Here is a 42,735-nt window from a genome sequence, read left to right on the forward strand (position 1 = left end):
CCCTCGGGCCCGGTGACACCACCCCCCAGGTCATCTGTTCGACAGGGGGCAACAGTCATACCGGGCCCGGAGGCCAGCGGCCCTCTTGCAGGACCACGAAGAAGATAACGGGGGGGGCTTGACGCGGGCCAGGTCCTTGGGGGCAGGTCGCGCTGGTTCGGCCCTCAACGGGGCCGGCCTGTGCAGGACCCGGCCCGCGCAGGGCCGGCCCCGGCGGGCGGCTCCCCGCCCCGCCGGCCCGCATGGACGCCGGGGGCAGCGGGGTGCCGGGGCCACCGGGGACCACCCGTGCTTCAGGCGTGGGTAGCACCTTCCGTACCGCCGGCACCCGGATCGGCGCGGCGGCGACGACCCTGAAGGGAAAGGGCTATGACGGACCATCACGACGTACGAGGCGGAACCGGGGCCGGAACCGGGACCGTAACCGGCGGGCCGGGGAACACGCTCGGTGCGAGCGGTGTCCCCGTCGGCCCGCTCTCCTTCGGCGCCGCCGCCATCGGCAACCTGTACACCGAGGTGACCGACGAGCAGGCCCGCGCGGCCGTGGACGCCGCCTGGGCCTGCGGCATCCGCACCTTCGACACCGCGCCGCACTACGGCCTCGGTCTCTCCGAACGGCGGCTCGGCGAGGCGCTGCGCGACCGGCCCCGCGCCGAGTACACCCTCTCGACCAAGGTGGGCCGCCTGCTGGAGCCGGCCGACACGGGCGGCGACGACCTCGCGCACGGCTTCGCGGTGCCCGCGACCCACCGCCGCGTCTGGGACTTCAGCGCCGACGGGGTGCGCCGGGGCCTGGACGCGAGCCTCGAACGGCTCGGTCTCGACCGGGTGGACGTCGTCTATGTGCACGACCCCGACGACCACGCCGAGCAGGCCTTCCGCGAGAGCTACCCGGCCCTGGAGGAGCTGCGCTCGCAGGGCGCCGTCGGCGCGATCGGCGCCGGCATGAACCAGACCGCGATGCTCACCCGGTTCGTCCGGGACACCGACGTCGACGTGGTGCTGTGCGCCGGCCGCTACACCCTCCTCGACCAGAGCGCCCTCACCGACCTGCTGCCCGCCGCCCGGGAGCGCGGCACCTCCGTCGTCATCGGCGGCGCCTTCAACTCCGGCCTGCTGGCCGCCCCGCACCCCGGATCGACCTACAACTACGCTCCCGCACCGCCTGAGCTGCTGGACCGGGCGCTCCGGCTGAAGGAGATCGCGGAACGGCACGGCACCACGCTGCGCGCCGCCGCCCTCGCCTTCCCCGCCGCGCACCCCGCCGTGGCGAGCGTCCTGGTCGGCGCCCGCTCGGCCGACGAAGTCCGGGACTGCGCACGGCAGTTCGCCGCGCCGGTACCGGACGCCTTCTGGCGGGAACTGCGCGCCGGGCGACTGCTGCCGGACGATGCCCCCTCCCCGTAACGGAACCGTCGTGAGGGACACCCCGCGCCCCCCGCACACCACGTCCGCCGGGCCGGTTCAGCGCACCCGCCGCCCAGTGGCGCCGTCCTCCAGCCGGGTCGGCGGCAGGAAGTCGCGCACATACGTCCGGTGCCAGCAGGCGCCCGTAGCGCGCAGCTCCTGCCTGGTCGTGTACCGGTAGCGGAACAGGCGGGCGCGGACGAAGCGGGGCGGGGCGTCGGCGGGGAACGGTGAGCGGCGCAGCAGCCGCAGCGTGTCCCGGTCGTTCACCAGGAGCCGTTCCACCAGGCCGGCGAACCAGGCGTCGGCGTAGCCGGGGGAGAGGGCGGCGAACCACATCAGCCAGTCCAGGCGCAGATGGTACGGCGCGAACTGGCGCGGCCAGTGCCGGGGATCACCGGGCTTGCCCCGGAACTCGTACTCCCGCCAGCCGCCGTCCTCGCGCGGCACCTCGTCCGCGGTGCCCTCGATCACCACCTCGTGCCGCACCCGGCTCACGCTGCCGAACGCCCCGTAGGTGTTGACGAGCCGGAGCGGGTCGAAGGAGCGGTTCATGACCTGCCGCCGCGAGAGCATGTTGCGCACTGGACGGACACCGAGCGCCAGCAGCCCCGCGCCCACCGCGAGGACGACCACCTCGTACCAGAGCGGCGGCGCGGCGGCGTCCGGCGTGCCGCCCGGCAGCCGGACCGCGCTCACGGCCACCACGATCGTCGCCCAGTTCAGCCAGGAGAAGTTGCCCGACAGGACCAGCCAGAGCTGGGTCAGGATCATCAGGCAGGCCGCGCCGGACGCCACCGGCTGCGGGGTGAACAGCAGGAAGGGCACCACGAGTTGGGTGACGTGGTTGGCGGCCACCTCGACCCTGTGCAGCGGCTTCGGCAGATGGTGGAAGAACCAGCTCAGCGGGCCCGGCATCGGCTGCGTCTCGTGGTGGTGGTCGAGACAGGTCAGGTCACGCCAGCAGGGATCGCCGCGCATCTTGATCAGCCCCGCCCCGAACTCGACCCGGAACAGCAGCCAGCGCAGCAGGAACAGCACGACGACCGGCGGAGCCACCTCGTCGTTGCCGAGGAAGACGGCGAGGAACCCGGCCTCCAGGAGAAGCGACTCCCAGCCGAACGCGTACCAGGTCTGGCCCACGTTGACGATCGACAGGTACATCGCCCACGGGACGAGCCACAGCAGCATCGCGCCCCAGAGCGGCAGAAACCCGTCGGCCCCCGCGATCAGCGCCACCGACACCGCGCAGCCCGTCCACGACCAGGCCGCGAAGAAGCGGTCGGAGTACCGCAGATGGAACACGCTCGGCGCGTCCCGGAACCCCACCCGCCGCACGAAACGCGGCACCGGAAGCATCCCGCGCTCCCCGATCAGGGCCCGGAACTGCACGGCGGCGCCGAGGAACGCGACGAGGTACAGGACGGCGAGCCCCCGCTGGAAGACCAGCCGGGCGACCTCGTACCCGGGTGCGACGAACCACTCCACGGCGAGCGCTCCTCTCCCCTCCATTGTGACGCTGGGTGACCGGATTCCGCTTGCGTGCGCCAACAGGGTGACGCAGAGAATGATCCACGACTGGCCCGCGAGGAACGGGAGAACGTGGTGCGCATACCCACCAGGCCCCTCGTCACCGGCGGCGCCCTCGCGGCGGTTCTGCTCCTCGCCGCGTGCGGCGGCGGCCACGACCGGGACACGCCGACGAACGGACCGGACGACGCCGAGGTCCTGCTCCAGCCGGTCTCGGAGCACGGTCCGGACCCCTTCACGGCGTCCACCGTCACCTCCACCGGCACCCCGCCGTCCGTCACCCGAACGCCGCAACCGAAGGACAGCGGCGACGAGGGCCCGCGCGCCTACTCCGGCGCCACGCCCGGCCTCTACGGCGGCACCCGGAACACCGGGAGCTGCGACGTCGAACGACAGGTCAGGGCCCTCGCCGCCGACCCGGCCAGGACCCGCGCCTTCGCCCAGTCCTCGGGCATCGACCCGGGGTCCGTCCCCGACTACCTGCGCGAACTGACCTCCGTCCTGCTGCGTGCCGACACCCGTGTCACCAACCACGGCTTCCGCGACGGGCAGGCGACCTCGTTCCCCTCCGTCCTCCAGGCCGGTACGGCCGTCCTCGTGGACGACCGGGGAGTGCCCCGGGTGCGCTGCGCCTGCGGCAACCCGCTCGGCCGGCCCACCGGGACGGACGCCGACCCGGCCACCCGTGGCCGGCCCTGGAGCGGCTACCGGCCCGCCCGGGTCGTCGTGGTGACCCCGGCGCCCGTCGTGATCACCGACCTGACGATCCTCGACGTCACGGCGGGCACCTGGATCGGGCGGCCGGTGGGCCAGGACGGCCCCCGCCACGACCGCCCCGTACACCGGCCCGGCGAGGCGACCCCGACCGACCACCCGGACACCTCCCCGAGCCACCCGGACACCTCTCCGAGCCGCCGGGACACCTCACCGAGCCACCCGGATACCTCCCCGAGCGCCCACGCCTCCTCGCCCGGCCCGCACGCCTCCTCGCCCGGCCCGCACGACTCCTCTCCGGCGCCACGCGACTCGGCCGGCGGTACCGCCACCGGCTCCGCGCCGCGCGAGGAGGACGAGGCGACCCCGGCCCCCGACGGCTCCGCCGAGGACTGCGGCAGCCCGTCCCCGACGCCGACCGGGCCCCCGGAAACCGGGGAGGCAACGCCGGAGGAGTCCGCCGGCTCCGGCACCGGCCCGGCCGCCACCCCGCCCGAAGACTCCGTCATGGACGTCTCCCGCCACGACCGTCGGTCCTCCAGCGACCGCCCGTCCCGCGGCGCTCCTCTCTCCGGCAGCGCTCCTTCGTCCGGCAGTGACCGCGCCGCCCGCCGTGACGACCCGGCCGGCTGTCCCACGGCCACCCGAGAGCCCTCTGACCCCTCGGAGCCCGCGGAGCCCTCCACCGGCCCCGGCACGCCCACCGAGGACACCACCCCGGACCTGCCCGACCTGCCCGACGTGCCCGACCTGCCCGGCGACGGCGGACTGGTGCCCGTCCAGCCGGACCCCGGCGAGAGCGTCCTCGACGTCTCGGCCGGAGTGTTCGCGGGATGAGCGCACGCGCGGCCCGGAGAAGCCCGGAAGCCGGGGCTTCCCGGGAACCGGGGAGGTGGCCGCCCAGGACTCGAATAATCGGGCAAATGCTGGCAAGGTGGGCGCATGGTTGATCGGGGAGCGAGCGCCCTGTCACTCCCGGACGACTGGCCGGCCCACCCGGACCCGATCCTGGCGCTCAACCGCATGGGCAGCTTCGACTGGGACCTGGACACCGGACTCATGCAGATGGACGCCCAGGCCCACGAGGTCTTCGACCTGCGCCCGGACGAATACGACGGGGACCCCGCCGCGCTCGGCGTCCGCGTCCCGCAGGCCGAGTCGATGCGCCTCGACACGATGGTGTCCCAGGCGCTCAAGGACGGCAGTGAGAACTACGGCGCCTACTTCCGCATCCGCCGCCGCGACGGCACCCTGCGCTGGACCCACACCCAGGGCTACATCCGCCGCGACGACAACGGCAGGCCGCGCCGGATCGTCGGGATCGTCCGGGACGCGACCGCGGAGCTGCGCGAGGCCGCGGCGCGCCGCGAGCAGGCGGCCCAGGACGAGGCGCGCCGCCACCAGACCAACGTCGTCCAGCTCACCACGGCGGCGCTGGCGCACGCCGTCACCGTCCAGGACGTCATCGATGTCCTGGAGGACACCCACGGCCTCACCCACCTCGGGGCGACCAGCCTGGTCATGGGCCTCGTGGAGGCGGGCCGCATCCGCCTGGTCGCCACGGGCCCGGTGGACAGCTACGTCCCCGGCACCCGCGTCACCCGGCTGGACGCGCAGTACCCGATGAACGAGGTCGTACGGACCCTCGCGCCGCACTTCATCGAGTCGCCCGAGGAGTTCGCCGAGTCGTACCCCCTGCTGTGGCCGAACATCACCGGCCTGAACATCACCTCGGCCGCCTATCTGCCGCTCATCGTGCAGGGCCGCCCCATCGGCGCGATCGGCCTGCTCTACAACGACCGGCGCGGCTTCTCCGAGGAGGAGCGCAACGTCCTCGTCGCCCTCGGCAGCAGCATCGCCCAGAGCCTCCAGCGGGCCATGTTCTTCGAGCAGGAGAAGGACCTCGCCCAGGGGCTCCAGCAGGCCATGCTGCCCCGCTCCATCCCCAGCGTGCCCGGCGCCGACATCGCCGTCCGCTACCGCTCCGCCTCGCTCGGCCGGGACATCGGCGGCGACTGGTACGACCTCATCCCGCTGCCCGGCGGCCGGGTCGGCGCCGTCATCGGCGACGTCCAGGGTCACGACACGCACGCCGCCGCCGTCATGGGCCAGCTCCGTATCGTGCTGCGCGCCTACGCGGCCGAGGGCCACACCCCGGCCACCGTGATGGCCCGCGCCTCGGTCTTCCTGGACGAGCTCGACACCGACCGCTTCGCGACCTGCCTGTACGCCGAGATCGACCTGTCCACCGGGGTCGCCCAGCTCGTACGGGCCGGCCATATCGACCCGCTGGTCCGGCACACCGACGGAACCTGCCGGCGGCTGCCCGTGGAGGGCGGGCTGCCGCTCGGCCTGTCCGCCGAATTCGGGCGCCTCGAATACCCGGTCGCCACCATCGAACTCGACCCCGGCCAGACCCTGCTGCTGTGCACCGACGGACTGGTCGAGGTGCCGGGGGCCGATCTGGACGACGGCATGCACACCCTCCGGGAGGTGATCCGCGTGGGCCCGGCCGACGTGGACGACCTCGCCGACCGGCTCATCGACATGGCCGAGGAACGCGGCGGTGACGACGACGTGGCCCTGCTGCTCCTGCGCCGCCGCGGCCTCAGCGACCAGCGCTCCGGCGGACGGCTCCAGCAGCATGTGGCGCCCGGCGACCCCGAGGCGCTCATCGAGGCCCGGCACATGATCCGGGCCGCGGTCCGCGCCTGGGGCGCCGGCGAACGGGCCGACGAGATCGAGCTGGTCGCCGACGAACTGATCACCAACGCCCTCATGCACACCGAGGGCTCGGCCGTGGTCACCCTGCGGGTCCTCACCGGCTCCGACCGCCGGCTGCGGGTGGAGGTCGAGGACTCCTCCAGCGCCCTGCCGCGCCGCCGCGAGGCCGGCGAGTCGGGCGTCTCGGGCCGCGGTCTGCTCCTCGTCGACCGGCTCACCGACGTCTGGGGCGTGGAGGCCCGGGGCGGGGGGAAGGCCGTGTGGTGCGAGTTCGTGGTCCGGGAACGGGAACGGGAACGCGAACGGGACTGAGGCGTACGGCTGCTCTCTGCTGCCCCTTGTCCGGGAACGGGACCGCGGCCACTGCTACGGCTGCTGTCCGCTGTCCGCTGTCCCCGTCCGCTGCGCCTGCCCGCTGTCCGGAACGGGGACCGAACCGGCCGTCCTCCGCCTCCCGACCGCTGTCCGGACGCCGTCCTGCGCCGGCAAGGGGCGCGAGCCGGACGCCTGCCATTCGGGCACGGGGCCGGCGCTGCGTCTGGGTACGGGGCCGGCGCTGGGTCTGGGTACGGGGCCGGGTCTGGGTACGGTGCCGAGTGGGCTCGCCCGCGCTTGCGGCGGCCGGTGCCGCTGTCGGTGGCGGATGGCACCCTGGACGTATGCCCGAACTGCCCGAGGTCGACGCGCTCAAAGAGTTCCTGGCCGACCGTCTCGTCGGCCGCGAGATCGTGCGCGTCCTGCCCGTCGCCATCAGCGTCCTGAAGACCTACGACCCGCCCGTCTCGGCGCTGGAGGGACGCCGGGTCACCGGCATCGGCCGGTTCGGCAAGTTCCTCGACATCGACGCGGACGGGCTGCACCTCGTCACCCACCTGGCCCGCGCGGGCTGGCTGCACTGGCGGGACACCCTGCCGGACGGCCCGCCCCGGCCCGGCAAGGGCCCGCTCGCGCTGCGGGTCGCGCTGGAGACCGGCGAGGGCTTCGACCTGACCGAGGCGGGCACGCAGAAGCGCCTCGCGGTGTACGTCGTCACGGACCCGGAGCAGATCCCCGGCGTCGCCCGGCTCGGCCCCGACCCGCTCGCCGCCGACTTCGACGAGGAGCGCTTCGCGGGGCTGCTCCAGGGGGAGCGGCGTCAGCTCAAGGGCGCGCTGCGCGACCAGAGCCTGATCGCCGGGGTGGGCAACGCGTACAGCGACGAGATCCTGCACGCCGCGAAGATGTCGCCCTTCAAACTGGCCTCCTCCCTGACCCCCGAGGAGACCAGCCGTCTGTACGAGGCGCTGCGGGTCACGCTCGCCGAGGCGGTGGAGCGCTCGCACGGTCTCGCCGCGGGGCGTCTGAAGGCCGAGAAGAAGAGCGGTCTGCGCGTGCACGGAAGAGCGGGGGAGGCCTGCCCGGTGTGCGGCGACACCATCCGCGAGGTCTCCTTCAGCGACTCCGCCCTCCAGTACTGCCCGACCTGCCAGACCGGCGGCAAGCCGCTGGCGGACCGACGGATGTCACGGCTGCTCAAGTAGGCGACCGCCGCGTCCGCTCAAGAAGGTGACCGCCGCGGCTGCGGGGGAGGCACCTGGCACGGCTGCCGAGGGAGCGAGGCGGGCGCGGCGGCGCAAGGGCGGGACCGGTCGGGCGGCCGGCGTCAGTGGCCCGCCAGCGTCACCAAGTGCTCGCCGTCCGCCGTGCGCACCTCGAACCGCTCGATGTCGGCGGACGGCAGGGCGGCGCCGCCCCGTATCCGGGTGGCCTCGCCGTGGTGCGGCGGGACCATCCAGCTCGTCACGGTCTCCTCCGTGCCGTCCTTGCCGACGGCGACGAGCTGGCAGGAGCGCGGGCCCCCGGGGTCCTTGACCCGGACGTCGACGTCGGTGCCCCAGATCCGGTCCGTGGTGCTCACCTGCGCCCAGACCTTGGTGTCCGCGTCGGTGGCGGCCACCCGGTTCCCCGGGGTGTCCGCCGCGATGACCTGGTTCGGCGAGGCGTCGTGCGCGGTGACGACGGCGATCGCGGGGCCGCCCGCCGCGAACACCACGGAGGCCGCCACGACGTACAGCAGTCGCCTGCGGCCGGCCCGGTTGCGGGCGGCGACCTCGCCGAGCAGCCGGTCGAGCAGCCGCGGCCCGGGTGCGGCGAACGGATGGACCGTGCGCGGGGTCGAGCGACGGTACAGCATCAACTGCCGGGTGGCGGGGCGGAATTCGCTCACGTGCGCCGTGCAGCGAGGGCACTCCATGAGGTGGTCCTCGAAGCGGAAGGCTTCCGCCTCGTCGAGCACGCCGAGTGCGTAGGCGCCGACGTCGCCATGCCGTTCCAGGGACCTCATACCGAATACCGAATCCTCGTGGCGATGGTGCGGACTGTGAGTGGTGCTGCTGTTGCCCACAGGTACGCACCAGACCGCCGAATCATTCAAGCCCCGTCCGGGAATCGCGGCGCAGACATTCGGAGCGCCGGAGCCCGCGGATTGGTGCGGGTCCGAGGAAATTTCCGCCGCGGCCGAGCAGGCGGCCCGAGAGGCCCGAGAGGCCCGAGAGGCCCGAGAGGCCCGAGAGGCCCGAGAGGAGAGGCCGGCTCCGGGGCCCGTCCCGCAGAGGACGTCTCAGGCGGACGCGTCGGGGCGCCGGCGCCGGGGGAACCGCTTCGGGGGAACGGCGCCGGGGGAACGGTGTCAGAAGAGGTGGATGGCGAGGTGTCCCAGCGGAAGTCCCAGCCGCCAGGCGGGCGTCCACACCTTCGGGCCGTCGTCCTCGCCCGGTACGGGACCCCCGCCGGGCACCGCGTCCAGGTCCGGGGCGAGCAGCTCGGTCTCCTCCAGCCAGCGCCAGGCCGTCGCCGCCAGCTCCAGGTCCGGGTCGGGTGCGGCCGACCCCGCCGCCTCGGCCGCCCGCAGGGCCAGCCGCTCGCGCACCCACTCCTGCCAGGGCTGGTCGTAGGCGGTCAGGGAGAGCCAGGTCTCCAGCTGGGTGATGACCCGGATTCCGGAGAGTTCGCCGCCGCTGTCGGACAGGAAGATCGTCAGCGCGAGGGCGTCGCGCCCGGCGCGGAACTCGAAGGACGTCGGCGGCATCAGATCGCCGGTCCGCAGCAGTTCGTCGGCGATGTACTCGGCGTACAACCAGGCCATGGGGACGGTGAGTTCGCCGCCGCCGGTGCCGTCCGTGCTCTCTTGCCCTCTGTGCAGCATCCCTTCCTGCCTTCCTCCGGTGCGTGCGCGTCGCCCGACCCCGGGTCCCCGGTCCGGAACACGGATGAGGCAAGCTGAGTGCCCAACCATGGTCCTCAGCAAGGCGCTTTACGGAGGTTTGACTCGGCCTTCGGTTTCACCGCAGGTCGGCCGCGTATCCCGGAAGAACCCGGCGCAGGGCGCGCAGCGCGTAGTACGCGCGGGACTTCACGGTACCGGGCGGAATGCCCAGTGCCGCCGCGGCCTCCGCCACACTCGCCCCCTGGAAGTACACCAGCACCAGGACTTCACGGTGTTCGGGAGTGAGTGTCTTCACAGCCTCCCGCACATCGAGCGTCGCCGCCGACCGTTCGGCGTGATCGGCGCAGATACGCGCACTGTCGAGGACGGCGTCCCCGACCTCGGGCGGCCTGGCCTGGCGGGCCCGGCGCGCGTCGATGGCGAGGCGCCGTCCCACGGTGAGCAGCCAGGGGCGTACGGACTCGAAGGCGTCGGCGCGCAGCGCCTCGGGGTGCTGCCAGGCCCGCACCAGGGTCTCCTGCAACAGGTCCTCGGCGCGCTGCCGGTCGCCGTCGGACAGGCGCAGCAGCAGGGCGAAGAGGGGGCGGCCGTGCTCGCGCTGCAGCGCGGCCAGCTCGTGCTCGGCGGTCGTCCCGCTCGTGATGGTGGTGGTTCCGGCCGTCATGGCGTGTATGCCAGCGCGATGCGCTCCGCGCGGACAGGCCGCCGACAAGCCCGTGCGGTGGGCGGTCGAAGCCGTCGGTGAACGGTGCGCCGAACGGTCCGCCGAGCTGGAGGCCCGGATTCCGGCGGCCGGGCCGTCCGTTCGGCGCCGCCTACCCCCAACGGGCGGGCGCGCGGGCCCCGAACGGGCGAGCCGTGGTGGAGCCTCCTTGACCGCCGGGCGTCCGTATACCTGAAATCGCCTCAATTAGTAATGAAATACGACCGGATGGGGCCGGGCATGATCACACGCGCGCGACAGATCAATCTGGCCATCGCGGCCGTCCTCATCGCCACGGCGGCGGCCTGCCAGGCCCAGCAGTCGGCAGGACACCGCCGGGAAGGACAGCCCGCTCCCGGCGCCACCGGCCGCCCCTTCACCCTGGTCGCCTCGGGCGACGTGCTGCCGCACAGCTCGATCATCGAACGCGCGAACTTCGACGCCGACGGCCGCGGATACGACTTCCGGCCCATGCTCGCGGGCGTCCGGCCGATCGTCTCCGGCGCCGACCTGGCGATCTGTCACATGGAGACCGTGTACGGCGCCGACGGCGACTACACCGGCTACCCCACCTTCAAGTCCCCGCCCGAGGTGGCCGCGGGCCTTGCCGCCACGGGCTACGACGCCTGCTCCACCGCCTCCAACCACAGCCTCGACGACGGCGCCGAGGGCATCCGGCGCACCCTGGACGCGCTGGACCGCGCGGGCGTGCGGCACGCGGGCACGGCACGCACGGAGCGGGAGGCGGGTGGTGCCACGATGCTGCGGGCGGGCGGCGCCCGGGTCGCCCACCTCGCCTACACCTACGACACGAACGGCATCCCGCTGCCTCAGGGGCAGCCCTGGGCGGTGCGGACGATCGACCCGGACCGGATCGTCGCGGACGCCCGCGCCGCCCGGAAGGCCGGCGCGGACGTGGTCGTCGTCTCCGTGCACTGGGGCACCGAATGGCAGGACGAGCCCGACGAGCGGCAACTCGAGCTGAGCCGGCGGCTGACCGCCTCCGCCACCGCCGGGCGCCCCGACATCGACCTGATCCTCGGCACCCACGCGCACGTCCCGCAGGCGTACGAGAAGGTCAACGGCACCTGGGTCGTCTACGGGATGGGCGACCAGATCGCGGGCGAGATGTACAACGCCGAGGGCGCGCAGGACCCGCGGGGCAACCAGAGCACCATCGGACGCTTCACCTTCGCGCCGCCCGCGCGGCCGGGCGAGCGCTGGCAGGTCACCAAGGCCGAGTTCATCCCGCAGGGCTTCGACCTCGACGCCGGCCGCGTCCTCGACCTGAACGCCGCCCTGGACCAGGGGGCCGCGGTCGGCGCCGTCCGCGACCGGATCCGCGACGTCGTCCTCAGCCGGGGCGCGGCCAAGGACGGGCTGGTGATGGGGAAGTAGGGGAGGGCCCGGGCTGGTACCCGACGGCGCGGCGGCACGTCCCGCGGCGCGCGATGCCCGCGCGCCCGGCTACCCCTACCCCTGCGGCTACCCCTACCCCTACGGCTACGGCTACGGCTACGGCACGACCGTGACCGGCCAGCGGCCCGCCTTCACCAGGCGGATCGCCACCGACCCCACGATCCGGTGACCGGCCTGCTCGGAGGCGCCCACCACCACCGCGTCGGCCTTCAGCTCGTCGGCGGCGGTGACCAGACCGCTGTACGGATCGCCGCGGAAGGTGTGGAACTCCCAGCGCACGTCGAATATGTCCTTCACCCGCTCGGCCGCGTCGCGGACGTACCGGATCAGATCCTCGGCGATCTCGTCGGTCGTCTCCGCGACCGGCACCCCGAGCGCCGCGCCCGCCGCCATCACCGGCTGGACGTAGACCACCGCGAGCAACGCCCGCTGCCGCCGCGCCAGACCCCCCGCGTACGCCGCCGCGCGCAGGGAGGAGTCGGAGCCGTCCACCCCGACGACGATGACCTTCGGACCGTCCGTACCGCGCTCGAACCCCTGTGCGTGCTGCTCATCCGTCACGGCCCTGAGGTTAGCGGAACCCGCAGGTCCCACGGTCGCGGGGAGCCCGGGAAATTCGCTCGACGGGCGGGGCGGCGCACCCCTTCCTACAGTCGGAACCATGAGTTCCACCGTGGAGGCCCGCCCGCCCAAGGACCGCGCCGCTCCGGCCCGGCCGACCCCGGACAGCGTCCTCGGCAAGGTGCCCGAGGGCTTCGCGGCCTTCTTCGGCGTCATCGGACTGCTCTGCGCGGTCCTGGCCTTCATCGCCCCGCTGCGCCGGGTGCTGCGCCCGGTGACCCGCTTCCTCGACCTGCTGATCATCCCGGTCAGCGCCAACCTCGCCTACGCCGTCTTCCTCTTCCTGCTCGCCGCCGCCACGGCCGCCCGCAAGAAGATCGCCTGGTGGCTGGTGGTGGTCTACCTCGGCCTGCTCGTCCTCACCGACATCCTCGGCGTCACCCTCGGCCTGTACGCCGAGTCCATCCCCTCGCTCGTCGTCTGCGGGCTTCTGCTCGCGCTGCTGATCGTGGCCCGCCGCGAGTTCTACGCCGACTCGCGGCGCGGAGCCGTCCGGCGGGCGCTGCTCGTGCTGTTCGCCGGACTCGCCGCGGCGATCCTGGCCGGCTGGGGACTGGTGGAACTCTTCCCCGGCACCCTGCCGCACGGCCAGCGGCTCCTGTGGGCGGCCAACCGGGTCTGCGGCGGGCTGGTCTCCGGCCGGTCCTTCGACGGCCGGCCACCGCGCCCGCTGTTCTTCGTGCTCGGCCTGTTCGGCGCGCTCGCCCTGCTCAACGCCGCCGCCACCCTCTTCCGCTCCCAGCGCATGGTCGCGGCCCTGCGCGGTGACGAGGAGGCCCGTATCCGCGCCCTCCTCCAGGCCTACGGCGCCGACGACTCGCTCGGCTACTTCGCCACCCGCCGTGACAAGGCCGTCGTCTTCTCGCCCAGCGGCAAGGCGGCCGTCACCTACCGCGTCGAGGCCGGCGTCTGCCTCGCCAGCGGCGACCCCGTCGGCGACCGCGAGGCCTGGCCGCACGCGATCGACGCCTGGCTCGCCCTGGCCCGCCGCTACGCCTGGGCACCGGCCGTGATGGGCGCCTCCGAGGACGGCGCCAAGGCGTACGCGCGCGCCGGACTCGGCGCCCTCCAGCTCGGTGACGAGGCGATCCTGTACGTCGCGGACTTCGACCTGGGCGGCCGGGACATGCGCGTCACCCGACAGGCCGTCAACCGTGTCAGACGCTCCGGCGCCACCTGCCGGGTGCGCCGCCACTCCACCCTCACCGAGGCCGAGATGGAGGAGGTCGTCGGCCGGGCCGACGCCTGGCGCGACACCGAGACCGAGCGCGGCTTCTCGATGGCCCTGGACCGGCTCGGCGACCCCGCGGACGGCGACTGCCTGCTCGCGGAGGCGATGGACGCCGACGGCAGGCTGCTCGCCCTGCTGTCCTTCGTGCCCTGGGGCCGCGACGGCATCTCCCTCGACCTGATGCGCCGTGACCGTGGCGCCCCCAACGGCGTCACGGAGTTCATGGTCGCCGAGGTGTGCGCCGCGGCCGGGAAGTTCGGCGTCCGCCGCATCTCCCTCAACTTCGCGGTGTTCCGGTCCGTGTTCGAGGAGGGCGCCCGCATCGGCGCCGGACCCGTGCTGCGGCTCTGGCGCCGGCTGCTGCTGTTCTTCTCCCGGTGGTGGCAACTGGAGGCGCTGTACCGCTCCAACGCCAAGTACCACCCCGAGTGGTACCCGCGCTTCATCTGCTACGGAGAGGCCGGCGCCCTCGCCCGGATCGGCCTGGCGTCCGGCATCGCCGAGGGGTTCGTCTCCGTCCCCTCGCTGCGCTCCCTGTGGGGCAAGGGCCACTCCCGGCACGGCGCCGAACCGGCCACCGCGGCGGGGCTGCCCTCCCTGACCGCGCCCGGCCTCGACACCGGCCAGGGGACGCCGGCCGAGGACCGCGCCACCGCCCTGCCCGATCAGATCCGGGTCCGGCACGGCAAACTCGACCGGCTGCGCGCCGAGGGCACCGACCCCTACCCGGTCGGCATCCCGCCGCGCACCCATCTGCTCGCCGAGGTCCGCGGCGGCGAGGACGTCACCGTCGCCGGACGCGTCATGCTCGTACGCGACTTCGGCGGCATCCTCTTCGCCGTGCTGCGCGACTGGTCCGGTGACCTCCAGCTCGCCCTCACGCGCGAGGAGTCCGGCGCCGCCCTCGACCGCTTCCGGCAGGTCGTCGACATCGGCGACCACATCACCGCCGACGGCCTCGCCGGCGCCAGCGACCGGGGCGAACCGACCGTCTTCGTCACCTCCTGGCAGCTCACCGCCAAGTGCCTGCGCCCGCTGCCCGACAAGCGCAAGGGCCTCACCGACCCGGAGGCCAAGGTCCGCCGCCGCTATCTCGACCTGGTGTCCAGCCCCGGCGCCCGCGACGTCGTACGGGCCCGCTCCACGGCCGTCCAGGCGCTGCGCCAGGGGCTGCTGGAACGCGGTTACCTGGAGGTCGAGACCCCGATGCTCCAGCAGATCCACGGCGGCGCCAACGCCCGCCCGTTCACCACCCACATCAACGCCTACGACCTGGACCTCTACCTGCGCATCGCACCCGAGCTGTACCTCAAACGGCTCTGCGTCGGTGGCCTGGAGAAGGTCTTCGAGATGGGCCGCACCTTCCGCAACGAGGGCGTCTCCTACAAGCACAACCCCGAGTTCACGATGCTGGAGGCCTACCAGGCCTTCGCCGACTACGACGTGATGCTCGACCTGGCCCGCGAACTGATCCAGGGCGCCGCGACCGCCGCCTTCGGCGCGCCGATCGCCCGCAAGGGCGGCACGGAGTACGACATCTCCGGGGAGTGGCCCGTCAAGACGGTCTACGGCGCGATCTCCGAGGCCCTCGGCGACGGGATCGACGCCGACACACCGCCAGAGACGCTCCGGCGGCTGTGCGACCGGGCGGGCGTGCCGTACGGGGACGACGACGGGCGCGGCGACATCGTCCTGGAGATGTACGAACGCCTGGTCGAGGAGAAGACGCAGCTCCCCACCTTCTACAAGGACTTCCCGACGGACGTCTCCCCGCTCACCCGGCAGCACCGCACCGACCCGCGCCTCGCCGAACGCTGGGACCTCGTCGCCTTCGGCACGGAACTGGGCACCGCCTACTCGGAGTTGACCGACCCGGTCGAACAGCGACGCCGGCTCACCGCGCAGTCCCTGCTGGCCGCCGGGGGAGACCCCGAGGCGATGGAACTCGACGAGGACTTCCTCGACGCCCTGGAGTACGCCATGCCGCCCACCGGCGGACTCGGCATCGGCGTCGACCGCCTCGTCATGTTCCTGACCGGGCTGACCATCCGCGAGACCCTGCCGTTCCCGCTGGTGCGCCGCCGCTGAATGGTCCAGGCGGGTGCTTTCGCGCGCCCTCACCGGTGTTGCTCAGCCGGGCGGGCCCTCCGCCGGGTGACTGATTGGTCATGAAAAAGGATGAGCTGATCACCCGACGTAAGGCGCTGGTCGCCGGCGCCGTCGTCCTGGGGGCGGCCGGCGCCGCGGGCACAGCACGGGTCCTGACCTCCGACCCGGCCGCGCAACCGGTGCGGGTCCCGCCCCGCTCCGGCCCGCAGGCCGCCCGCGCCGTCAAACCGTCCGCGTACCGCCTCCAGCCGATCACCGGCTACGGCCCGCCGCTCAGCGCGCCCGGCAAGACCGTCGTCCGCCACGAGCCGTTCCTGCGCATGTCCGGGCGCGGCCGCACCATGGTGCTGACCTTCGACGACGGCCCCGACCCGCTCTACACCCCGAGCATCCTGCGCATCCTGCGCGAGTACGACGTGCGCGCCACCTTCTTCGTGTGCGGGGAGATGGCCAACGACAACAAGGACCTGCTCGCCAAGATGGCCGACGACGGTCACATCGTCGGCAACCACACCTGGACGCATCCGCTGCTCACCTCGCTGTCGCGCTCCCGGATCCGCTCCGAGCTGGAGCGCACCAGCAAGGTCATCAAGGACGCCTACGGCGAGTCCCCGGCCTGGTTCCGCGCGCCCTACGGGGCCTGGAACCGGGCGACCTTCCAGATCCAGGCCGACCTCGGCATGGAGCCGCTGGCCTGGACGATCGACACCAACGACTGGGCGACCCCGGGCGTCCGCTCGATCGTCGGCACGGTGGAGAAGGAGGCCGCCCCCGGCGTCGTCGTCCTGTCGCACGACGCGGGCGGCAACCGCTCGCAGAGCGTGCAGGCGCTCCGCGAATACCTGCCGCACCTGCTGGACTCCGGCTACCACCTCACGCTGCCGCGCAGGACCGCCGCGTAGGAAACCGGAAGCGGCGGGAGAATATAACCCGGCGGGGGGGACACGGTAATTCTCCCGCCGGCCGGCTTTCGCTCACCCGGGCCGTGGAACGCTCAGCGTGTTTCGACCATCTTGGCGAACACGACCACGTTCCCGTCGTATCCGTGCTGCTTGGAGAAACCGCCGCCGCATGTGATGACCCGGAGTTCGGGCGTGCCCTTGCTGTTGTACACGCGGTCGCCGGGGAAGTTCTCCTTCGAGAACACCTCGATGCCGTAGATCTCGAACACCGCGGTCTTTCCGTCCTTGCGCAGGACCTCGACCCGGTTTCCCTTCTTGAGCGCCCCGAGTCCGTAGAACACGGCCGGCCCCTGCATGTTGTCGACATGGCCGACGATCACGGAGGTGCCCTTCTCGCCGGGCGCGACCGCGCCGGTGAACCAGCCGGCCAGGTTCGGGTCCTCGGGCGGCGGCGCGGCCACCCAGCCGTCGGCGTCCAGGCCCACCGGCATCACCGGCGCGTCGACCTGGATGGCCGGGATCCGGACCCGGTCGACCACGGAGTACGGCAGCGGGTCCGGCGCCTTGCCGAGGGAGGCCGCCGGGGTGCGGGTGTCCGCCGCGGCAGCCGAGGCGGGCTGCGGGGGCCCCACGTCGAACTCACCGGAACCATTCCGAATGAGCGCGAGACCGGTCAGCAGAACAAGCGCTATCACGCCCCAGGGGGCGCGCTTCCTCTGCCGCTCCTCCTCTTCGGCCAGCTCGGACGCAGACATTCGCAATCCCCTCTCGACGTGGCCGTCGCCGCGTCAGTCGCGCATATGAGCACGCTAATCGCAGGGGAGCCGACGGGCGACGGGGCGCGGGCGAACGGGTGGCGGCCCGAACCCCTCCTGCGCCATCCGAGTTGCCATGACCAGGAATTTTCTGACGGTCCGTGACCTGCGGCAATATCCGATTGTGTGGAATTCTCTCGGCGTGTCCTCTCACCGGTACGGACCATTCTCGAAATGCGGGTCCGCGCACCGCATCTGAGGGTCTGTCTGGGAGGCGCTTTCTCGCCGATCCACCGGGGACGGTTCCCGGGGCGTCTCCGCGGAGGATCACATGCGTACTACTCGTGCCCTGGCGGTGTCTGCCGCCGCGGTCGCCGCCGTGGGGCTCGCCGCCCCGATGGCCGCGGCGTGGAACAGTCCGAGCAACATCGTCGCCATGCCCAGCGTCATCGCCCGCGGCGGCCAGCTCACGGTGACGGTCGACGGATGCTCGCGGGGCGGCACCATGACGTCGCCGGCGTTCCGTGAGACGCGGCTGAAGCCGCTCGTCGGCGCCCACAACGAGACGTCCAGCGGAACGGCCACCATCAACCAGGACGCCCGCCCCGGCTCGTACGACATCACCGTCAACTGCGAGGGGACGGGCTCGCTGACCCGCCCGGCGGCCTTCACCGTCATCGGCGGCACCCGCGGTGGTCTCGGTGGCAGCAGCACCACCGGCGCCACCCCCACCGACGTGGCGATCGGTGGTGGCCTCGTCACCGCCGCGGTCGTCGGCGGCGGGGTGTTCTGGATGCGCCGCCGGTCCGAGAAGCACATCTGACCGCTCGGCCACCTCCTGACGGGCGGGCCGGCCCCAACCCCCTCGGGGGCCGGCCCGCCGCCCCGACGGCAGCGCACGGGACAGCGCTTCGCCCCGGACCCCTCCAAAGGGTCCGGGGCGAAGCGCTGTGATGTCCGGTCAGGAGTCGTCGGACGCCGCGCGGCGCCGCGTCATGTACCAGGCCGCGCCCACGGAACCGGCGATCAGCGCCGTTCCCATGCCGATCTCCTTCAGGTCGAAGCCGCCCACACTGCCGCCGACACCCGCCCGCACCCCCCGGTGCAACGGAACCGGGGTCGGGTCGGCCGGCCGGCCGCCCGCGATGGTGAGACCGGTGCTGCCGCTCGCCCCGCCGCACGAGAACGTCACGTCGTACACGGCGCCGGGCTTGGCGTCCCAGTCGACCATGGCGGTCGCCGAGGACTGCCCCGGCGGGATGGTGACGGTGTCGAAGACGCCGGAGGTGACCGTCGCGTTCCCGCGGCACCCGCCGTCCCGCTTCAGCAGCAGCGACACCTGACCGCCCGCGGCGATGGTGGACGGCTGCACGCTGAACGCGAACGGCGTGATGTTGTGGTTGTCCCCGTCACCGGCGAAGGCGGCGGGAGCGGTGAAGGTCAGGGCGGTCACGCCCAGCAGTGCGGCCGAAGCGACGCGTATCGCGCGCATGGTGAGCCTCCAGGTCCCCGAGGAGCCTTGCTGCGGACCTTTTCCGCATTGCGCCAGAAATGCACCTCGATGACGGGAACGCTAGGAAAGGGTGCGCCGGGGCGCGATCCCTGTAGTGCGAACGGGGCAATCCGCTGGGCCGCACGGGGGACGCGGGGCGTACGGCCGGGGGACGGACGCGGCGTGGCGTCCGTCCCCCGGCGACTGGTCCACCCCCTGGCCGCGTCAGCCCGGAAGGTGCGGGAACAGCGCGGTGAAGGGCTCCACGGACGCCGCGATCCCCCTGCTGTAGGGGGCGTCGAAGTCCCAGATGAGGAACAGCAGGAACGCGATCAGCGCCGAGAACAGCCCCGCGAGGACCAGCTCACGGGCGGTACGCCTGATCTGCAGCGCGAAGATCATCCCGACCGTGACCACCGCGCCGATGATCAGCCCGAACCACACCACGCCGGGCATGGTCGCCCCCGTGGAGTCGGCCCGGGCGCTGCGCGCCGCGTCGGCCGCCGACACCTGGTCCAGCAGCGGCTGGTACGCCTGGGCCTCGAAGTCCGACCTCGGCTCGTAGTCGGTCACGTCCTGCCGGATCCGGCCGAGCAGCCGGCCGCCCTCGGCGGTCACCTGGTCGTGGTCCGTCATGGACTTCCACTCCTTGGTGACCACGTAGCCCACATAGGCGTCGACGTCACCGCGGATGCGGTCGCGCACGTCCGGCGGGTAGACCCGGACCCGCTCGGAGATCTCGTGCAGCGCCTGGGCCTCCGCCTGCACATGGTCCTGGGCGGCCCCGCGGGCCTCCCACACGCCCGCGATCGCCAGGCCCAGGACGATGGCGTACACCACGCCGATCATCATCGTCATGTACTCGATGACGTCCGGGGTCTCGCTGGGGTCCTCGTCCTCGCGCGCCCGGCGGTGCCGGACGAGCGTCACGATGAGGACCACGATGCACGCGGCCGCCATCGCGAGGGCGAGAACAAGCCAATCCGACAAGGTTTGCCTCCAGGGTCAGCGCGGGCGCAGCGCCGCGACGGCGAGCACCGCGGGCGCGGTGATGAGCAGGGTGAACGAGACCAGCGACGGGCCGCCGCGGGGCTGGTGCTTGTGCGGCGCGGGGCGGTACGCCGGGTAGCTGACGGGTTCCGGCGCGGGCGTGGGGCGCGCGCTGGGCGTCGGCTTCGGTGTCGGCGTGGGTCTCGGCGGCGGGACCGGAGCCGGCCGGGGCGGCGCGGGCTGCGGTTTCGCCGCGGGGGGCGGAGGCGGAGGCGGCGGTGGGGGCTTGGGCTTCGGCGCGTGGGTCGGTGGCGGGGGTGTCGGTTTGGGCGTCGGCTTCGGTTTGGGCGGAGGCGGCGGTGGTGGTGGCGGCTTCGGCGGCGGGGGCGGCGTCGGCGTGGGGGTCGGCGGGCACGGTGGCGGTGGTGTCGGGGTCGGGCACCAGGTGGTGTGCCCGACGACCGCCACCGCGCCCTCGCCCGCCACGGCCACCGCGGTCAGGCCGTCTCCGCCCGGGCCGGTGGAGGCGTACGCGCAGGCGTCCGCCGCCGCCGTTCCGCTCGGCGCGCCGACGAGCAGCCAGCTCAGCGCGGTCAGCGTCAATACCCGTATGACGAGGGCGGATCGGGTTCGTTGGGGTCCTTGCACGACGAAGATCATGGGGCGGGTGCGGCCGGGCCACGCCGGAGTGTCCGGGAATGCCCCCGAAGGAAGGACGTCCGGACCGTGGTGGTTTGACGCGCTGTACGGGACGTGGGGGGCCGGGGCGCACACACGCGCGAAGATCCCGTCACCCCCGGCACGGGCTTCCGCTTCCGAAAAGGATTCCGGGGTGCCGGACCCTGTCCAGGTCTCCGGAAGACGGTTCCGGACCGCTCGACCCTCCACAGGGGCTCCGGAAGAAAGTTCCGGACCGCTTGAACACTCCCGCCCCCTCCGGCCGTACCTAGGGCCATGCGGCGCAGCAGGGCGCTGCACCACATATGCGAACAGCGGGAGTTACCCATGAAGACCTCCTGGCGGAGCGCCTCACTCGTAGCGGCAGCTATGGCCGTGCTGGCGCTCACGACGGCGTGCGGTCAGGAACAGGGCACCCCCTCGACGGGCAGCCAGAACGTCGGGGCGACCGCCGCCGCGGGTGGCTACGGGGCAAGCGCCTCGCCCGGCAACGGCTACGGCGCCGACTCCAAGGACCAGGCCGCCGAGGCCGAGCCCGCGGGCAAGCTCGCCGTCGCCCAGAGCGCCAAGCTGGGCAAGGTGCTGACCGACGGCGCCGGGCTCACGCTCTACCGTTTCGACAAGGACACCGCCGAGCCGCCGAAGTCGAGCTGTGACGGCGCCTGCGCGACCGCCTGGCCGCCGGTGCCCGCCGACGGGGCCGAGGCCGCGGCCGGTGTCGACACCTCGCTGCTCGGCGAGGTCACCCGCGCGGACGGCACCAAGCAGCTCACCGTGGCCGGCTGGCCGATGTACCGCTACGCCAAGGACACCAAGGCCGGCGACACCAACGGGCAAGGCGTGGGCGGCACTTGGTACGCCTCCGCTCCCAACGGCAAGAAGGCGGCGCTCGCCGACCTGCCCGGCCTGTCGGTCCGCAAGGACCCGAAGCTCGGGGACGTCGTGGTCGACAAGAACGGCATGACCGTCTACCGCTTCATGAAGGACCAGGCCTGGCCCGTCTCGAAGTCGGCCTGCACGGGCGCCTGCCTGGAGAAGTGGCCGGCCGTGGCGCCGGTCGCCTCCAACGACACCAAGGGCGTCCAGAAGAAGGGCCTGATGGGCTTCACCCGCCCGGACGGCGTGAAGCAGATGACCGTCAACTGCTGGCCGATCTACACCTTCTCCGGTGACACCGCTCCCGGGGACACCAACGGCCAGGGCGTGGGCGGCACCTGGTACGCCGTCGCACCCGACGGAAAGCCGGTCGGCGCCTCGAAGTAAGCCTCCACTCCCCAGGGTTGAGCGCCGGGACCCCGAGAGTCCGCCCCCTCCGCGACGGCACGGAGGGGGCGGACCCTTGGCGTGTCCGGGGTCCGGGGTCTGGGGCCCGGGGTCCGGGAAGTCCGGGGTGCGGGGTCCGGGGCCGGGGTTCGCGTGCCCGCGTATCCGGTGCTGCTGAACGGCCGCACAGCAAGGGCGAGTCGGAACCGGCACCGGACGTGAAAGGTTCGTTCGGCGGCCGGGATGTGAAAGAGTGCGGCGGCGCCCCCGGGGAGACGGCCACGCTTGGTGATCTCCCGACGTCATTTGGAACGCTTCGGAGGGATTTCGCGACGGCGGTGCGTGGCGGGTTCGCGTGCCGTTCGCGGACGCCAATTCGGCACTTGCCCGAGGCAGTGACCGGGAACGGACGGTCAATTTCCGTTTTGGCTCGCTCCTTTGGCGGGCGATCAGTAGCCTCTGCTCGAACACCGGATCGCCTACGCCGTCGACTACGCCGTGGAGAGATAGATGGAGCGTCCCGCCTGGGCCCCCCGCAGCATTGACATCTCGGTGCCGAGCGTGTCCCGTATGTACGACTTCTACCTGGGCGGTTCGCACAACTTCGAGGTCGACCGGGAGGCGGCCCGCAAGGCGATGGAGTTCATGCCGGGGCTCCCCAAGGTGATGCAGGCCAACCGCGCGTTCATGCGCCGCGCCGTGCGGTTCGCGGCCGGCGAGGGCATCGACCAGTTCCTCGACATCGGCTCCGGCATCCCGACGTTCGGCAACGTCCACGAGATCGCCCAGGCCGCCCGGCCCGGCGCGCGCGTCGTCTACGTCGACCACGATCCCGTTGCCGTCGCACACAGCCAGGCCGTTCTGGAGGGCAACGAGAACGCGGGCGTCGTCGCCGCCGATCTCCTCAAGCCGCAGGAGATCCTCGCCAGCGCCCCGGTGCGGGAACTGATCGACCTGAAGCGGCCGGTCGCGCTGCTCCTCGTTGCCATACTGCACTTCGTGGAGGACGCGGACGACCCGTACAGTGCGGTGGCCCGGCTGCGCGACGCCCTCGCGCCGGGCAGCCTGCTGGTCGTCACCCACGCCGCGTTCGAGGGGATCCCGCTCCCGCAGGAGCGGGCCGAGGGGGCGGTCGGCGTCTACCGGAACATCCGCAGCCCGCTGATCATGCGCACGCGCGAGCAGATCGCGCGGTTCTTCGAGGGGTACGACATGGTGGAACCCGGACTGGTGCCGATGCCGCAATGGCGGCCCGACACGGCACCCGAGGAAGAGGATCCTTATTCCTTCTCCGGGTTCGGCGGCGTGGGACGTACGGCGTGACCGCCGAGCCGGACGGGCCGGAGGACAGACTGCGCCGGTTCGCGACGATCTGGAGCCGCGCGGTCTTCCCGGTCACCTCCACGTCGCTGACCCGCCCCGAGTTCGAAGAACAACTCCTGCCTCTCGCACGCCGGTTGAGCGAGGCGTTGCGGGCGCGGACCTTTGAGGCGGAGGCCGGACACGCGGTCGGCGCCGCGCTCGTCGACGCGCACTGCACCGACCCCGAGGCGCTCAGCCGCGCCCTGGACTGCGTCGACGCCTACCTGGTCCTGTACTGCGGCGAGGACGGCCACCAGGAGACCCTGCGCAACCGGTCCGCGCGGCTCCAGCACGCCATGGCCGCCGGCTACGCGCGCGCCCTGCGGGAGCGCACGCTCACCGAGCAACAGGCCATTTCCCAGGCCGCGTTGACCGCCCAGAGCGCCGTCGCCGAGGCGCTCCACGACAGCGAGGCACGCTTCCGTGCCGTCTTCGAGGGCGCCGCGATAGGGATCGGCATCGCCGACCTCGACGGCAACATGCTCCAGGCCAACGGCGCGCTGCTGCGCATGTTCGGCGGCACGGAACAGACCATGCGCGGGCGCCGGGTCACCGAATGGACCCACGCCGAGGACGCCCCCCAGGTGTGGCGGCTGTACGAGGAACTGGTGCGCGGCGAACGCGACCACTACCACGTCGAGAAGGCCTTCTACCGCCCCGACGGCACCGCCCTGTGGACCAACCTGACGGTCTCCCTGCTGCGCGACGCGGACGGCGAACCCCAGTACCAGCTCGCGCTGATGGAGGACACCACCGAACGCCGGCTGCTCAACCTGCGGCTGCGCTACGAGGCGACCCACGACGCGCTCACCGGGCTCCCCAACCGCACCCTGTTCTTCGAGCGTCTGGAGAAGGCGCTCGCGGCGGGGGAGGGGCAGCGCTTCGGGCTCTGCTACCTCGACCTCGACGGCTTCAAGACCATCAACGACAGCCTCGGACACGCGGCGGGCGACCGGCTGCTGGTGGAGGTCGCCGACCGGCTCCAGTCGTGTGCGACCGCCCCCGGCGAGATGGTCGCCCGGCTCGGCGGTGACGAGTTCGTGGCCCTGACCACCGGCCCCCACACCGAGCGCGAGGTCGAGGAGCTGGCCGGGCGCATCATGAACGCGCTCGTCACCCCGATCCGCATCGACGGCCGCGAACTGACCGTGCGGGGCAGCATCGGCGTCGTGGAGGGCCCGGCCGGGGTGCGCGGCGCCGCCGACGTGCTGCGCAGCGCCGACATCACGATGTACCGGGCCAAGTCGGCCGGCGGCAACCGCTTCGAGCTGGCCGACCCGGAGGCGGACGCCCGCGCCATCACCCGGCACGGGCTCACCACCGCCCTGCCTGCCGCCCTGGACCGAGGCGAGTTCTTCATCGAGTACCAGCCGCTCGTCCACCTCGGCGACGGCAGCGTCCGCGGCGCCGAGGCCCTGGTGCGCTGGCTGCACCCGCAGCACGGAGTCCTCAGCCCCGACCGCTTCATCCCGCTCGCCGAGCACACCGGTCTGATCGTGCCGCTCGGCCGCTGGGTCCTGGAGCAGTCGGTCCGCCAGGCCCGCACCTGGCAGCGGCGACACCCCGGCGGCGGCCCGCTGCGCGTCAACGTCAACCTCTCGCCGTGCCAGCTGACCCATCCCGGCCTCGTCCAGGACACGGTCGACATTCTGGAACGCGAGGGCCTGGCCGCGGACGCGCTCTGCCTGGAGGTCACCGAGTCGGCTCTGATTGGCGCCGACGACGACCTGCTGAAACCGCTGCGCCGGCTCGCCGAGATGGGCGTGGACATCGCCCTGGACGACTTCGGCACCGGCTACTCGAACCTCGCCAACCTGCGGCGACTGCCGGTCAGCATCCTGAAGCTGGACCGGTCCTTCACCCAGGGCATGCAGCAGTTCCCCGCCGACCCGGTCGACCTGAAGATCGTCGAGGGCATCGTGGCGCTCGCCCACAGCCTGGACCTCGCGGTCACCGTCGAGGGTGTGGAGACCGGCGCCCAGGCCGAACAGCTCCGGATACTGGGCTGCGACACGGCCCAGGGCTGGTACTACGCCCGCCCTGGCCCGCCGGACCGGCTGCACGACCTGGCCCTGGTCGACGCGACCGGCTGAGGCGCGGGGGCGCCGTCCCCATCCGGACGACGCCCCGGGGCGCGGCGTGGTCTCCTGGAGCGGAGGCCGCGCCGCGTCGCCGCGCCCGGCGCCGCCAGGACGCGTCTCCCACGGACGGAGCTGAGGGCCATGAGCACGGAACTCCAGGGCAGGACGGCGGTCGTCACCGGCGCCAGCAAGGGCATCGGGCTCGCGATCGCCGGGGCGCTGGCCGGAGCGGGCGCCCGGGTGATCGCCGGATCGCGCGGCACGTCACCCGGCCTGGACGCGCTGGTGAAGGAGGGCGACGTCACCTGGGCGGGGGTCGACCTGGCCGAGCCCGACGCGGCCGGCCGGCTCGTCGACGCGGCGGACGGGCGGATCGACGTCCTGGTGAACAACGTGGGCACGGCCCCGGCCCGGACCGGCGGCTTCCTGTCGGTCACCGACGAGGAGTGGCTCCGTACCCTCGATCTGAACCTGCTCACCGCCGTACGGGTCACCCGTGCCGCCCTGCCGGTGATGCTCGCCGCGGGCCGGGGTTCCATCGTGACGGTCGGCTCGGTCAACGCGACCCTGCCGGACCCGCTGGTGATCGACTACAGCGCGGGCAAGGCCGCCCTGGTCGCCTTCTCCAAGGCGCTGTCCAAGGAGGTCGGCCCGCGGGGTATCCGGGTCAACACGGTCAGTCCGGGCCCGGTGGAGACCGAGCTGTGGCTGGGCGGCGGCGGAGTGGCCGCGACGGTGTCGGCCGCCGCCGGGCTCACTCCGGACGAGGTGGTCGCCCAGGCGTCCGGCAGCACCGTGACGGGCCGCTTCTCCAAGCCCTCGGAGGTCGCCGACCTGGTGCTTTTCCTCGCCGGGGACCGCGCTGGCAACATCACCGGCAGCGACTTCCTGATCGACGGCGGTCTCATCCCGACCTGGTGAGGGCGCCCGCCCTGCCGTGCGCGGGCCTGGCCCGCGGCGGGGAGGGCGTCAGAGCGCGCGGGCCGGCCCGTACCCGAGCCGGCCCGTACCCGAGCTGTCAGCGCTCCAGGAGCATCCGCTGGAGTTCCCGCGCCGCGCGGGGCGGTGCCACGTCGCTGCGGTGGGCCAGGGCGATCGTCCGGTGCAGACCGGGCCGGGCCAGCGGGGTCACCCGCAGCCCCCGTCCGGAACGGGCCGCGACCATGCGCGGGACGACCGCCACCCCGAGGCCCGCCCGGACGAAGCCGAGGACCGCGTCCATCTCGCCGCCCTCGACGGCGAAGTCCGGCTCGAAGCCCTCGGCGCGACAGGCGGCGACGGTCAGTTCGCGCAGGTCGTACCCGTGCCGGAACATCACCAGGCGCTCACGCTCCAGATCGGCGACCCGCACCGTGCGCCGCCCCTCGCCCCCGCCCGGCGCCGGCGCCTCCGGCGACGACACCACCACCAGGTCCTCCCGCAGCAGCTCCACCGTGGTCAGCGCGGGGGACGGCGTCGGCAGCGGCAGCACGACCAGCGCGAGGTCCAGGGCCCCGCGCGCCAGATCCCGTACGAGGTCGTGCGAGCCGCTCTCCTCGATCACCAGGCCGACGCCCGGATAGCGGTCGTGGAAGGCGCGCAGCACGTCCGGCAGCAGACCCGTGCACAGGCTCGGCGTCGCCCCGAGACGCACCCGGCCCGCCCGGAGCTGCGCCAGCTCCTGCACCTCGTGCCGGGCGGTGTCCGCGTCCGCGAGAATCCGCCGGGCCAGCGGCAGCAGCGCCTCGCCCGCGTCGGTGAGCGTGATGTTCCCGCGCGCCCGCAGGAACAGGTCCGCGCCCAACTCCCGCTCCAGGGCCTTGATCTGCTGGGAGAGCGAGGGCTGCGCGACGTGCGTCAGCTCGGCGGCCCGGGTGAAGTGCCGGGTCTCCGCGACGGCCACGAAGTACTGGAGCTGCTGGAACTGCATCACCCGACGATAGCCCACGTCTATGGAAACGAGCCGTTCCATGTCTTGGACTGATCGGTTCCCGGGAACCTACCGTCTTGACCCATGGCTCTGGCAACGCGGACGGACCGACGGCCGTCCATGGCGCGCACCGTGTGGGACAGCTCCGTCGGCAAGAAGACCGTGATGGCCGTCAGCGGCCTGATCATGCTGCTCTACCTGGTCGCCCACATGATCGGGAACCTCAAGATCTACTTCGGCGCGGGCGAGTTCAACCACTACGCCCACTGGCTGCGCACGGTCGGCGAGCCCTTCATGCACTACGAGTGGACGCTCTGGCTCATCCGCGTGGTGCTCGTCGTCGCCGTGGTCGCGCACGCCGTGAGCGCCTACCAGCTCAGCCGCCGCGACATCAGGGCCCGCCCCACCGCCTACGTCCACCGCAAGCGCCGGGCGAGCTACGCCACCCGCACCATGCGCTGGGGCGGCATCATCCTCGGCCTGTTCATCGTCTGGCACATCCTCGACCTGACCACCGGCACCGTGCACTCCGGCGGCTTCCAGGAGGGCCACCCGTACCAGAACGTGGTGGACACCTTCTCCACCTGGTACGGCGACGTCATCTACATCGTCGCCATGCTCGCCCTTGGCCTGCACATCCGGCACGGCTTCTGGAGCGCCGCCCAGACCCTCGGCGCCGGCAGCCGCAGCCGCGACCGCGCCCTGAAGACCGTCGCCAACGTCCTCGCGCTGCTGCTCACGGCCGGCTTCATCGCCGTGCCGGTGGGCGTCATGACCGGAGTGGTGAGCTGAAATGACCTCTGAATACGCGCACTTCACCACCGGCGAGCCCGTCGCCGACACCAAGGCGCCCGCCGGTCCCGTCAACGAACGCTGGGACACCCGCCGCTTCGAGGCGAAGCTCGTCAACCCGGCCAACCGCCGCAAGCACACCGTGATCGTCGTCGGCACCGGCCTCGCCGGCGGCTCGGCCGGCGCCACCCTCGCCGAACAGGGCTACCACGTCGTCCAGTTCTGCTACCAGGACTCCCCGCGCCGCGCCCACTCGATCGCCGCCCAGGGCGGCATCAACGCCGCGAAGAACTACCGCAACGACGGCGACTCCGTGCACCGCCTCTTCTACGACACCGTCAAGGGCGGCGACTTCAGGGCGCGCGAGTCCAACGTCCACCGCCTCGCGCAGATCTCCGTCGAGATCATCGACCAGTGCGTCGCCCAGGGCGTGCCCTTCGCCCGCGAGTACGGCGGACTGCTCGACACCCGCTCCTTCGGCGGCGTCCAGGTCTCCCGCACCTTCTACGCCCGCGGCCAGACCGGCCAGCAACTCCTGCTCGGCGCCTACCAGGCACTGTCCCGGCAGATCGCCGAGGGCAACATCGAGATGCACCCGCGCACCGAGATGCTCGACCTGATCGTGGTCGACGGAAAGGCCCGCGGCATCGTCGCCCGCGACCTGATCACCGGCCGCGTCGACACGTACTACGCGGACGCCGTCGTCCTCGCCAGCGGCGGCTACGGCAACGTCTTCTACCTGTCGACCAACGCCATGAACTCCAACGCCACCGCCGTCTGGCGGGCACACCGGCGCGGCGCCTACTTCGCCAACCCCTGCTTCACCCAGATCCACCCCACCTGCATCCCGCGCACCGGCGACCACCAGTCCAAGCTGACCCTGATGAGCGAGTCGCTGCGCAACGACGGCCGCATCTGGGTCCCGAAGGCCCCCGGCGACAGCCGCCCGCCGAACGAGATCCCCGAGGACGAGCGCGACTACTACCTGGAGCGCGTCTACCCCTCGTTCGGCAACCTGGTGCCCCGCGACATCGCCTCCCGCGCCGCGAAGAACGTCTGCGACGAGGGCAGGGGAGTGGGCCCCGGCGGCCAGGGCGTCTACCTGGACTTCGCCGACGCCATCCGGCGGATGGGCCGCGCCCAGGTGGAGGAGAAGTACGGCAACCTCTTCGACATGTACGCCCGGATCACCGCCGAGGACCCGTACAGCGTGCCCATGCGGATCTACCCCGCCGTGCACTACACGATGGGCGGACTGTGGGTCGACTACGACCTCCAGACCACCGTGCCGGGCCTGTTCGCAATCGGCGAGGCCAACTTCTCCGACCACGGCGCCAACCGCCTCGGCGCCTCCGCCCTGATGCAGGGGCTCGCCGACGGCTACTTCGTCCTGCCCGCCACCATCAACGACTACCTCGCCCGCAACCCCCACCACGACGAGGTGACCGACGAACACCCCGTCGTCCAGGAGGTGCTGGCCGACACCGAGGACCGGCTGCGGCTGCTGCTCGCCGTCGACGGCGACCGCACCCCCGACTCCTTCCACCGCGAACTGGGCGAACTCATGTGGGAGTTCTGCGGCATGGCCCGCACCGACGCGGGACTGCGCAAGGCCCTGGAACGCATCCCGCAGATCCGCGAGGAGTTCTGGCGGCGCATCAAGGTCCCCGGCACCGGCGAGGAGTTCAACCAGTCCCTGGAGAAGGCCAACCGGATCGTCGACTACCTCGAACTCGCCGAGCTGATGTGCCTCGACGCGCTGCACCGCGCCGAGTCCTGCGGCGGCCACTTCCGCGAGGAGTCCCAGACCCCCGACGGCGAGGCCGCCCGCCGCGACGAGGAGTTCTCCTACGCCGCCGCCTGGGAGTTCACCGACACCGGCACCGCGCCCGTCCTGCACAAGGAAGACCTCGTCTTCGAGTACGTACACCCCACCCAGCGGAGCTACGCATGAAGCTCACCCTGCGCGTCTGGCGGCAGAAGAACGCCGACGCCGACGGAGCGATGTCCACGTACGAGGTGGACGGCATCTCGGCCGACATGTCCTTCCTGGAGATGCTCGACACCCTCAACGAGGAACTCATCCTCGCCGGCGACGACCCCGTCGCCTTCGACCACGACTGCCGCGAGGGCATCTGCGGCGCGTGCAGCCTCGTCATCAACGGCGACGCGCACGGCCCCGAGCGCACCACCACCTGCCAGCTCCACATGCGGTCCTTCCAGGACGGCGACACCATCGACATCGAGCCCTGGCGGGCCGCCGCCTTCCCCGTCGTCAAGGATCTCGTCGTCGACCGGTCCGCCTTCGACCGGATCATCCAGGCGGGCGGCTACATCACCGCCCCGACCGGTGCCGCGCCCGAGGCCCACGCCACGGCGGTGCCCAAGCCCGACGCCGACCTCGCCTTCGAGCACGCCGAGTGCATCGGCTGCGGCGCCTGCGTCGCGGCCTGCCCCAACGGCGCCGCGATGCTGTTCACCTCCGCCAAGGTCAACCACCTCAACGTGCTCCCGCAGGGCGCCCCCGAACGGGAGACCCGGGTGCTCGACATGGTCGCGCGGATGGACGAGGAGGGCTTCGGCGGCTGCACCCTGGCCGGCGAGTGCGCCACCGCGTGCCCCAAGGGCATCCCGCTGGTCTCCATCACCGGGATGAACAGGGAATGGCTGCGCGCCACCCGTAAATCGGGCAGACGTTAGCCCACAAGTCGTTCGCCGTAGGGTGCGGACGGGCGGGACCGGGTGTGGTGCTCAAGCCCCGGTCCCGTCTCGCTTCCCCGGCGTCCCCACCCCGCTCCGCCCGGCACCCCTGCCATTCAGCATCCTCACATCCGCCCTCCTGGCACAGGTCACGCGCACGCCAACCGGTATCGGAAGAACAGGAGCGCGCGGGCCGTACCGATCCGGCCCGCCTCCCCCGAACCCCCGGCTCCGTCCGGGCGGGGGACACCCCTCCGCCGAACGGCCCGTGACCAGGAGAGTGCCATGACCGGCGTTTCCACCCTCGACACCCCCGCCCAGCCCGTCACCCCCACCCGCTACACCGTCACCCTGGCCCGCGACGAGGCCGACGTCCGGGCCGCGCAGCGGCTGCGCCACGACGTCTTCGCCGGGGAGATGGGCGCTCTCCTGAACTCCCCCCGGCCCGGCCTCGACATCGACGCCTTCGACCCCTACTGCGATCACCTGCTGGTCCGCGACACGGTGACCGGACAGGTCGTCGGCACCTACCGGCTGCTGCCGCCCGAGCGCGCCGCGATCGCCGGACGCCTCTACTCCGAGAGCGAGTTCGACCTCGGACCGCTGGCCGGGATCCGCTCCGGCCTGGTCGAGGTCGGCCGCTCCTGCGTCCACCCCGACCACCGCGACGGCGCGGTCATCGGCCTGATCTGGGCCGGCATAGCCCGCTACATGGTCGACGGCGGCCACGAATGGCTCGCCGGCTGCTGCTCCGTCCCGCTCGCCGACGGCGGCACGCTCGCCGCGGGCACCTGGGACCGGGTGCGCGCCAGGCACCTCGCGCCCGAGGAGTTCCGGATCCGCCCGCTGCGCCCCTGGAGCGCCGAGGGCGTCACCCCGCCCGGGCGCACCGAGCTGCCTCCGCTGCTGCGCGGCTATCTGCGTCTCGGCGCCTGGGTGTGCGGGGAGCCCGCCCTCGACGCGGACTTCGGCGTCGCCGACCTGTACGTCCTGCTGTCGATGCGCCGCGTCAACCCGCGCTACCTCCGCCACTTCCTCTCCCTCGTCCCCGCGTGATGACCACATCCCACACCCCGCCCGGGGTTCGGCCGGGCGTGGCCACACCGGTGCCGCCGCGGCCCGGTTCCGTCCTGGCCCGCGCCGTCGCCGTTCGTGTCCCGCCGGTGCGTCTGCCGGGGGGCCGGGGCGCCCGGGCCGCCGAGGGTGCGGGCGGCGGCGGGTCCCCGGGACGGTCGGACGGCATTCCGGCGCCCCGGAAGTCCGCCCCGGCGCCGGGCGTCTGGTCGCCCACGGCGCCGTGCTCCCCGCACCGGTGCGTGGAGTCCGTACGGCCCTGGGCCGGCGTCCCGCGTTCCGCCGCTCGGCTCGCCGGGCTCCTGCTCGTCGTCCTCGCCGGGGTGCTCCTGACCCCGTTCGCCGGGCGGCTGCGCGCGGACCGGCGCGACCGGTGGGTCCGGCGCTGGTGCCGCGTCGTGGTGCGCGCCGCCGGCGTCCGTACCCGGATCACCGGCGGCGCTCCGCCCACCGGCGGACTGCTGATGGTGGCCAACCACGTCTCATGGCTCGACATCCCGCTGCTGGCCGCCGTCCGCCCGGCGCGGATGCTGGCCAAGAGCGAGGTGCGCGGCTGGCCCGTCGCGGGCGGGATCGCGGCCCGGGGCGGCACGCTGTTCATCGACCGGGACCGGCTGCGCGCGCTGCCGGGCACCGTGGAGCGGATCGCGGCGGCCCTGCGCGCCGGCGCGGCCGTCGTCGCCTTCCCGGAGGGCAGTACGTGGTGCGGGCGCGCCCAGGGCCGCTACCGCCGGGCGGTCTTCCAGGCCGCGCTGGACGCGGGAACCCCGGTGCAGCCGGTGCGCGTCCGCTACCGGTCCGCCGAGGGGACACCGAGCACGGCGCCGGCGTTCGTCGGCGAGGACCCGCTGCTCACCTCGCTCTGGCGGGTGGTGTCGGCCCGTGGCCTGGTGGCCGAGGTCGACGTACGGCCACCGCTCACCCCCGACGCCCACCCCGACCGCCGGTCCCTGGCAGGCGCGGCGCAGGGAACCCCGGCCGACACCGGCTCCCCGGCGCCGGGCCATCCCTGAGGCGGGCCCACGCGGGGGTTCGCGGCGCCTGCCCGTCGGCGTCGGTCCGCCCCGAGCCATCGGCCCATGGCGTCTCGGCGCACGGCGTCCTGCCTCACGGCGCTTCGGAGCACGCCCGGACCCGGTGTCGGGGAGCCGCGTGGGCCCACGGCCCGGTGTCGGGGAGCCGCATGGCCCACGGCCCGGTGCCGGGGAGCCGCGTGGGCCCAGGGCCCGGCGTCGGCCCTGGGCGTGGGCCCATGCAGCGGAGGGCGGTAGCGGAGGGCGCCCGGGACAGGCCAGGCCGGCCCCGGGCGTCCTCCGCCCGTTACGCCTCGATCTTCTCCAGATCCTCCAGCAGACTCGGGCGCGTCGGCTCCCAGCCCAGGGCCGCGCGGGTGTGGGCGCTGGACGCGGGCTGGTCGGCCGCGAAGATCGGGCCGAGCGGGCCGTAGTTCTCCTGCGGCACCGACTTGACGGGGAGGTCGAGCCGCCGCCCGATGACCGCCGCGATGTCGGCGACCGCGTCACCTTCGTCGGCGACCGCGTGCCACGAGCTGCCCGCCGGTGCCTTCTCCAGCGCGAGCCGGAACAGGACGGCGGCGTCGAGCGCGTGGACGGCGGGCCAGCGCTGCGTGCCGTCCCCCGGGTAGCCGGAGACCCCGGACTGACGGGCGATGTCGGTCAGCAGACCGGCGAACCCGCCCGTGCCCTCGTTGTGGACGGTGCGCGGCAGCCGAATCGCCGAGGTGCGCACACCGCGCGAGGCGAGTTCGAGTACCGCGTTCACCGACCGGCTGCGCCCGGCGACGGGCCCCTCGGTCGGCAGCGGGTCGTCCTCCGTGGCGGCGCGGCCCGGCACGTAAGGCGTCCCGGACACGGTGACCAGCGGCCGGTCCGAGCCGACCAGGGCCTCCCCGAGGGCGGCGAGGGCCGCGCCCTCTTCGGCGATGCCCTGGGCGAGCGCCTCGGGGGAGCTGAAGTCGTTGCTGAAGGCGAGGTGGATGACGCCGTCCGCCTGCTCCGCGCCCGCGCGGAGCACGTCCAGGTCGCTGAGCTGGCCCCGGAGCACCCCGGCGCCGGCGGCCTCGGCCTTCGCCGCCGAGGCGTCGGAACGAGCGAGCACCGTGACCGAATGGCCCGCGCCGATCAGCTCGGCGACGACGGCGGAGCCGATCAGGCCCGTTCCGCCGGTGATGAAGACACGCATGAGGGACTCCTCGAAGTGATGCGACAAGTGTCGCATCACCCTACCGCGATGCGACAGGTGTCGCATCGTCTAGGCTGTCCCCCATGCCGAGATGGAAGCCCGATGCCCGCCAGCGCCTGGTCGTTGCGGCCCTGACCCTCTTCGCCGAGCAGGGCTTCGACGACACGACGGTCGCCCAGATCGCCGAGCGCGCGGGACTCACCCGGAGCACGTTCTTCCGGCACTTCGGCGACAAGCGGGAGATCCTCACCGCGGGACAGCAGGCGCTGAGCCTGCTGCTGGCCGAGGGCATCGCCGACGCCCCGGCGGACGCCACCCCCCTGGAGGCCGTCGCGGCGGGCCTGGAGCGCGCGTCCGGCGAGATGACGTCGTTCAACCGCGAACTCGGCCCGCTGCTGCACGCGGCGATAGAGGCGAACGAGGAGCTGCGCGAGCGGGACGCGCTGAAGAGCGTGGGGCTGGCCGCGGCGATGTCCGAGGCGCTGCGCCTGCGGGGCGTCACGGCCCCCGTCGCGCAGGTCGCCGCCGAACTCGGTGTGCTCGCCTTCAAGGCCGGATTCACCCGGTGGGCCGACCCCGACCGCGACGAGGACCCGGGCGAGCTGGCCACCCACACCCGCGCCGCACTCGACGAACTGCGCGCGGCCACGGCCGAGTTGAGGTAGCCGCAGCCGTACCCGTCCCGGTAGCCGGCTCGTCCCCGCAGCCCGACCCGACCCGACCCGACCCGAACCACCCCGACTCGACCCAAACGACCCGACCCGCCGCCGCGTCGCGCCACGACGTGACGACCGGGACGGCGGGACGGTAGGGCGGCGGGACGGCGGCGGGCCAGCAGGACAGCGGGAATGGCGGGGCGGCAGGGCGGCAGGGCGGTAGGCCTGCAGGGTGGCAGCACAGGCCTACCCGTTCTGCCCCAGCGCCCGGGCGAGGTGTGGCGCCGTCCTGCTGTCGGCCGCCCGCGCCACCTGGCCGGGCGGTCCGGCGGCGACGATCCGGCCGCCCTCCGCGCCCCCGCCGGGACCGAGGTCGATCACCCAGTCCGCGCCCGCCACCACCGCCATGTCGTGCTCGACCACCACGACGGTGTGACCGGCGTCCACCAGCCCGTGCAACTGGCGCATCAGCACCTCGACATCGGCCGGATGCAGCCCGGTCGTCGGCTCGTCCAGCAGATAGAAGGTGTGGCTTCGCCGCATCCGCTGCAACTCGCTCGCCAGCTTGATGCGTTGTGCCTCCCCGCCCGACAACTCCGTGGCGGGCTGGCCCAGTCGCAGATAGCCGAGGCCCACGTCGAGCAGCGTGTCGAGGCTGCGCGAGACGGCCGGGGTGCCGGTGTCGGCGAAGAACCCGGCCGCCGCCTCCACGGTCAGGTCGAGAATCTGCGCGATGTTCCGCCCCCGGTACGTCACGTCGAGCGTCTCGGGGTTGTAGCGGGCGCCCCCGCAGTCCGGGCAGGGGGCATAGGTGCTGGGCAGGAAGAGCAGCTCCACGCTGACGAAGCCCTCGCCCTGGCAGGTCTCGCAGCGACCGCCCGCCACGTTGAAGGAGAAGCGCCCGACCCCGTAACCGCGCGCCTTCGCCCCCTCGGTGGCGGCGAACACCTTGCGCACGACGTCGAACAGCCCCGTGTACGTGGCCAGGTTGGAGCGGGGTGTGCGGCCGATGGGCTTCTGGTCGACGCTGACGAGCCGTCCGACGCCCGCCAGTTCCTCCGTCACCTCGCCGATCAGCGTCGACTTCCCGGAGCCGGAGACACCGGTGACGGCGGTCAGCACGCCGAGCGGGAACTCGGCGGTGACGTCCCGCAGGTTGTGCCGGGTCACCGGACCCACCTTCACCTGGCCGCGGGGCTCGCGCAGCGTGCGGGCCGGGGCGGGGGAGCGGTCGAAGAGGAAGCGCGCGGTCGCCGACTCCCGTACGGATTCAAGGCCCGCGACCGGACCGCTGTGCAGCACCCGGCCGCCGTGCTCGCCCGCCCGCGGACCCACGTCGACCAGCCAGTCCGCGCCCCGCACGACGTCGAGGTTGTGCTCGACCACGAACACCGAGTTGCCCGCCGCCTTCAGCCGCTCCAGCACGGTGAGCAGCGCCTCGGTGTCCGCCGGGTGCAGTCCGGCGGACGGCTCGTCCAGCACGTACACCACACCGAACAGCCCGGACCGCAACTGCGTTGCCAGGCGCAGCCGTTGGAGTTCACCGGCCGACAGCGTCGGCGTGGGCCGGTCCAGACTGAGGTAGCCGAGGCCGAGTTCGGCCACCGGCGCGATCCGGGAGCGGAGGTCATCGGTCAGGACACGGGCGGTCTCCGAGCCGGCGGTCAGGGACCCCGCGAGTTCGGTCAGCGGCAGCGCGGCCAGCTCGGCGATCGTCCGGCCCCCGACGGTCACCGCCAGCGACTCGGCGCGCAGCCTGCTGCCCCCGCACACGGGGCACGGGGTGGCGGACAGGAACCGCTCGGCCTTCGTCCGCAGCGTCGGGCTCTTCGTGTCGGAGAACGTCTTCAGGACGTACCGCCGCGCGCTCATGTACGTGCCCTGGTACGGGCGTTGGATGCGCCCCGCGTCCCGCACCGGGTGCACGGTGACCACCGGCTGCTCGTCCGTGAACAGGATCCACTCCCGTTCCTCGGCCGGCAGTTCGCGCCAGGGCCGGTCCACGTCGTGGCCGAGCGCGTCGAGGACGTCCCGCAGGTTCTTGCCCTGCCAGGCCCCCGGCCAGGCCGCGATCGCGCCCTCGCGGATCGAGAGCGACGGATCGGGGACGAGCAACTCCTCGCTCGTCCGGTGCACTTGGCCCAGGCCATGGCACTCGGGGCAGGCGCCGGCCGCCGTGTTCGGGGAGAACGCGTCCGAGTCGAGCCGCTCCGCGTCCGCCGGATAGTCACCGGCCCGCGAGAACAGCATCCGCAGCGAGTTGGACAGGTTGGTGACCGTGCCCACCGACGAACGGGAGGTCGGCGCCGACCTGCGCTGCTGGAGCGACACCGCGGGCGGCAGCCCCGTGATCTCCCCGACCTTCGGCGCCCCGACCTGGTGGATCAGCCGCCGCGCGTAAGGGGCCACCGACTCGAAGTAGCGGCGCTGCGCCTCCGCGTAGACCGTCCCGAACGCCAGCGACGACTTCCCGGACCCGGACACCCCGGTGAACACCGCCAGCACGTCACGCGGGATGTCGACGTCCACACCCCGCAGATTGTGCTCCCGGGCCCCGCGGACACGGACGTACGCATCATGGGAACCGGGGCGGGGGCTGGGCATCGGCGGACTCCTGTGGCCGCCCGCTACCGGAACCGAAGAGCCTTCGGACCGGGCGTGGGCCGGATCGGTCGGACCCCACCGGCGGCGGGGCGGGCAAACCCCACGATTCTAGGCGGGCGTCAGTCCCGCGACCCGGGCCAGACGGCGGTAGGAGTCCAGCAGGGCCGTCCGGTCGTACGTACTCGTCGTGACCAGCACCTCCTGGGCGCCGGTCTCCTTGAGGACCGTGCGCAGCTCGTCGGCCACCTGCTCCTCGGTCCCGGCGATGTGGCCGGTCAGACCGGACGCGTAGAAGCCGCGCTCCTTCTCCGTCATGTCGAGCGCCTCGACCCGTTCGGCGGGCGGCAGCGGCGGAAAGGTGCCGTGGGTGCGGGCGTACGCCATCGACCAGGCCTCCGGCAGCAGCAGCCGCCGGGCCTCCTCGGGACTCCCCGCCACCGCGACCGTCCCGGAGATCACGACGTAGGGCCGCTGCGCCCAGCCGGAGGGCCGGAAGGCGGCACGGTACTCGTCGACGCCACGCCGCAGCTTCTCCCGGTTCCGCAGGTCCCCGATGACCAGCGGGAGACCGGCCCGGGCGGCGATCCCGGCGCCCTCGCCCAGGGCCAGCACGAACGGCGGCACGGTCAGCCCCTCGGCGGGGCGGGCGCGCACCCCGGTCGGCGAGGTGCCGCGGAACCAGCCGAGCAGCTCGTCGAGCTGCGCCGTGTAGTCCTCGGACCCGGCGGCGTCCTTGTCCCGGCCGAGCGCCCGGCGCACCCCGTCGGTGAAACCGACGGAACGGCCGACGCCCATGTCGATCCGCCCGGGAAACAGGGACTCCAGGACGCCGAACTGTTCCGCCACGACCAGCGGCCGGTGGTTGGGGAGCATCACCCCGCCGGTGCCGACCCGGATCGTGCGGGTGGCGGCGGCCACCGCCGCGGCCAGCACCGTGGGCGCCGATCCGGCGACACCGGGCACCCCGTGGTGCTCGGCCACCCAGAACCGGTGGTAGCCGAGCCGCTCCAGCTCACCCGCCAGCGCCACGCTGTCCCGCAGCGCCTCGGCCGGGGTGTGGCCCTCTCGGACCCGGGAGCGGTCGAGCACCGAGAACCGCACGCCCTCGCCGGGCGGCGGCTGTGCCCCGTCGGGGGAATCCGCGCGTGGCTCGCTCCGCATGGCCGCTCCGGTCGGTCGTCACCGTCGTCCCGGCGCTCCTCGGCCGGTCCCCAGCGCCGTCCATGATCCGCCCGGGCTCCCCGGCCGGGCAAGGCGGCCCCCGGGAGCCGCGCGCATCACACCGGCACGTTCTCCAGGTCCAGCAGCAGCCGCTTGCGCTCCAGGCCCGCCGCGTAGCCGGTGAGCGCCCCGTTCGCGCCGATCACCCGGTGGCAGGGGCGCACCACCAGCAGCGGGTTCGCCCCGATCGCCGTACCGACGGCCCGCACGGCGGCCCGGGGCGCGCCGATCCGCGCCGTGATCTCCCCGTAGCTGAGCGTGGTGCCGTACGGGATGTCCTCCAGGGCCTTCCACACGCGCCGCCGGAAGTCGCTGCCGCCGGGCACGTACTCGATGTCGAAGGAGGTGAGCCCGCCCGCGAAGTACGAGCGGAGCTGGGCCTCGATCTCCCGGAAGGCGTCCGGGTCCGCGCGCCAGCCGTCCTGGACGGCCGCGCCGTTCTTCTGGCCCGGCAGGGAGAGCGCGGCCAGCGCCGTCCCGCCCTTCGCGGTGGCAGACGCCTCACCCACCAGCAGCAGCCGCCCGAGCGGGCTGTCCATCGTCGTGTAGACCGTCATCGGTCCGGTTCCTTTCCCAGGTCCCTGGCTGTGTCCACCCCCAACAGTGCCCCGCGCGCGGCGCCGCGTCCGGCGGGATTCGGACATCGCGCTACGGCCGGGCCCGGGGCCGCCGCGGCGGGCGCGGCCGGGGCACGCCACCATCGCCCATGGTCCCGGACGGGCGCACGACATGGTGCCGCACCGCCCCCCGAGCCGGGCCGCACGGCATGGTGTCGAGCCGGGTCGCACGGCGGGTGCCGCACCGCCCCCCGAGCCCTGCCGCACGGCATGGTGCCAAGCCGGGCCGGACGGCGGGTGCCGCCCCGTTTCCCCGAGCCGGGTCGCCCGGTGGGTACCGCACCGTTCCACCGCGCCCGGTCGCACGGCGGGTACCGCACCGTTCCACCGCGCCCGGTCACATGGAACGCGCCCGGTCACATGGGGGTGCCGCACCGTTTCCCGCGCTGGGGTCGCGCCCCGGCCCGTCCGGGACCACGATCGAAGACGACCGCCCCGCGATCGAGGACGACCGCGGGGGAAGACCACCGCACGACCACGCGGCACCGCCCCCACGCGGCACCGCCCAGGAGTCCCCATGGTCTGGATCCCGGAGATCGCCGATCTCGTCGACCGGCTCGGCGCCGCCGATCTCGCCGACGCGCTGCGCGACCCCGCGTCGGCCACCGTACCCGTCGCCCTGGACGACCCGGAGGCGGGCCGGATCAGCGGTGTGGCCGTCCTGGCCGCCTGGCTGGAGGTGCAGGACACCTGGCGGGCCGAGCACAAGGTCGACATCGAGGAGGTCGCCGCCACGCTCGACGGGCGGCGGGCCGTGGGCGAGTGGATCGTGCACCTGGAGGGACCCGACGGCGAGCGTGCCGGACTGCCCGTGGCCGCCGCCGTCGACCCCGCCTCCAGACTGCCGGTGCGCATCCACCACTCCCGCCGGCCGCTGCTCGGCCGGCATGTCGTGCGCCGCCCGATGCTGCGGCCGGACCCCGCCGCGCACGCCTCCGACGTGGTGGGCGACTACACGGCCGCCCTCGATGCCGGGGACACCGCCGCCGTGGTCGCCGCGTTCGCCCCGGACGGCACCTTCCGGGGCCCCTCCGAGGAGACCTGCCGGCACGCCGGGCCGCGTGAGCTGACCGAGCTGTACGACGGCCTGTTCGCCGCGGGCGGCGGCATCCCGCTCAAACTGTGCACGGTGACGGAGGACGGCACCCGCAGCGCCTTCGAGTACATCTGCGACCGCTGGGGCGACGCCGACCTCCCGCCACAGCCCGGGCTCGCGGTCTGCGCGCGCGGCGGCGACGGCCTGATCGCCTCGGCCCGGATGTACGACGACGTCGAAGGGCCCGTCGAGTAGGCCTGCGGGGCGCCAATGGCGGGCAGGGAACAGTTCCCGGCTCTGCCACCCCACCGCCAGTGAAAGCAGGAATGACCATGCAGTACGTGAAGCTCGGTTCGACGGGTCTGGACGTCTCCCGGATCTGCCTGGGCTGCATGAGTTTCGGCCTCCCCGACCGCGGCACCCACGCCTGGACCCTCGACGAGGAGGCCTCGCGCCCGCTGATCCGCCAGGCACTGGAGGCCGGGATCACCTTCTTCGACACCGCGAACGTCTACTCCGACGGCACCAGCGAGGAGATCGTCGGACGGGCGCTCGCCGAGTACGCGCGCCGCGACGAGATCGTCCTCGCCAGCAAGGTGAACGGCGCGATGCACGAGGGCCCCAACGGGCGCGGCCTGTCCCGCAAGGCGATCATGACCGAGATCGACAACAGTCTGCGCCGCCTCGGCACCGATCACGTCGACCTGTACCAGATCCACCGTTTCGACCACGAGACCCCCGTCGAGGAGACGATGGAGGCCCTGCACGACGTGGTGAAGGCGGGCAAGGCCCGCTACATCGGGGCGAGTTCGATGTACGCCTGGGAGTTCTCCAAGATGCAGTACACCGCCGCCCTGCACGGCTGGACGAAGTTCGTCTCCATGCAGAACCACTACAACCTTCTCTACCGCGAGGAGGAGCGCGAGATGCTGCCCCTCTGCGCCGACCAGGGTGTCGGGGTCCTGCCGTGGAGCCCGCTCGCGCGCGGCCGGCTCACCCGCGACTGGGACACCAGCACCGAACGCAGCCGTAGCGACGACTTCGGCCGCCGGCTGTACCAGGACGGCGACCGGGAGATCGTCGACGCCGTCGCCCGCATCGCCACGCGGCAGGAGGTCCCGCGAGCCCGGGTCGCGCTCGCCTGGCTGCTGCGGCGGAATACCGTCACCGCGCCCATCGTCGGCGCCACCAAGCCCGCGCACATCGAGGACGCGGTCGCCGCGCTCGACGTCGACCTCACCGACAAGGACGTGGAGGAGCTGGAACAGCCCTACACGCCCCGGGCGATCAGCGGTCACTGAACCCCCGGCGCCCTGGGTATTCGGGCGATCAGCGGTCACTGAACCCGGGCTGCCCGGGGCATTCGGGCTGCCTGGCGTGCCCCGGGTAAATCGGCATTCGCAATTCGCGGGGGCCGGGCTGACATTTGGTCAATATCCCGGCCCCGCACCGCATGAGGAGAAATTCCGGGTTCGCTTGTTCCGGATCGCCGCGCTGTGCAAAGGTGGGGCTTGTCGGCGTGCGGACAATATTCGCCCGCCCCTGTGTGCGTAAGGCGCGCCCCGTTCCCCACGTCTCGGAAGGAAAAGCGGACGTGAATGACGGAGCGCCGTCCCCTTCCTCCGGCCACGGTGTTCTGCCCGAGGTCGTTCCGGACGCCCGGCTCGCCGCCGAGTTGCGCAAGAGCCCGGGCGGAACGCCCGCCAACGAGCCCGTCGGGGAACTCCTGGACCGCCACTGGGAATCGGTCTTCACCTATGCGCGGCTGTGCGCCGACGGTGTCCGCCCGGCCGGAATCCTCACCACGGCCGCCTTCACCCGCCTGTTCGGCGACTGTCTGCACCAGGGCGGGCCGACCGCCGCCTGGCGGCACCAACTCCTCGTCACCGTACGGCGGATGGCGGGCGAATGGCTCACGGACGACCGGCGTGGCCTCCTCGCCCCCGCGCTCCTCGCCGACGCGGACCGGGCCGCGCCCGGCACCGACCCGCTGCTGCCGCCGGAGGACAGGCGGCTGCTGGCCCGCGCCTTCCACCGGCTGCCCGAACCCGCCCGCTGCCTGCTGTGGCACGGCGAGACCGAGGGCGAGCGACTGGCGGTGCCCGCGGCCCTGTTGGGGCTCCCGGTGGCGGAGGCGCCCGCCGAACTGCGGCGCGCACGCGAGCGGTTGCGCGAAAACTGTGTGGAGGTCCACCGCGAACTCGCCCCCGAGGGGGAGTGCCGCCGCTACCACCGGATGCTGGACGTATCGCTGCGCCGCGGCGGCGCCGACCTCGACCCCGACCTGCGGCTCCATATGACCCGGTGCGGCCACTGCCGTTACGCGGCCGACCAGTTGAACCAGTTCCACGGCTCCCTCGCCGTCCCGCTCGCCGAAGCGGTCCTCGGCTGGGGCGCCCGCCCGTACGCGGCGTCCCGGCGGACACCGGCCGGCGGCACCCCGTCCCCGGCGGCCGTGCCGGGCGACGACAGGGACGCCGAGGGGCCGTTCGGCCGACGAGGTCCGGCCCTCGCGGCCGGCTGGAACACGGGCACCGGCGCGGGCCCCCACGCGGGGCAGCGTGTGGGCCCCGGCGCGGCACTGGACGCGGGCCCCGGCGCGGCGGACCCGATCGTCGAGTTCCGGCTCGGGATCGACACCTCACCGCTGCCGGCACCGCCCCCGCCCTTCTCCCCGCTCTCCGCCCCGGCCACGGGCGCCCCTGACGGTTCGGCCGGACCGGCGCCCACGCGGCCGG

General features: G+C 73.2%; 33 protein-coding genes and 1 pseudogene. 21 read left to right on the top strand and 13 right to left on the bottom strand.

Features of this window, described 5'->3' with window-relative positions; translation table 11 throughout:
* The first annotated feature begins 369 nt into the window (after positions 1 to 369).
* The gene (locus AB0912_RS30760) at positions 370 to 1,407 is read left to right on the top strand and encodes an aldo/keto reductase (protein ID WP_366705619.1); all 1,038 of its coding nucleotides are present in this window, start codon (positions 370 to 372) and stop codon (positions 1,405 to 1,407) included.
* 57 nt (positions 1,408 to 1,464) lie between these two features.
* Here the strand turns inward: AB0912_RS30760 and AB0912_RS30765 are convergent, their stop codons facing one another.
* Positions 1,465 to 2,895, bottom strand: coding sequence for a lipase maturation factor family protein (locus AB0912_RS30765; RefSeq protein WP_366705621.1), 1,431 nt, complete (start codon positions 2,893 to 2,895; stop codon positions 1,465 to 1,467).
* A gap of 114 nt (positions 2,896 to 3,009) precedes the next feature.
* On the opposite strand from AB0912_RS30765, the gene AB0912_RS30770 reads away from it, so the two are divergent.
* From AB0912_RS30770 to AB0912_RS30780, 3 genes are all read left to right on the top strand, one after another.
* The gene (locus tag AB0912_RS30770) at positions 3,010 to 4,488 is read left to right on the top strand and encodes a DUF6777 domain-containing protein (RefSeq protein WP_366705623.1); all 1,479 of its coding nucleotides are present in this window, start codon (positions 3,010 to 3,012) and stop codon (positions 4,486 to 4,488) included.
* A 105-nt stretch (positions 4,489 to 4,593) separates the two neighbouring features.
* Entirely contained in the window at positions 4,594 to 6,687 is a 2,094-nt protein-coding gene (locus tag AB0912_RS30775) for a SpoIIE family protein phosphatase (RefSeq protein ID WP_366705625.1), read from the top strand.
* A 347-nt stretch (positions 6,688 to 7,034) separates the two neighbouring features.
* A complete protein-coding gene (locus AB0912_RS30780; RefSeq protein ID WP_366705627.1) occupies positions 7,035 to 7,895 on the top strand; it encodes a DNA-formamidopyrimidine glycosylase family protein in 861 nt (286 codons plus the stop codon).
* Between the two features lie 122 nt (positions 7,896 to 8,017).
* Here the strand turns inward: AB0912_RS30780 and AB0912_RS30785 are convergent, their stop codons facing one another.
* From AB0912_RS30785 to AB0912_RS30795, 3 genes are all read right to left on the bottom strand, one after another.
* Positions 8,018 to 8,698, bottom strand: coding sequence for a zf-HC2 domain-containing protein (locus tag AB0912_RS30785; protein ID WP_366705629.1), 681 nt, complete (start codon positions 8,696 to 8,698; stop codon positions 8,018 to 8,020).
* Between the two features lie 345 nt (positions 8,699 to 9,043).
* Positions 9,044 to 9,559, bottom strand: coding sequence for a hypothetical protein (locus AB0912_RS30790; RefSeq protein WP_366705631.1), 516 nt, complete (start codon positions 9,557 to 9,559; stop codon positions 9,044 to 9,046).
* Positions 9,560 to 9,695: 136 nt separating this feature from the next.
* Positions 9,696 to 10,244, bottom strand: a complete 549-nt coding sequence (locus AB0912_RS30795) for a sigma-70 family RNA polymerase sigma factor (RefSeq protein ID WP_366705633.1) — start codon at positions 10,242 to 10,244, stop codon at positions 9,696 to 9,698.
* A gap of 279 nt (positions 10,245 to 10,523) precedes the next feature.
* Here AB0912_RS30795 and AB0912_RS30800 point away from each other — a divergent pair, with 279 nt between their 5' ends.
* Positions 10,524 to 11,681 (top strand): CapA family protein, encoded by a 1,158-nt coding sequence (locus AB0912_RS30800; protein ID WP_366705635.1) that lies wholly within the window; start codon positions 10,524 to 10,526, stop codon positions 11,679 to 11,681.
* 117 nt (positions 11,682 to 11,798) lie between these two features.
* On the opposite strand, the gene AB0912_RS30805 is transcribed toward AB0912_RS30800, so the two are convergent.
* Positions 11,799 to 12,263, bottom strand: a complete 465-nt coding sequence (locus AB0912_RS30805; RefSeq protein ID WP_366705637.1) for a universal stress protein — start codon at positions 12,261 to 12,263, stop codon at positions 11,799 to 11,801.
* A 100-nt stretch (positions 12,264 to 12,363) separates the two neighbouring features.
* Between AB0912_RS30805 and lysX the strand changes: the two genes are divergently transcribed.
* Positions 12,364 to 15,642 carry a bifunctional lysylphosphatidylglycerol synthetase/lysine--tRNA ligase LysX gene (lysX, locus tag AB0912_RS30810; RefSeq protein WP_366705640.1) on the top strand — a complete coding sequence of 1,093 codons (3,279 nt, stop codon included), beginning with the start codon at positions 12,364 to 12,366 and terminating at the stop codon, positions 15,640 to 15,642.
* Between the two features lie 80 nt (positions 15,643 to 15,722).
* Positions 15,723 to 16,565, top strand: a complete 843-nt coding sequence (locus tag AB0912_RS30815; RefSeq protein ID WP_366705642.1) for a polysaccharide deacetylase family protein — start codon at positions 15,723 to 15,725, stop codon at positions 16,563 to 16,565.
* 92 nt (positions 16,566 to 16,657) lie between these two features.
* Here AB0912_RS30815 and AB0912_RS30820 read toward each other — a convergent pair whose 3' ends face one another.
* Positions 16,658 to 17,320: a class F sortase gene (locus AB0912_RS30820; RefSeq protein ID WP_366705644.1), complete on the bottom strand. Its 663-nt coding sequence runs from the start codon at positions 17,318 to 17,320 to the stop codon at positions 16,658 to 16,660.
* Between the two features lie 331 nt (positions 17,321 to 17,651).
* On the opposite strand from AB0912_RS30820, the gene AB0912_RS30825 reads away from it, so the two are divergent.
* Positions 17,652 to 18,143 (top strand): hypothetical protein, encoded by a 492-nt coding sequence (locus AB0912_RS30825; protein WP_366705646.1) that lies wholly within the window; start codon positions 17,652 to 17,654, stop codon positions 18,141 to 18,143.
* 138 nt (positions 18,144 to 18,281) lie between these two features.
* Here the strand turns inward: AB0912_RS30825 and AB0912_RS30830 are convergent, their stop codons facing one another.
* Complete coding sequence (locus AB0912_RS30830; RefSeq protein ID WP_366705648.1) at positions 18,282 to 18,812, bottom strand: hypothetical protein; 531 nt, start codon at positions 18,810 to 18,812, stop codon at positions 18,282 to 18,284.
* Positions 18,813 to 19,037: 225 nt separating this feature from the next.
* Positions 19,038 to 19,802 (bottom strand): hypothetical protein, encoded by a 765-nt coding sequence (locus tag AB0912_RS30835; protein ID WP_366705650.1) that lies wholly within the window; start codon positions 19,800 to 19,802, stop codon positions 19,038 to 19,040.
* Positions 19,803 to 20,807: 1,005 nt separating this feature from the next.
* Between AB0912_RS30835 and AB0912_RS30840 the strand changes: the two genes are divergently transcribed.
* From AB0912_RS30840 to AB0912_RS30855, 4 genes are all read left to right on the top strand, one after another.
* Positions 20,808 to 21,743, top strand: a complete 936-nt coding sequence (locus AB0912_RS30840) for an SCO0930 family lipoprotein (protein WP_366705652.1) — start codon at positions 20,808 to 20,810, stop codon at positions 21,741 to 21,743.
* A gap of 510 nt (positions 21,744 to 22,253) precedes the next feature.
* Complete coding sequence (locus tag AB0912_RS30845) at positions 22,254 to 23,066, top strand: SAM-dependent methyltransferase (RefSeq protein WP_366705654.1); 813 nt, start codon at positions 22,254 to 22,256, stop codon at positions 23,064 to 23,066.
* Complete coding sequence (locus AB0912_RS30850) at positions 23,063 to 25,198, top strand: EAL domain-containing protein (protein WP_366705656.1); 2,136 nt, start codon at positions 23,063 to 23,065, stop codon at positions 25,196 to 25,198. Before AB0912_RS30845 ends, AB0912_RS30850 begins: the two co-directional genes overlap by 4 nt.
* 129 nt (positions 25,199 to 25,327) lie before the next feature.
* Entirely contained in the window at positions 25,328 to 26,107 is a 780-nt protein-coding gene (locus AB0912_RS30855; RefSeq protein ID WP_366705658.1) for an SDR family oxidoreductase, read from the top strand.
* A gap of 97 nt (positions 26,108 to 26,204) precedes the next feature.
* Here the strand turns inward: AB0912_RS30855 and AB0912_RS30860 are convergent, their stop codons facing one another.
* A complete protein-coding gene (locus AB0912_RS30860) occupies positions 26,205 to 27,095 on the bottom strand; it encodes a LysR substrate-binding domain-containing protein (protein WP_366705660.1) in 891 nt (296 codons plus the stop codon).
* Positions 27,096 to 27,215: 120 nt separating this feature from the next.
* Between AB0912_RS30860 and AB0912_RS30865 the strand changes: the two genes are divergently transcribed.
* The 5 genes from AB0912_RS30865 to AB0912_RS30885 all read left to right on the top strand — a co-directional run bounded on the left by AB0912_RS30865 (position 27,216) and on the right by AB0912_RS30885 (position 32,674).
* Positions 27,216 to 27,887 (top strand): succinate dehydrogenase, encoded by a 672-nt coding sequence (locus AB0912_RS30865; protein WP_366705684.1) that lies wholly within the window; start codon positions 27,216 to 27,218, stop codon positions 27,885 to 27,887.
* Position 27,888: 1 nt separating this feature from the next.
* Entirely contained in the window at positions 27,889 to 29,841 is a 1,953-nt protein-coding gene (locus tag AB0912_RS30870) for a fumarate reductase/succinate dehydrogenase flavoprotein subunit (protein ID WP_366705662.1), read from the top strand.
* Positions 29,838 to 30,587, top strand: coding sequence for a succinate dehydrogenase/fumarate reductase iron-sulfur subunit (locus AB0912_RS30875; protein ID WP_366705664.1), 750 nt, complete (start codon positions 29,838 to 29,840; stop codon positions 30,585 to 30,587). The genes AB0912_RS30870 and AB0912_RS30875 overlap by 4 nt, the downstream gene beginning before the upstream one ends.
* Before the next feature lie 285 nt (positions 30,588 to 30,872).
* A complete protein-coding gene (locus AB0912_RS30880) occupies positions 30,873 to 31,643 on the top strand; it encodes a GNAT family N-acyltransferase (RefSeq protein WP_366705666.1) in 771 nt (256 codons plus the stop codon).
* Between the two features lie 260 nt (positions 31,644 to 31,903).
* Positions 31,904 to 32,674, top strand: a complete 771-nt coding sequence (locus AB0912_RS30885; protein ID WP_366705668.1) for a lysophospholipid acyltransferase family protein — start codon at positions 31,904 to 31,906, stop codon at positions 32,672 to 32,674.
* A gap of 307 nt (positions 32,675 to 32,981) precedes the next feature.
* Here the strand turns inward: AB0912_RS30885 and AB0912_RS30890 are convergent, their stop codons facing one another.
* On the bottom strand, positions 32,982 to 33,863 hold the full coding sequence (locus tag AB0912_RS30890; RefSeq protein WP_366705670.1) for an SDR family oxidoreductase: 882 nt from the start codon (positions 33,861 to 33,863) through the stop codon (positions 32,982 to 32,984).
* An 83-nt stretch (positions 33,864 to 33,946) separates the two neighbouring features.
* Here AB0912_RS30890 and AB0912_RS30895 point away from each other — a divergent pair, with 83 nt between their 5' ends.
* Positions 33,947 to 34,528: a helix-turn-helix domain-containing protein gene (locus tag AB0912_RS30895; RefSeq protein WP_366705672.1), complete on the top strand. Its 582-nt coding sequence runs from the start codon at positions 33,947 to 33,949 to the stop codon at positions 34,526 to 34,528.
* A 237-nt stretch (positions 34,529 to 34,765) separates the two neighbouring features.
* Here the strand turns inward: AB0912_RS30895 and AB0912_RS30900 are convergent, their stop codons facing one another.
* The 3 genes from AB0912_RS30900 to AB0912_RS30910 form a co-directional block, all read right to left on the bottom strand.
* Positions 34,766 to 37,123 carry an excinuclease ABC subunit UvrA gene (locus AB0912_RS30900; RefSeq protein ID WP_366705674.1) on the bottom strand — a complete coding sequence of 786 codons (2,358 nt, stop codon included), beginning with the start codon at positions 37,121 to 37,123 and terminating at the stop codon, positions 34,766 to 34,768.
* Between the two features lie 108 nt (positions 37,124 to 37,231).
* Positions 37,232 to 38,284 (bottom strand): LLM class flavin-dependent oxidoreductase, encoded by a 1,053-nt coding sequence (locus AB0912_RS30905; RefSeq protein ID WP_366705676.1) that lies wholly within the window; start codon positions 38,282 to 38,284, stop codon positions 37,232 to 37,234.
* A gap of 116 nt (positions 38,285 to 38,400) precedes the next feature.
* Positions 38,401 to 38,901, bottom strand: a complete 501-nt coding sequence (locus tag AB0912_RS30910) for a methylated-DNA--[protein]-cysteine S-methyltransferase (protein WP_366705678.1) — start codon at positions 38,899 to 38,901, stop codon at positions 38,401 to 38,403.
* A 577-nt stretch (positions 38,902 to 39,478) separates the two neighbouring features.
* Here AB0912_RS30910 and AB0912_RS30915 point away from each other — a divergent pair.
* From AB0912_RS30915 to AB0912_RS30925, 3 genes and pseudogenes are all read left to right on the top strand, one after another.
* Positions 39,479 to 40,252 carry a nuclear transport factor 2 family protein gene (locus AB0912_RS30915; RefSeq protein ID WP_366705680.1) on the top strand — a complete coding sequence of 258 codons (774 nt, stop codon included), beginning with the start codon at positions 39,479 to 39,481 and terminating at the stop codon, positions 40,250 to 40,252.
* A 77-nt stretch (positions 40,253 to 40,329) separates the two neighbouring features.
* Positions 40,330 to 41,298: an aldo/keto reductase gene (locus tag AB0912_RS30920; protein ID WP_366705682.1), complete on the top strand. Its 969-nt coding sequence runs from the start codon at positions 40,330 to 40,332 to the stop codon at positions 41,296 to 41,298.
* Between the two features lie 293 nt (positions 41,299 to 41,591).
* Positions 41,592 to 42,735, top strand: a pseudogene (locus tag AB0912_RS30925) (hydrolase); the annotation flags it as partial.

This window comes from Streptomyces sp. NPDC007084 (assembly GCF_040703595.1).
Lineage (GTDB): Bacteria > Actinomycetota > Actinomycetes > Streptomycetales > Streptomycetaceae > Streptomyces.

Bases quoted from the DNA above. Each gene is read 5' to 3' on its own strand.
- AB0912_RS30820 (WP_366705644.1), bottom strand. From the start codon at position 17,320: ATGTCTGCGTCCGAGCTGGCCGAAGAGGAGGAGCGGCAGAGGAAGCGC.
- AB0912_RS30830 (WP_366705648.1), bottom strand. From the start codon at position 18,812: ATGCGCGCGATACGCGTCGCTTCGGCCGCACTGCTGGGCGTGACCGCC.
- AB0912_RS30880 (WP_366705666.1), top strand. From the start codon at position 30,873: ATGACCGGCGTTTCCACCCTCGACACCCCCGCCCAGCCCGTCACCCCC.
- AB0912_RS30795 (WP_366705633.1), bottom strand. From the start codon at position 10,244: ATGACGGCCGGAACCACCACCATCACGAGCGGGACGACCGCCGAGCAC.
- AB0912_RS30900 (WP_366705674.1), bottom strand. From the start codon at position 37,123: ATGCCCAGCCCCCGCCCCGGTTCCCATGATGCGTACGTCCGTGTCCGC.
- AB0912_RS30870 (WP_366705662.1), top strand. From the start codon at position 27,889: ATGACCTCTGAATACGCGCACTTCACCACCGGCGAGCCCGTCGCCGAC.
- AB0912_RS30815 (WP_366705642.1), top strand. From the start codon at position 15,723: ATGAAAAAGGATGAGCTGATCACCCGACGTAAGGCGCTGGTCGCCGGC.
- AB0912_RS30825 (WP_366705646.1), top strand. From the start codon at position 17,652: ATGCGTACTACTCGTGCCCTGGCGGTGTCTGCCGCCGCGGTCGCCGCC.
- AB0912_RS30845 (WP_366705654.1), top strand. From the start codon at position 22,254: ATGGAGCGTCCCGCCTGGGCCCCCCGCAGCATTGACATCTCGGTGCCG.
- AB0912_RS30920 (WP_366705682.1), top strand. From the start codon at position 40,330: ATGCAGTACGTGAAGCTCGGTTCGACGGGTCTGGACGTCTCCCGGATC.
- AB0912_RS30790 (WP_366705631.1), bottom strand. From the start codon at position 9,559: ATGCTGCACAGAGGGCAAGAGAGCACGGACGGCACCGGCGGCGGCGAA.
- AB0912_RS30860 (WP_366705660.1), bottom strand. From the start codon at position 27,095: ATGCAGTTCCAGCAGCTCCAGTACTTCGTGGCCGTCGCGGAGACCCGG.
- AB0912_RS30760 (WP_366705619.1), top strand. From the start codon at position 370: ATGACGGACCATCACGACGTACGAGGCGGAACCGGGGCCGGAACCGGG.
- AB0912_RS30840 (WP_366705652.1), top strand. From the start codon at position 20,808: ATGAAGACCTCCTGGCGGAGCGCCTCACTCGTAGCGGCAGCTATGGCC.
- AB0912_RS30875 (WP_366705664.1), top strand. From the start codon at position 29,838: ATGAAGCTCACCCTGCGCGTCTGGCGGCAGAAGAACGCCGACGCCGAC.
- AB0912_RS30785 (WP_366705629.1), bottom strand. From the start codon at position 8,698: ATGAGGTCCCTGGAACGGCATGGCGACGTCGGCGCCTACGCACTCGGC.
- AB0912_RS30775 (WP_366705625.1), top strand. From the start codon at position 4,594: ATGGTTGATCGGGGAGCGAGCGCCCTGTCACTCCCGGACGACTGGCCG.
- AB0912_RS30905 (WP_366705676.1), bottom strand. From the start codon at position 38,284: ATGCGGAGCGAGCCACGCGCGGATTCCCCCGACGGGGCACAGCCGCCG.
- lysX (WP_366705640.1), top strand. From the start codon at position 12,364: ATGAGTTCCACCGTGGAGGCCCGCCCGCCCAAGGACCGCGCCGCTCCG.
- AB0912_RS30915 (WP_366705680.1), top strand. From the start codon at position 39,479: ATGGTCTGGATCCCGGAGATCGCCGATCTCGTCGACCGGCTCGGCGCC.
- AB0912_RS30780 (WP_366705627.1), top strand. From the start codon at position 7,035: ATGCCCGAACTGCCCGAGGTCGACGCGCTCAAAGAGTTCCTGGCCGAC.
- AB0912_RS30865 (WP_366705684.1), top strand. From the start codon at position 27,216: ATGGCGCGCACCGTGTGGGACAGCTCCGTCGGCAAGAAGACCGTGATG.
- AB0912_RS30910 (WP_366705678.1), bottom strand. From the start codon at position 38,901: ATGACGGTCTACACGACGATGGACAGCCCGCTCGGGCGGCTGCTGCTG.
- AB0912_RS30800 (WP_366705635.1), top strand. From the start codon at position 10,524: ATGATCACACGCGCGCGACAGATCAATCTGGCCATCGCGGCCGTCCTC.
- AB0912_RS30855 (WP_366705658.1), top strand. From the start codon at position 25,328: ATGAGCACGGAACTCCAGGGCAGGACGGCGGTCGTCACCGGCGCCAGC.
- AB0912_RS30895 (WP_366705672.1), top strand. From the start codon at position 33,947: ATGCCGAGATGGAAGCCCGATGCCCGCCAGCGCCTGGTCGTTGCGGCC.
- AB0912_RS30890 (WP_366705670.1), bottom strand. From the start codon at position 33,863: ATGCGTGTCTTCATCACCGGCGGAACGGGCCTGATCGGCTCCGCCGTC.